At 65.7% G+C, this 49,803-nt stretch carries 41 protein-coding genes; 21 read left to right on the top strand and 20 right to left on the bottom strand.

Going from position 1 to position 49,803, the window contains the following annotated elements; translation table 11 throughout:
• The 7 genes from DY926_RS07180 to rsmA all read left to right on the top strand — a co-directional run.
• Positions 1-439, top strand: a 439-nt coding sequence (locus DY926_RS07180) for a hypothetical protein (RefSeq protein WP_116702749.1), incomplete at its 5' end; no start/stop codon positions are given.
• A complete protein-coding gene (locus tag DY926_RS07185; protein ID WP_116702750.1) occupies positions 436-1,893 on the top strand; it encodes an FAD-binding oxidoreductase in 1,458 nt (485 codons plus the stop codon). The genes DY926_RS07180 and DY926_RS07185, both read left to right, overlap by 4 nt.
• Before the next feature lie 93 nt (positions 1,894-1,986).
• Entirely contained in the window at positions 1,987-3,153 is a 1,167-nt protein-coding gene (gene lptF, locus DY926_RS07190; RefSeq protein ID WP_116702751.1) for an LPS export ABC transporter permease LptF, read from the top strand.
• Complete coding sequence (gene lptG / locus DY926_RS07195; RefSeq protein WP_116702752.1) at positions 3,150-4,265, top strand: LPS export ABC transporter permease LptG; 1,116 nt, start codon at positions 3,150-3,152, stop codon at positions 4,263-4,265. Before lptF ends, lptG begins: the two co-directional genes overlap by 4 nt.
• Complete coding sequence (locus DY926_RS07200) at positions 4,265-6,658, top strand: LPS-assembly protein LptD (RefSeq protein ID WP_116702753.1); 2,394 nt, start codon at positions 4,265-4,267, stop codon at positions 6,656-6,658. The genes lptG and DY926_RS07200 overlap by 1 nt, the downstream gene beginning before the upstream one ends.
• Before the next feature lie 25 nt (positions 6,659-6,683).
• Positions 6,684-8,051, top strand: coding sequence for a peptidylprolyl isomerase (locus DY926_RS07205; protein ID WP_186336106.1), 1,368 nt, complete (start codon positions 6,684-6,686; stop codon positions 8,049-8,051).
• A 7-nt stretch (positions 8,052-8,058) separates the two neighbouring features.
• Positions 8,059-8,907 (top strand): 16S rRNA (adenine(1518)-N(6)/adenine(1519)-N(6))-dimethyltransferase RsmA, encoded by an 849-nt coding sequence (gene rsmA, locus DY926_RS07210; protein ID WP_116702755.1) that lies wholly within the window; start codon positions 8,059-8,061, stop codon positions 8,905-8,907.
• Here rsmA and DY926_RS07215 read toward each other — a convergent pair.
• From DY926_RS07215 to DY926_RS07250, 8 genes are all read right to left on the bottom strand, one after another.
• Positions 8,880-10,148: an SAM-dependent methyltransferase gene (locus DY926_RS07215; protein WP_116702756.1), complete on the bottom strand. Its 1,269-nt coding sequence runs from the start codon at positions 10,146-10,148 to the stop codon at positions 8,880-8,882. The two genes, rsmA and DY926_RS07215, sit on opposite strands and share 28 nt — an antisense overlap.
• A gap of 132 nt (positions 10,149-10,280) precedes the next feature.
• Entirely contained in the window at positions 10,281-10,871 is a 591-nt protein-coding gene (gene rplI / locus DY926_RS07220) for a 50S ribosomal protein L9 (RefSeq protein ID WP_116702757.1), read from the bottom strand.
• A gap of 13 nt (positions 10,872-10,884) precedes the next feature.
• Entirely contained in the window at positions 10,885-11,160 is a 276-nt protein-coding gene (gene rpsR, locus DY926_RS07225; protein ID WP_061271282.1) for a 30S ribosomal protein S18, read from the bottom strand.
• Between the two features lie 6 nt (positions 11,161-11,166).
• Positions 11,167-11,637, bottom strand: coding sequence for a 30S ribosomal protein S6 (gene rpsF / locus DY926_RS07230; protein ID WP_116702758.1), 471 nt, complete (start codon positions 11,635-11,637; stop codon positions 11,167-11,169).
• 179 nt (positions 11,638-11,816) lie between these two features.
• Positions 11,817-12,419: a GNAT family N-acetyltransferase gene (locus DY926_RS07235; protein ID WP_116702759.1), complete on the bottom strand. Its 603-nt coding sequence runs from the start codon at positions 12,417-12,419 to the stop codon at positions 11,817-11,819.
• Complete coding sequence (gene rpoD / locus DY926_RS07240; RefSeq protein ID WP_116702760.1) at positions 12,409-14,385, bottom strand: RNA polymerase sigma factor RpoD; 1,977 nt, start codon at positions 14,383-14,385, stop codon at positions 12,409-12,411. Before rpoD ends, DY926_RS07235 begins: the two co-directional genes overlap by 11 nt.
• Positions 14,386-14,603: 218 nt before the next feature.
• Positions 14,604-16,406, bottom strand: a complete 1,803-nt coding sequence (gene dnaG / locus DY926_RS07245) for a DNA primase (protein WP_116702761.1) — start codon at positions 16,404-16,406, stop codon at positions 14,604-14,606.
• A gap of 22 nt (positions 16,407-16,428) precedes the next feature.
• Positions 16,429-16,887 carry a GatB/YqeY domain-containing protein gene (locus DY926_RS07250; RefSeq protein ID WP_116702762.1) on the bottom strand — a complete coding sequence of 153 codons (459 nt, stop codon included), beginning with the start codon at positions 16,885-16,887 and terminating at the stop codon, positions 16,429-16,431.
• A gap of 148 nt (positions 16,888-17,035) precedes the next feature.
• Between DY926_RS07250 and carA the strand changes: the two genes are divergently transcribed.
• From carA to DY926_RS07270, 4 genes are all read left to right on the top strand, one after another.
• Entirely contained in the window at positions 17,036-18,433 is a 1,398-nt protein-coding gene (carA, locus tag DY926_RS07255) for a glutamine-hydrolyzing carbamoyl-phosphate synthase small subunit (RefSeq protein WP_116702763.1), read from the top strand.
• Positions 18,434-18,446: 13 nt separating this feature from the next.
• Positions 18,447-21,701 (top strand): carbamoyl-phosphate synthase large subunit, encoded by a 3,255-nt coding sequence (carB, locus tag DY926_RS07260; protein ID WP_116702764.1) that lies wholly within the window; start codon positions 18,447-18,449, stop codon positions 21,699-21,701.
• A gap of 133 nt (positions 21,702-21,834) precedes the next feature.
• The gene (gene greA, locus DY926_RS07265) at positions 21,835-22,308 is read left to right on the top strand and encodes a transcription elongation factor GreA (protein WP_116702765.1); all 474 of its coding nucleotides are present in this window, start codon (positions 21,835-21,837) and stop codon (positions 22,306-22,308) included.
• Positions 22,309-22,317: 9 nt separating this feature from the next.
• The gene (locus tag DY926_RS07270; protein ID WP_116702766.1) at positions 22,318-23,514 is read left to right on the top strand and encodes a threonine ammonia-lyase; all 1,197 of its coding nucleotides are present in this window, start codon (positions 22,318-22,320) and stop codon (positions 23,512-23,514) included.
• Positions 23,515-23,580: 66 nt separating this feature from the next.
• Here the strand turns inward: DY926_RS07270 and upp are convergent, their stop codons facing one another.
• On the bottom strand, positions 23,581-24,234 hold the full coding sequence (gene upp, locus DY926_RS07275; RefSeq protein WP_116702767.1) for a uracil phosphoribosyltransferase: 654 nt from the start codon (positions 24,232-24,234) through the stop codon (positions 23,581-23,583).
• A 30-nt stretch (positions 24,235-24,264) separates the two neighbouring features.
• The gene (gene msrB, locus DY926_RS07280) at positions 24,265-24,666 is read right to left on the bottom strand and encodes a peptide-methionine (R)-S-oxide reductase MsrB (protein WP_116702768.1); all 402 of its coding nucleotides are present in this window, start codon (positions 24,664-24,666) and stop codon (positions 24,265-24,267) included.
• A gap of 90 nt (positions 24,667-24,756) precedes the next feature.
• Between msrB and gpmI the strand changes: the two genes are divergently transcribed.
• From gpmI to DY926_RS07300, 4 genes are all read left to right on the top strand, one after another.
• Positions 24,757-26,310, top strand: coding sequence for a 2,3-bisphosphoglycerate-independent phosphoglycerate mutase (gene gpmI / locus DY926_RS07285; protein ID WP_116702769.1), 1,554 nt, complete (start codon positions 24,757-24,759; stop codon positions 26,308-26,310).
• Between the two features lie 53 nt (positions 26,311-26,363).
• The gene (locus tag DY926_RS07290) at positions 26,364-27,650 is read left to right on the top strand and encodes a murein hydrolase activator EnvC family protein (protein WP_241503102.1); all 1,287 of its coding nucleotides are present in this window, start codon (positions 26,364-26,366) and stop codon (positions 27,648-27,650) included.
• Positions 27,651-27,797: 147 nt separating this feature from the next.
• Positions 27,798-29,417, top strand: coding sequence for a S41 family peptidase (locus DY926_RS07295; RefSeq protein WP_116702771.1), 1,620 nt, complete (start codon positions 27,798-27,800; stop codon positions 29,415-29,417).
• 22 nt (positions 29,418-29,439) lie between these two features.
• On the top strand, positions 29,440-29,943 hold the full coding sequence (locus tag DY926_RS07300) for an RNA pyrophosphohydrolase (RefSeq protein ID WP_116702772.1): 504 nt from the start codon (positions 29,440-29,442) through the stop codon (positions 29,941-29,943).
• On the opposite strand, the gene DY926_RS07305 is transcribed toward DY926_RS07300, so the two are convergent.
• From DY926_RS07305 to DY926_RS07330, 6 genes are all read right to left on the bottom strand, one after another.
• On the bottom strand, positions 29,925-30,347 hold the full coding sequence (locus DY926_RS07305) for an NUDIX hydrolase (RefSeq protein ID WP_116702773.1): 423 nt from the start codon (positions 30,345-30,347) through the stop codon (positions 29,925-29,927). The two genes, DY926_RS07300 and DY926_RS07305, sit on opposite strands and share 19 nt — an antisense overlap.
• Positions 30,348-30,361: 14 nt before the next feature.
• A complete protein-coding gene (locus DY926_RS07310; protein WP_116702774.1) occupies positions 30,362-31,936 on the bottom strand; it encodes a DHA2 family efflux MFS transporter permease subunit in 1,575 nt (524 codons plus the stop codon).
• Positions 31,933-33,039: an HlyD family secretion protein gene (locus DY926_RS07315; RefSeq protein WP_116702775.1), complete on the bottom strand. Its 1,107-nt coding sequence runs from the start codon at positions 33,037-33,039 to the stop codon at positions 31,933-31,935. Before DY926_RS07315 ends, DY926_RS07310 begins: the two co-directional genes overlap by 4 nt.
• A 138-nt stretch (positions 33,040-33,177) precedes the next feature.
• Positions 33,178-34,911 carry an ABC transporter ATP-binding protein gene (locus DY926_RS07320; protein ID WP_408886039.1) on the bottom strand — a complete coding sequence of 578 codons (1,734 nt, stop codon included), beginning with the start codon at positions 34,909-34,911 and terminating at the stop codon, positions 33,178-33,180.
• Between the two features lie 103 nt (positions 34,912-35,014).
• Entirely contained in the window at positions 35,015-36,241 is a 1,227-nt protein-coding gene (locus DY926_RS07325) for a CCA tRNA nucleotidyltransferase (RefSeq protein ID WP_116702777.1), read from the bottom strand.
• Positions 36,238-36,813, bottom strand: a complete 576-nt coding sequence (locus DY926_RS07330; RefSeq protein WP_116702778.1) for a DUF1285 domain-containing protein — start codon at positions 36,811-36,813, stop codon at positions 36,238-36,240. Before DY926_RS07330 ends, DY926_RS07325 begins: the two co-directional genes overlap by 4 nt.
• Before the next feature lie 94 nt (positions 36,814-36,907).
• Here DY926_RS07330 and DY926_RS07335 point away from each other — a divergent pair, with 94 nt between their 5' ends.
• From DY926_RS07335 to DY926_RS07355, 5 genes are all read left to right on the top strand, one after another.
• On the top strand, positions 36,908-37,957 hold the full coding sequence (locus DY926_RS07335) for an AAA family ATPase (RefSeq protein WP_116702779.1): 1,050 nt from the start codon (positions 36,908-36,910) through the stop codon (positions 37,955-37,957).
• Between the two features lie 2 nt (positions 37,958-37,959).
• Positions 37,960-38,958, top strand: a complete 999-nt coding sequence (locus DY926_RS07340; protein ID WP_241503103.1) for a DUF58 domain-containing protein — start codon at positions 37,960-37,962, stop codon at positions 38,956-38,958.
• Positions 38,955-41,678 carry a DUF4159 domain-containing protein gene (locus tag DY926_RS07345; protein ID WP_116702780.1) on the top strand — a complete coding sequence of 908 codons (2,724 nt, stop codon included), beginning with the start codon at positions 38,955-38,957 and terminating at the stop codon, positions 41,676-41,678. The genes DY926_RS07340 and DY926_RS07345 overlap by 4 nt, the downstream gene beginning before the upstream one ends.
• Before the next feature lie 5 nt (positions 41,679-41,683).
• Positions 41,684-43,819 (top strand): VWA domain-containing protein, encoded by a 2,136-nt coding sequence (locus tag DY926_RS07350; RefSeq protein WP_186336105.1) that lies wholly within the window; start codon positions 41,684-41,686, stop codon positions 43,817-43,819.
• 115 nt (positions 43,820-43,934) lie between these two features.
• Entirely contained in the window at positions 43,935-44,531 is a 597-nt protein-coding gene (locus DY926_RS07355) for an ankyrin repeat domain-containing protein (RefSeq protein WP_116702782.1), read from the top strand.
• A gap of 13 nt (positions 44,532-44,544) precedes the next feature.
• Here the strand turns inward: DY926_RS07355 and DY926_RS07360 are convergent, their stop codons facing one another.
• From DY926_RS07360 to DY926_RS07375, 4 genes are all read right to left on the bottom strand, one after another.
• Complete coding sequence (locus tag DY926_RS07360) at positions 44,545-45,804, bottom strand: DNA adenine methylase (protein ID WP_241503104.1); 1,260 nt, start codon at positions 45,802-45,804, stop codon at positions 44,545-44,547.
• 10 nt (positions 45,805-45,814) lie between these two features.
• Complete coding sequence (locus DY926_RS07365) at positions 45,815-46,918, bottom strand: site-specific DNA-methyltransferase (RefSeq protein WP_116702784.1); 1,104 nt, start codon at positions 46,916-46,918, stop codon at positions 45,815-45,817.
• Between the two features lie 7 nt (positions 46,919-46,925).
• Positions 46,926-47,579 carry a ribonuclease HII gene (locus DY926_RS07370; RefSeq protein WP_116702788.1) on the bottom strand — a complete coding sequence of 218 codons (654 nt, stop codon included), beginning with the start codon at positions 47,577-47,579 and terminating at the stop codon, positions 46,926-46,928.
• A 158-nt stretch (positions 47,580-47,737) separates the two neighbouring features.
• Positions 47,738-48,040 carry a CsbD family protein gene (locus tag DY926_RS07375; protein WP_116702785.1) on the bottom strand — a complete coding sequence of 101 codons (303 nt, stop codon included), beginning with the start codon at positions 48,038-48,040 and terminating at the stop codon, positions 47,738-47,740.
• 91 nt (positions 48,041-48,131) lie between these two features.
• Between DY926_RS07375 and DY926_RS07380 the strand changes: the two genes are divergently transcribed.
• A complete protein-coding gene (locus DY926_RS07380) occupies positions 48,132-49,604 on the top strand; it encodes an MFS transporter (RefSeq protein ID WP_408886038.1) in 1,473 nt (490 codons plus the stop codon).
• The last annotated feature ends 199 nt before the right edge of the window (positions 49,605-49,803 follow it).

A 49,803-nucleotide genomic window follows, 5' to 3' on the forward strand; every position in this document is an offset into this window, starting at 1 on the left:
GCCCGCCCCCAAGCCCCGCGCGCCACGCACCAGCCGGGCCAGCACGGCGGCGGCCAAGGAAATACAGGATTCGCACGCGCGCATTTCCATGCTGACGGACAGCATCCGCAAGCTCGACCTGGAACTGCGCGATACCCGCGCGCATAACGCGGCCCTGCGCTCGGAACTGTACCAGACACAGCAGGCCCGCGCCGAAACGCAGGTGGCCCTGTCCATTGTGCAGAAACAGAGCCGCCAGCCCACCCGCCGTTCGGGCCTGCTGGTCGCGATCGCGCTGGGGCTGCTGACCGGCGTCGCCCTGACCGAAGCATGGCATACGCTTGTCTCGAGCAGCCCGGCGCAGGCCAGCGCCGCCTACCCGCCCGTGCACCATGGCGGGCAGGCATGGCTCCTGCCGCCGCTCCATTCCCCCTATCAGTCCGGAAATATGCTGTCATGACCGCATCCCCCTCCCCCACACTGGCCCGGCATGACCTGATCGCCCGCTTTACGGAGATAGTGGGGCCGACAGGCATCCTGACCGACGCGGCGGATACCGCGCCCTTCTGCACCGACTGGCGCGACCTGTATCACGGCCGCGCGCTGGCCGTGCTGCGCCCTGCCGATACCGAGGCCCTGTCGCGGATCGTGCGCCTGTGCGCCGAACATGACGTGCCGATGGTGCCGCAGGGCGGCAATACCAGCATGGTGGGCGGCGCCACGCCCGATGGCACCGGGCGGGAGGTCGTGATCTGCCTGTCACGCATGAACCGCATCCGCAACATCGACCCCCATGACCTGACCATGGAGGTGGAGGCCGGCGTTACGCTAAAGGCGGCGCAGGAAGCCGCGTGGGAGGCGGGATTCATGCTGCCGCTGTCCATCTCGTCCGAAGGTTCGGCGCAGATCGGCGGCGTGCTGGCCACCAATGCGGGCGGCAACAACACCCTGCGTTACGGCAATGCGCGCGAACTGGTGCTCGGCCTTGAGGCCGTCATGCCCGATGGCGGCGTGTTCCATGGCCTGCGCCGCCTGCGCAAGGACAATACCGGCTATGCCCTGCGGCAGTTGCTGGTTGGCTCGGAGGGGACGCTGGGCTTCATTACCACCGCCATCATGCAGCTCTCCCCCCAGCCGCGTGAAATCGTGGCCGCCCTGTGCGCGGTGGAAGATGCCGATGCGGCGCTGAAGCTGCTGGGCCTGCTGCGCGGGCGTGACCCGGCGCTGGTGCAGGCGTTCGAGTTCATGTCCGGCACGGGCATGGACCTGGTGACCAGCCTCATCCCCGCCACCTCCCTGCCGCTGGAGGAACGCGCACCGGCCTACGTGCTGGTCGAACTGGCCACGCCGCGCCCGGACGCGGAACTGCGCGAATATGCCGAGGGCGTTCTGGGCGATGCGCTGGAAGCGGGAATCATCACCGATGCCGTAATAGCCGAGAGCGAGGGCCAGCGCGCGGGGCTGTGGAAACTGCGCGAGGAACATGCCGAGGCCCAGCGCCGCGCGGGGGCGAGCGTCAAGAACGACGTATCGGTGCCCGTAAGCCATGTGCCCGAACTGATAAAGCGTGCGACAGCGGCCTGCACGGCGCTGATACCGGGCATCCGCCCCGCGCCGTTCGGCCATATGGGCGATGGCAACATCCACTTCAACCTGGTGCAGCCCGAAGGCATGGCGCCGGAGGCGTTCCTGGCCCGCAGCCATGACATCATGGACACGGTGGCCGCGATCGTGAAGGAACTGGACGGCTCCTTCTCCGCCGAGCACGGGGTGGGCCAGCTCAAGCCCTACATGATGCCCGCATGGCGTGGCGGCGCGGAACTGGCGGCCATGCGCCACATCAAGGCGGCACTTGACCCGCGCAACCTCATGAACCCCGGCAAGGTCCTGCCCCCTGCCACACAGGACGCATGACGCCACGGCACAGGCATGTAACAGACTGTTCGCGCATCCATGCGTGGGGGGATCACCCCTTTTGCCCCGGCGGGAACGGGGCTAGACAGGGGCATGCCTGTCGTCCGCCCCGTTCCTGACCGCCTTGCGCCACGCCTGTCGATTCTGGACCGCTACGTGCTGCGCCAGCTCCTGCTGGCGCTCGTGGCCAGCACCGGCGCGCTGGCAACCCTGATCTGGCTGACCCAGTCGCTGCATTTCGTATCACTCGTGGTCGGGCGGGGGCTTTCGCTGCGCGTGTTCCTGGAGCTGACCAGCCTGCTGATTCCCTCCTTCGTCGCGGTCATCCTGCCGATCACGACCTTCGTGGTGGTGCAGTTCATCTACCAGCGCCTTGGCACCGACCGCGAACTGACCGTGATGCAGGCGGCGGGACTGTCACCATTCATGATGGCGCGGCCGGGGCTGTTCTGCGCGGCCATCGCCACGGGGCTGTGCCTGGTGCTGAATGTGTGGGTCGTGCCGGTTTCCTACCATGCCTTCCGCCAGTACGAATTCCAGATCCGCAACCGCATGGCCGCCTTCCTGATACAGGACGGGGTCTTCACGCAGGTATCGGACAACATGACTGTCTATATCCGTGAACGCGCCAAGGACGGCACGCTGCGCGGCATCATGGTGGAAGATGACCGCACCCCCGGCGCGGAAGCCACGATACTGGCGGAAAAGGGCACGCTGGTCATCAATGACGAACAGCCGCATGTGGTCCTGTTCAACGGCTCGCGGCAGGAGATCGACAGCCATACCGGGCGGCTCAACGTGCTGACCTTCGCGCGCAACACCATTGACCTGTCCAGCCCGCACGGGTCGCACACCCGCCTGCCAGACGCCAATGAACTCTCGATCGCGCAGCTCCTGCACCCGGACATGCGCCAGTATTCCCCCCGTGATGAAAGCAAGATGTTCATCGAGGCATGGCGCAGGCTCAGCACGCCGTTCTGCGCATTTTCATTCGCCATGATCGGCCTGCTGGGGGCGATGGGCGGCACCTATTCCCGCCAGGCCAGCATCGTGCGCCCCGTGCTGGCCATACTGGGCATCGTGGCCGTGCAGGCGCTGACGCTGATGGTGCAGAACCTTGCATCGCGCAACCTGCACCTCATGCCGCTTATGTGGATATGCACGCTGGGGCCGGGCGTGATCTGCGCCTTCATCCTTTTCGTGCCGGAATTCCGGTCGGATCGTGAACCGCTGGTCCGTGTGGGCAGCCCCCGCGCATGAGGCCCGCCTTCACCCTGTCGGTCTATATCGCGCGGCAGTTCACCTATGCCACGCTGGCCGTGATCATGTTCCTGACCGGGCTGATCACGATGTTCGACTTCATCGACCTGCTGCGCCGCGTCTCCACCCGGCCCAACGTGCCCACATCTCTGGTCAGCGAGATCGCGCTGCTGCACGTGCCGTTCGCCTGCCTCGAGATCCTGCCCTTCGGGGTGCTGCTGGGCGGCATCATCTGCTTCTGGCGGCTGGCGCGGTCGTCCGAACTGGTGGTGGCGCGGGCGGCCGGTATCTCGGCATGGCAGTTCCTGACGGGGCCGATCATCTGCGCGGTGCTGATCGGGGCGACGGCGACCACCTGTGTCTCGCCCCTGTCCTCCATCATGTACCGCCGGGCGGAGGCACTGGACCGGCAGTACCTGCGCGACAATAACGGCAAGTCCCTCAACCTGAGCGGCGGCACGCTGTGGCTGCGCCAGGGCGATAACGGGCTGGTGGACCATGGGGTGGACATCATCCACGCCCGGCATGTCAGGCTGAGCGGGGGCGTGCTGCATCTGGGCGCCATAACCATATTCCGCATGGGGCCGGATGACGGGCTGATCACCCGGCTGGAGGCCGATAACGGCTATCTGGGCAAGGGGCGGTGGATACTGAACGCCACCCACCAGCTCCGCCCCGACGAACTGCCCGAGGACATGGGCCGCGTTACCCTGCCCGCCGACCTGACACTGGCGGGGGTGGAGGAAAGTTTTGCCTCCCCCGACACGTTATCCGTCTGGGCGCTGCCGGGCTTCATCCGCCAGCTCAACCGCTCCGGCTTTTCCACCATCCGCCACCGGCTGCATTTCCAGACCCTGCTGACCCTGCCCGTGCTGTCGGGCACCATGGCGCTGGTGGCGGCGGGATTTTCCATGCGGCCCGCCCGCCGGGGTGGCGTCGTGCGCATGATCAGCTTTGGCGTGGCGGCTGGTTTTGCGCTGTTTGCCATATCCAAGATCGCGGCGCAGTTTGGTGAAACGGGTGCCCTTCCCCCCCTGCTGGCAGCGTGGGCGCCAACAGGGGCGGGGCTTTGTCTTGCAGTCACGCTACTTCTTCATCTAGAGGACGGTTAATGTCCCGTCCCCCTCCCCTTCCGCGCGCGCCATTACCGCTACGGCCCGGCGTCGCCCCGCGGCGGTTTCCGCGCGGGGCGCTGTTCTGCGCGACCATGCTGGGGGGGATCGCGCTGGGGCTGGGGGCACAGACGCCACAGGCCCGCGCGGATGCGCCCAAGCGCAGCATGCCCATCCACGCCCCCAAAAGCCAGCCACAGGCCCCGGTGACGTTTTCGGGCACGGTGTCCAACACCGACCCGATGACCTTCCAGGCCGACCATGTCTCCTATGACAGCAGGAACGGCATCGCGACATGGACCGGCAATGTCCAGATCTGGCAGAATGACCAGATCATGCGGGCGGACAAGGTCATATACGACCGCAATACCGGCATCGCCTCAGCCCGTGGCAACGTGGCGATGGTGGAGCCGGACGGGACCGTGCTGTTCACGGATTACGCGGAACTGAGCAACGGCATGCGCGATGGCATCATGACGCGCATGTACGCCCAGATGTATGACAACGCCCGGCTGGCGGCCAATGGTGTGCGCCGCACGGGCGGCAAGGTGAGCGACCTGACCCGCGTGGTCTATACCGCGTGCGAGATCTGCGCCCGCCACCCCGAGCGCGCGCCCTTCTGGCAGATCCGCGCCTATGACGCCACGCATGACATGCAGCACAAGCGCATGGAGTTCCGTGATGCGTTCGTGGACTTCTTCGGGGTGCCGATTTTCTACCTGCCCACCTTCTCCATGACCGACCCGTCGGTGCGGCGGCAGAGCGGCTTCCTGACCCCCGGCTTCACGCCCCATAACCGCTACCTGGGCACCTATGTCACCATTCCCTATTACTGGGTGCTGGACAAGCAGTCGGACGTCACGCTGGAGGGGCTGTTCTCCACCCGTACCGGCCCGCAGATCAGCGCGAATTACCGCCGCTATTTCAGCAACGCGCGGCTGAACATCAACGCGGGCATCGCGTATGACACGCATCATGACATAAGCTACACCAACACCTTCGGCCAGCAGGTCGAAAGCGCGGACAACCACGGTGTGCAGGGCTACTTCTTCGGCAGCGGCCAGATCGCGCTGAACAAGACATGGCGCGCGGGCGCGAACATACGCTGGGCCAGTTCGCCCAACTACATGCGCGACTACCGCGTAACCGGCTACGGGCAGGATACGCTCAATTCCAACGTCTATCTCGAAGGGTTCGGAACGGGGTCATATTCCCGCATCGACGCGGAAGCCTATCAGGGCCTGAACCAGGGCATCATCCACAACCACGACCTGCCATGGGTGCTGCCGCGCTACACCTACAGCTATTTCGGCAGGCCCGATGCGTGGGGCGGGCGGTTCAGCCTCGATACGACGGATTTCTACGTCTATCGTAACAATGGCACGTCGGACCAGCGCGGGCAGCTTTCGCTCAACTGGGACCGGCCGTTCCATAACAAGCTGGGCCAGATCTGGGACCTGACCCTGCATGTCGAATCCGCCATCCACCGCGCCACCCAGCTCAACCAGCAGCCCAACTACGCCGGCACCACGCGCGCGCAGGTGGAGGGGCAGGTCCTGCCCACCATCGGGCTGAAAATGAACTGGCCGTTCCTGCGCAGCTTCAACCACAATACGGGCACGCAGATACTTGAGCCGATCGTGCAGTTCCTGGCCGCCCCCAACACGGGCAACAGCACGTCACGGAACATACCGAACGAAGACAGCCTGACCTACGAATTCACGGATTCGACGCTGTTCGCCATCAACCGCTACCCCGGCACCGACCGGCTGGATGGTGGGCTGCGCGCCAATGTCGGCCTGCACAACAACTGGACATGGAACGGCCACCAGATTGACGTGCTGATTGGCGAGAGCTTCCAGGAGCATGTCGATCACAACCGCATCCCCTATTCCGGGCTGGGCCACCACCTGTCGGATGTGGTGATGGGCACGCACATGGTGCCCAACCAGTTCTTTGATTTCGACGGCAAGATGCGGCTCGACCCGTATGCGGGCAAGGTGGACTTTGGCGATGCGCTGGGCAGCGCGGGTTTCCGGCATTTCCGCGTGACGGGTGGCTACCTGTTCGAGCCGGTGACCCCATATTATTATTATGCCGAAAGGTCATATACCAACACACCGCCCGCCATTTACTATAAGCCGGTGAGCGAACTGACGGTGGGGGCTGCCTCCAACTGGGATCACTGGCATCTGGCCGCCTACCTGCGCCGGAGCCTGTCGCGCAATGAAAGCGTGTCGGTTGGTGGCGATGCCGGGTTCCAGAATGACTGTTTCGGGCTGGATGTCATGTATCTCAAGCAGTACACCACGATTGGTGGCCAACAGAGCAATTCGACCGTAATGTTCTCCCTTACGTTCAAAACCATCGGTACATTTGGTATGAATGGCTGACCTGATGCGTGAAAGACCGAGCCGGATGTCCTTCTTCCCCGCCACCCGTGGCGCTGCCCTTCCCCCCGTACCACGCCGTGGCCGTGCGCTGGCGCTCGCCCTGCTGGCAGGGATGGTGCTGGTGGGGCATGGACCGGCGGCGTCCGCCCGTTCGGCCCGCTCCATTGCCCAGCAGGCGCAGGCGGCGGAAGACCAGGACGCCATCATCGCCACCGTCAACGGTTCGGTGCTGACCAAGCGCGATGTCGATACGCGCGGCCGCCTGTTCGCCCTGTCCTCGGGCCTTGATGTCAGCGATGACATCATGCAGCGCCTGCGCCCGCAGATCGTGCGCCAGCTGATCGACGAACGGCTGCGCATGCAGGAAATGCTCGACCGCCACATCAACGTGCCGATCAAGCAGATTGCCGACGCCATATCCGGCATCGAGCAGCGCAACGGCATGCCCGAGAACACGCTGCGCAATAAGCTGGCGGAAGATGGCGTGTCCCTGACCACCCTGATCGACCAGATCCGCGTGCAGCTTGGCTGGACGCAGGTGCTGCGGCAGGAAACGGGCGAGCGCGGGCGTATTACCGCATCCGAGATCGAACAGCGCATGGCCGCGCTGAAGCGTGAGGACGGCAAGCCGGAATACATGATCAGCGAGATCTTCGTTCCCGTCGAAGATCCGCGCCATACGGAAAACGAGCTAAAATTTACCGAAACCATCATTCAGGAACTGCGTGAGGGCGCGCCGTTCCCCATCGTGGCCGCGCAGTTCTCACAGGGGCAGAGCGCGCTTGAAGGCGGCATGATGGGCTGGATGCAGGAAGACGGGCTTGACCCGCAGGTGGTGGAAGTGGCGCGCCAGATGCCCGATGGCGCCATTTCCAACCCCATCCGCGTGGCGGGTGGCTATGTCATCGCCACCATTGCCGAGCGGCGGACCGTGGGCCACCAGATGGCCACCATCATATCCATGCGTCAGGCCTTCTTCCCCTTCGATGTGCCGCTTGACCCGGAAAACCCGACCGACCAGCAGAAGGCGGCACTTGACCAGGCCAACACCTTCTCCACCGCCGCCAAGAACTGCGACCAGGTGGAAGCACAGAACAAGAAGCTGGGGGAAAAGCACCCGAGTGATCCGGGCGAGCTGATGCTGAACCGGCTCAACCCGCGCATGCGCGAGGTCATTGACCCCCTCGCCCCCGGTCAGGCCAGCCATCCGCTGGTGTCGGAAGACGGGATCGTGGTGCTGATGGTCTGCTCGCGTGAGGAGCGCAACATCGCCATCCAGACCCCCAGCGAGATTGCCGACCACCTGCTGAACGAACGCGTGGAACAGACATCACGCCAGCTCAACCGCGATCTCCAGCGCAAGGCGATCATTGACATGCGCTCGAAGTCCTGACCCCAGCATGACCATACTGGAACGGCCACAGGGCCTTGAGCCGCTGCGCGAGACCATTGCGCGGCACGGGCTGGATGCACGCAAGGCGCTGGGGCAGCACTTCCTGCTCGATCCCGGCATTACCGCGCGGATCGCCTCGCTTGCGGGGGATCTGGCCGGGCAGCATGTGGTGGAAGTCGGCCCCGGACCGGGCGGGCTGACCCGCGCACTGCTGGATACGGATGCAGCCGGTATCATCGCGGTGGAGGTGGATACCCGCGCCGTGGCCGTCATTTCGGAACTGGCGGCACAGGTTCCCGGTCGGTTGCGCGTGATCGAGGCCGACGCCATGCGTCAGGACCTGAGCACGCTCTGCCCCGCGCCACGGCAGATCATTGCGAACCTGCCCTATAATGTCGGCACGCCGCTGCTTGTGGGCTGGCTGCGACAGGCCAGCGCATGGACGCGGCTGACGCTCATGTTCCAGCAGGAAGTGGCCGAGCGCATATGCGCCGCCCCCGGCTCATCCCATTACGGCCGGCTGGGCGTGCTGGCGCAGTGGACGTGTCGCTGCGGCATGCTCATGCATATTCCACCGGGGGCGTTCTCTCCCCCACCCAAGGTCCACTCGGCCGTGGTGGGCCTGATCCCGCATGCCGGGCAGCCCGATGCGGAACTGTTCCGCGCGATGGAGCGCATTACGGCAGCAGCTTTCGGCCAGCGGCGCAAGATGCTGCGTGGCGCGCTGAAATCGGTGGGGGGCGAGGCCCTGCTGTCCGAAGCCGGGATTGATGGCAGCCGCCGGGCGGAAACGCTGGACATTGCGGAATTCGACCGCCTTGCCCGTATTCACGCCCGCAATACCGCCGCTTCGTAAAACGGGGAGGCCGCACCCTCGCGGTGCGCTGCCGCCACCGGGCTGTGGCCCATCATGTAATCCCGTGCGAGCGGCACGGCATCAATCTCACGCGTAAGCTGCAACTGGAAATTCAGGTGCCCCTGCACGCGGAAGGCCAGTTCGGACACCACGAGATAGAATTCGAACATGCGGCAGAAGCGCGCGTCATACATCCGCGCGATCAGTTCCCGCCGCGCTGCGAACCGGCTGCGCCAATGGGCGATGGTACGGGCGTAATGCAGCCGCCAGATCTCGCAGTCCGTCATCCATAACCCCGCGCGTTCCACTGCGCCCACCGCCTCGCTCACCGCCGGGGAATAGCCACCGGGGAAGATGTAGCGGTCAATCCACGGGTTGGTCACGCCCGGCCCTTCCACCCGCCCGATGGAATGCAGCACCATAACACCCGCAGGCTTCAGCGCACGGCGCATGGCGTCAAAGAACAGCCCGTAATGGGCAACGCCCACATGCTCGAACATGCCGATGGAAATGATCCGGTCGTACTGGTGCACCACGGCGCGATAATCCAGCAGTTCAAAGCGTATCCGCCCTTCCAGCCCGGCTTCTCGCGCGCGCTGGCGGGCAATGTGCAACTGCTCCACCGACAGGGTGATGCCCGTGACGCGCGCCCCGTAATCGCGCGCCAGTGTCAGCGCCATGCCGCCCCACCCGCAGCCGACATCCAGCACGCTCATACCGGGGTGCACCAGGTGCAGCTTGGCGGCAAGGTGGTGTTTCTTGGCGGACTGCGCCTGTTCCAGCGTTTCGTTCCCGGTGGGAAAGTAACCGCAGGAATACTGCATGTCCTCATCAAGAAAAAGCCGGTAGAGCCTGCTGTCCAGATCGTAATGATGCGCGACATTCCGCCGGGCGCGCCGCAGGGTATTATTCTGGAGCCATTTGCGCGCCATGTAGCGCATGGTGGAGAAAAAACGCTCCCCCGCCGGGCTGCGCTCCATCACGTTGAGCATGAGCACATGCAGCAGGTCATACAGCGTGCAGTCCACGGGCAGCAGAGTGCCCGCCATGTAAGCCTCGCCCACCTTCAGCGCGGGGTCGAGCAGCAGGGCGCGGGCCGTGGCGCGATCGGCAATCCACATGCCCGCGCGTGGCCCGGGCCGCCCCGTATAGACCCGCCTGTCCCCACCCGGATAATGGACTTCCAGCCGCCCGCTGGTAATGAAATGCGCAAAGGCCCGGTCCAGCAGTACAGACGCCATCGGCCTACCCTCCTTGCCCAAGCACTCCCGCAGGTAGAACGCACCAGTCCCGAAAACGGCAAAAGCCCGGAAGAGTTTCCTCTTCCGGGCTTCCGTATCTCCGTCCGCCCGTGGGGCGGCGTATCTGATCGTTCAGACGGCGGGCGCTTCCTCGATGGCGGTTTCTTCCGAAACCTCACCTTCGGTCACGATGCCTTCTTCGGCCAGGGTCGGTTCGTCGTCACGATCGACGCCGATTTCCTCACCACGTGCCTGACGTTCCGCTTCTTCCTCGGAACGGGCGACGTTTACGGTCACCTGCATCGCCACTTCCGGGTGCAGGGCAACGCGCACGTCATACAGGCCAAGCTGCTTGATCGGCTCGGGCAGCACCACCTGGTTGCGGGTGATGCTCAGGCCAGCCTTGGTCGCGGCTTCGGCGATGTCACGGGTGGTGACGGAGCCATACAGGCTGCCGCTGTCGCCGGCCTGACGGATCAGGATGACGGACAGGCCGTGCATGCGCTCGGACAGGCGCTCGGCCTCCTCGCGGTTCTTGAGGTTCTGGGCCTCAAGCTGCACGCGCTCACGCTCGAAACGCTCGCGGTTGTGCGCGTTGGCGCGGATCGCCTTGCCCTGGGGCAGCAGGAAGTTACGGGCGTAACCCGGCTTCACCGTGACGATCTCGCCCATCTGGCCCAGCTTCTCGACGCGCTGGAGCAGAATGAGTTCTACTGCGGACATGTTCCTGCCTCCCTCAGCTTACAATGTAGGGCAGCAAGGCCAGGAAACGGGCGCGCTTGATGGCCTGGGCCAGTTCGCGCTGCTTCTTGGCGGAGACTGCCGTGATGCGGCTGGGAACGATCTTGCCACGCTCGGACAGGAAGCGGCTCAGCAGGCGCACGTCCTTGTAGTCGATCTTCGGCGCGTTGGGGCCGGAGAACGGGCAGGACTTGCGACGACGGTAGAAGGGACGACGCGCGCCAACCGCAACGCGGCGGGCGGCGGGATTGATCTCGGTAGTTTCGGACATCAGCTCTTACTCCGCTTCGGCGCTGACGCGCTGCTGTTCTTCACGCTCGTTACGGGCGCGGAACTCCTCGCGGTCATCGAAACTGCGGCGGGGACGGCCGCTTTCGAACCGGCCCGAGGGCTTGGGCCCACGGAAGCCACGCTCACGCTCATCGCCCTTGCGCGACAGGATGACGGACGGTGCCTCGTCAATCTCGTCCACACGCAGGGTCAGCACGCGCAGCACATCTTCATTCAGGCCGAGCTGGCGCTCGATTTCCTTGATGGCGGCGGGAGACGCGTCAAGACCCAGAAGCATGTAATGCCCCTTGCGGTTCTTCTTGATACGGTAGGCCAGCGTGCGCAGGCCCCAGTATTCGCGCTTCTTGACAGAGCCGGATTCCGACTCAAGCTGGGTCGCGATGCCATCAGCAATGGCCTCGACCTGCTGCTGCGACACGTCATTACGTGCGATCAGCACGACTTCATACAACGGCATTGGTACTCCCTTCGGATCACTTCAACCCCGCATGGACGGACACGGTCCGCCATGTTGCCCAGTGGGCACGGGTATAGCCGGGCGCGATGCCACACACCCGGCAGGGAAGGAGCGGGTTGAAACACAAACCCGCCCATTAGACAAGAAAAAAGTGCAGGCCGTCCCTGCCCCGCGCGGGTTCAGGCCACCCGCAGGCGGGCGGGCAGCGGCAGGCCCAGGGCATCGGGGATGGCCCAGATTTCATGGATGGTCCTGACCTTGCGAAACCCCGCGCGCAGATAGGTCGGCAGCGCGCGCGGATGGTCGGCCGAACAGGTGTTGACCCTGACCGCCGCGGGCCGCGCCTGCCATGCGCGCGCGACCATGTGGTGCAGGAAGACACGCCCGATCCCGCGCCCGATCCACGCGGGCAGCAGGCCGAAATAGGCAATGTTCACATCCGGCCCGTGGCGGCTGTCCAGTTCGCAGAACCCTGCGGGAATGGTGCCGTCATAAAGTACATGCACCCCGATGCCGGGGCTGGACAGCAGGCGGGCCAGTTCCGGGTCGGGCATGACCCGACGCAGCCACCAGCAGTAATCCCGCCCCACCGCGTCATACAGGCCGCGATACCAGCCCACATCGGGGCGCGCGACCTGCCGGATACCATAGCCCCACGGCAGGGCTGGCGGATGGGCGGGGGGCTGACGGTCCATGCACAGGAACGTAATGTCCACGCCAATCTGTGTTCCACCGCCGCCGGGTTCTTCCCGCGCGGCGGCACATGGAACCTCAGTTATCATCAAGGAACGAGCGCAGCTTGCGGCTCCGGCTGGGATGCTTGAGCTTGCGCAGCGCCTTGGCCTCGATCTGGCGGATACGTTCGCGCGTGACGTTGAACTGCTGGCCGACCTCCTCCAGCGTGTGGTCGGTGTTCATGCCAATGCCAAAGCGCATGCGCAGCACGCGTTCCTCACGCGGGGTAAGGGATGACAGCACCCGCGTCGTGGCTTCACGCAGGTTGGTCTGGATGGCGGCGTCAAGCGGGATGACGGCCGTCTTGTCCTCGATGAAGTCACCAAGATGGCTGTCTTCCTCGTCCCCGATCGGGGTTTCAAGGGAGATCGGCTCCTTGGCGATCTTGAGCACCTTGCGCACCTTTTCCAGCGGCATGCCCAGCTTCTCGGCCAGTTCCTCGGGGGCTGGCTCACGCCCGATCTCGTGCAGCATCTGGCGCGAGGTGCGGACCAGCTTGTTGATCGTCTCGATCATGTGGACCGGGATACGGATGGTCCGTGCCTGATCGGCGATGGAACGGGTGATGGCCTGGCGTATCCACCACGTGGCGTAGGTGGAGAACTTGTAGCCACGGCGGTATTCGAATTTGTCCACCGCCTTCATCAGGCCGATATTGCCTTCCTGAATCAGGTCAAGGAACTGCAGGCCGCGATTGGTGTATTTCTTGGCGATCGAGATCACGAGCCGCAGGTTGGCCTCGATCATTTCCTTCTTGGCGCGCGCGGAGTCACGCTCCCCGCGTGAGACGGTGGCATAGACGCGGCGGAACTCGCCCACCGGCAGGCCGGTTTCCTGCGTCAGCTCGGCCACCTGGTTGCGCAGGCGCACCACGGTCTCGCCATGCTTGGCGAGGAAGTTCTTCCATGACTTGCCCGGCAGCGTGGCCACCATGTCCAGCCAGCCGGGATCAAGTTCGCGGCCGCGATATTTCAGCAGGAAGTCATCACGCGAGACGCGGGTGCTTTCCGCCAGACGCAGCATGCGGCCTTCCAGACCGTTCAGGCGCTGGAAGATTTCCTTCAGGTGCTCGACCAGCACCTCGATCCGGGCATTATGCAGGTGAACCTGCTGCACCTTGCCCACCAGTTCCTGACGGAGCTGCTCGTAGCGGCCTTCATCCTCGGCGGAGATTTCGGCGCCAGCGGTGAATTTCTCCAGCCGCTCGGCCTGCACCGTGTGCAGTGCTGCGTACAGGGCCTCGATTTCCTGAAACTGTTCAAGGATCTCGGGCTTGAGCTTTTCTTCCAGCGCGGAAAGCGACAGGCCGGCACCTTCACCTTCGCCCTCGCCTTCGGCTTCCTCGGCCTCGTCATTATCGGCGTTCTCGCCCTCGGCAAAGGCGTCCTCGCCCTCGGCCGATTCGACGGGATCGTTGCCGCCGGACTGCATGGCCTCAAGGTCAACGATGTCGCGCAGCAGCATCTCACCGGCCTTGAGCCGCTCATGCCACGAAATGATGGCGCGGAAGGTCAGCGGGCTTTCGCACAGCCCGCCGATCATCTCGTCACGACCGGCCTCGATACGCTTGGCGATCGCAATTTCGCCCTCACGCGACAGCAGCTCGACCGAGCCCATTTCGCGCAGGTACATGCGCACCGGGTCATCGGTGCGGCCCAGGCTTTCGGTATCGACGTTACCGGCAGGAGTTTCCTCGCTTTCGCTTTCCTCCTCCTCGGTGCTGTCCTCGCTTTTGGTTTCGGCGGCGGGGGCGGCCTCGGTATCGTCGTTATCTTCGTTCTCGACAACCTGCATACCCATTTCCGACAGGGCCGCCATCACGTCCTCTATCTGTTCGGAAGACATCTGGTCCTGCGGCAGGACGGCATTCAGTTCGTCAAACGTGATGTAACCGCGTTCCTTGCCGCGGGCGATCAGTTTCTTGACGGCGCCGGACCGGGTGTCCAGCAGGGTTGTATCGTTGTCCTGATCCCCTGAAGCCGTGTCCGTACCCGTGGCTGTCTTTGTCGCCATGCCCGATCAATCCCCACCCAGCAAATCCGTGTTACGCGCGCGTGGCCAACCTGCCCGCGCACGGTTGGCGCGTCCGTTCCGCCTGTCAGTTCACAGGGAAACAGAATGCTGCCAATTATACCGTTTTCATCTGCATTTGTCTGGTGCAGGTGGTCGATAACATGGCCGAAGTCAAGGGCAGGCGCTGTGCATTTGATGTAATCGGGTTATTTTCCGCGCTATCCATCCACTTCATTTCCACCCCGCCGCAGGGTGTCCAGCGCCAGAAGGCGGGTACGCAGGCTCTGCCATGCGGCCTCGTCCACCTGCCCCGCGCACAGGCGCTCGGTATCGGCGCGGACTTCGGCGGCAAAACGCTCGACATTGAGCAGCGCGTAGAAATGCCACCATTCATGGCGGGAGTCGGTGCCAAAAACATCATCATCCGCCTGCCCGCGCGTGCGCCGCCCGCGTATGGCGCGCACACGCTGGCATATGTCCCCCAGCCCGGCGCGTGACAGGGTGGCCGCCAGCTCATCTGGCGGGGGCAGGCTGGCGCTGGCGTCGTACAGGTCCAGCAGTTCCTCCCGCAGGGCCGCGAGGTCGGCAGGCAGTTCAAGGCGGCAATAGGCGTCCTGCACCTCAGCCAGCACGCCGGGCTGCTCGAGTATGATGGCGCTGAGGATGCACTGGCGCTGCAGGTCCGCGTCCAGCGTTGCGACCGGGGTGGCGGCAGCCATCGGCCTTGCCGCCCCACCACGCCCGCCGGAGCGGCGGAATGTCTCGAAAAAACTGTCCAGCAAAGTGGAGCGGTATTCGGACGCCAGCGCCTTGTCCGGGATCAGGGCCGCGACCTCCACCAGCCTGCGGCGCAAGGCGGCGCGCTGTTCGGGGCCGGGGTTGCGCACCCCCTCGCTCAGCAGGCCGAACAGGACCTGCCCCATCGGGCGCGCGCTTGTGACAAGCGCCTCCATGGCCGCCGGGCCATCACGGCGCAGCAGGCTGTCGGGGTCCTCCCCTTCGGGCAGGACGCAAAAACGCAGCGTCCGGTCCACATTCAGCAGGGGCAGCGCGGTTTCCGCCGCCTTCACCGCCGCGCGCTGTCCTGCGGCATCACCGTCAAAACACAGTACCGGGGCGGGGGCGACCTGCCACAGGGCTTCCATCTGTTCCGCCGTCAGCGCCGTGCCAAGGGGGGCGACCGCACCACCAAACCCGGCCTGGTGCAGGGCGATCACGTCCATATACCCCTCGACCACCAGCAGTTCGGCGCCAGCGCCCCTGCCGCCGCGCACGGCCTCACGCGCGCGGTCGAGACCGAACAGCACCCGGCGCTTGGAAAACAGGGCGGTTTCGGGACCGTTGAGGTATTTGGGCTGGCCATCGCCAAGGATGCGTCCGCCAAAGGACACCAGCCTGCCGCGCCGGTCACGGATGGGAAAGGTCACACGGTTGAAAAACAGTTCACGCTGCGGGACGCCGTTTTCATCCGCGCGCATCACACCCGCATCGCGCAGCATGGCGGGGGTTATGTCCAGCGCCGCCATTTCCGCCGCCAGCCCGCCGCGCCCCTCGCCCGACCAGCCGAGGCCGAAGGCGGCGATGGTCTCGTCCGTCAGGCCACGGCCACGCAGGTAGGCCAGGCCCTCACGCCCTTCCGGCTGGTAGAGCCTGCGCTGCCATGACGCCTGCACCGCCTCGAGCACATCGCCCAGCGTGCGGGCTCGCTCGGCCTGTTCCCGCCGCACGGGGTCGGGCTTTGGCATTTCCATGCCCGCGGCGGTGGCCAGTTCCTCCACCGCTTCGGGAAAGGAACGGCCCTCGCTCTGCATGACAAAGGTGATGACATCACCATGCGCCTGGCAGCCGAAGCAGTGGTAATGGTCATCATAGACATAGAACGATGGCGTCTTTTCCCCATGGAAGGGGCAGCATGCCTTCCAGTTCCGTCCCGAGCGCACCAGCTTCGTCCGCCGCCCGATGACCGGGGCGATGGGCGTGCGGGCGCGCAGTTCATCAAGGAAGGCGGGGTCAAGCGCCATCGGGCAGTGTCTCCGGCAGCCGTTATACCGAAAGCTGCGCGCGCACGACAGCGCTCGCGCGTGCGGGGTCGAGGGCCGCGCCAAACTGTTCCTTCAGCGCGCCCATGACCTTGCCCATGTCCTTCATGGATGTGGCGTCGGTGCGTTCGATGGCTTCGCGCACGGCGGCCTCGATGGTGGCGTCGTCCAGGTCGGGGGGCAGGTAGTCACGGATCACGGCGATTTCCGCCTCTTCCTTTTCCGCCAGTTCGGGGCGACCGCCCTTGACGTACAGCGCCGCCGATTCCGTGCGGGACTTGACCATGCCGCGCAGCATGGAAATCACGGCCTCGTCGCTGACCTCATCCTCGCCCTTGGCCCGCCCGGCGATATCGACATCCTTCAGCTTTGCGGTGATCATGCGGATGGTGCCGACCTTTTCGCTCTGGCCCGCCTTCATGGCTGCTTTCAGATCATCCTTGAAACGTGCGCGCAGGGACATGACTGTCAACTCCTCTGCCCGGCGGGGGCACGATGCCCTTCATGCCGGGAATAATTTTCCCATGGTCCTGATGTGCCGGTATGTGGGAATTTTCTTCCCAACCGGGCAGGACGCTGTTAGGCAATACTCCCGGAAGGGACATCATCCAATGCCGATGACGATAGAAAACATTATCGAGCGCCTTGGCGGCGCCGAACAGGCCGCGCGCCTGACCGGCGTCAGCACCGAGGCCATTCGCAAATGGCGGCAGGCGCGCGCCATACCGCCCAAGCACTGGACAACCGTGCTGCGCGCAACCGGCCTGTCACTGTCCGACCTGCAACCCGCCACAGAATCCGACCGACCGGAGCCCCCGATGAGCACGCCAAACCCGCCCGCACCGGCCGACAGGCCCAAAGCCGCGACAGCCGCCCTGATCCTGGCCGATGGCACCGTCCTGTGGGGGCGTGGATTCGGCGCATATGGCACGGATGCGGCCATTGGCGAGATCTGCTTTTCCACCGGCATGACCGGCTATCAGGAAACGCTGACCGATCCGTCATTCGCCGGGCAGATCATCACCTTCACCTTCCCCCATATCGGCAATACCGGCGCCACGGCGGAAGATGATGAAGCCGACCGCGTACGGGCCCGCGCGCTGGTGGTGAAGGAAGACCTGACCGCGCCGGCCAACTGGCGCGCTACCGAGTCGCTCGATGCATGGCTCAAGGAACGCAACATTCCGGGCATCTGCGGCATCGACACCCGCGCCATCACCCTGCGCATCCGTGACGGCGGGCCGCAGACCGCTGTCGTCGCCTACCCCGAGGATGGCAATTTCGACCTGCCCGCCCTGCAGGCCCGCGCACGCCAGTGGCCGGGGCTGGAAGGGATGGACCTTGCACGCGAAGTCACCTGTGCCGCCCCCTACGCATGGACCGAGGGTGTATGGAAGTGGCCGCATGGCACCGAACCCCTGCCCGCGAAGCGGCGTAAGGTGGTCGCGGTCGATTACGGGGCCAAGCGCAACATCCTGCGCTGCCTGGCGTCCGCCGGGTGTGATGTGACCGTGGTACCCGCCACCGCCACGGCGGAGGAGATACTGGCGCTCGACCCCGCGGGCGTGTTCCTGTCCAACGGACCGGGCGACCCGGCGGCCACGGCCGAATACGCGGTCCCCGCCATCCGTGGCGTGCTGGAAGCGGGCAAGCCGCTGTTCGGCATCTGCCTTGGTCACCAGCTTCTGGCGCTGGCGCTGGGCGCCACGACCTACAAGCTGGCGCGCGGCCACCGGGGGGCGAACCAGCCGGTCAAGGACCTGGCGACGGGCAAGGTGGAAATTACCAGCCAGAACCATGGTTTTGCGGTGGATGAAAAATCCCTGCCCGCCGATGTGCGCGCGACCCATGTCAGCCTGTTCGATGGCTCGAACGAAGGGATCACCACCAGCCGCTACCCGGCCTTTTCGGTGCAGTACCACCCCGAGGCCAGCCCCGGCCCGTCCGACAGCCATTACCTGTTCCGCCGCTTTGTCGATCTGATCGACACCACAACCAAAGCTGCCTGAAAGCCGACCCGAAATGCCAAAACGGACAGACATAAGCTCCATCCTGATTATCGGCGCCGGCCCGATCGTGATCGGCCAGGCGTGCGAATTCGACTATTCCGGCGCGCAGGCCTGCAAGGCCCTGAAGGAAGAGGGCTACCGCGTCATTCTGGTCAACTCCAACCCCGCCACGATCATGACCGATCCGGGGCTGGCGGATGCGACCTATATCGAGCCGATCACCCCGGAATTCGTCGAGCGCATCATCGAGCGTGAAAAGCCCGACGCCGTGCTGCCCACCATGGGCGGCCAGACCGCGCTGAACACGGCCATGGCGCTGGACAAGTCCGGCTTCCTGAAAAAGCACGGGGTTGAACTGATCGGCGCGAACGCCGAGGTGATCGACCGGGCCGAGGACCGCCAGAAATTCCGCGAGGCGATGGACGCCATCGGCATCGAAAGCCCGCGCAGCCTGATCGCCCATTCGCTGGAGGAAGCCCGCGCGGCGCTGGGCAATGTGGGCCTGCCCGCGGTCATCCGCCCGTCCTTCACCATGGGTGGCTCGGGCGGCGGCATCGCCTACAACCGCGAGGAATTCGACCGCATCGTCACCTCCGGCCTCGACGCCTCCCCCACCACGGAAGTCCTGATCGAGGAATCCGTGCTGGGCTGGAAGGAGTACGAGATGGAGGTCGTGCGCGACAGCGCGGACAACTGCATCATCATCTGCTCCATCGAGAATATCGACCCGATGGGCGTGCATACCGGTGATTCCATCACCGTGGCCCCCGCCCTGACCCTGACGGACAAGGAATACCAGCGCCTGCGTGACATGTCGCTGGCCTGCCTGCGCAAGATCGGGGTGGAAACGGGTGGCTCGAACGTGCAGTTCGGCATCAACCCCGTTGATGGCCGCGTGGTGGTGATCGAGATGAACCCGCGCGTGTCACGCTCCTCGGCACTTGCGTCCAAGGCGACGGGCTTCCCCATCGCAAAGGTCGCGGCCAAGCTGGCGGTGGGCTACACGCTGGATGAACTGACCAACGACATTACCGGCAGCACCCCGGCATCGTTCGAGCCGACGATTGATTATGTCGTGGTCAAGATCCCGCGCTTCACGTTCGAGAAATTCCCTGGCACGCCCGCCCTGCTCTCCACCAGCATGAAATCGGTTGGCGAGGCGATGGCCATTGGCCGCTCCTTCCCCGAGGCGCTGCAGAAGGGCCTGCGCTCGATGGAAATCGGGCTGGCGGGCCTCGACCCGGTTGAAGAACCGGGCGATGGCGGCCCCGATGCGTTCCGCGCCGCACTCTCCCAGCCCCGGCCCGAGCGCATCCTCATGGCAGCGCAGGCCCTGCGCGCAGGGCTGAGCGTGGAAGACATCCACGATGCCTGCCGGTTCGAGCCGTGGTTCCTGCGCGAACTGGCCAAGATTGTCGCGGCCGAGCACACGGTCATGCGCGACGGCCTGCCCGAGGACGCCGACAGCCTGCGTGCGCTCAAGTCCATGGGCTTTTCGGACACCCAGCTTGCCCGCCTGTCCGGCACCAATGCGGATGAAATCGCGAAGCTGCGCGAAGGCCGTGGCGTGTTGCCGGTCTACAAGCGCATCGACACCTGCGCGGGTGAGTTCGCATCCCCCACGCCGTACATGTATTCCACCTATGAAGGTGGGTACGGCGTGCCGGAATGTGAAAGCCGCCCGACGGACCGCAAGAAGATCGTCATCCTTGGTGGCGGTCCGAACCGCATCGGCCAGGGGATCGAGTTCGACTACTGCTGCGTCCATGCCGCCTACGCCCTGCGTGAGGCCGGTTTCGAGACGATCATGGTCAACTGCAACCCCGAGACCGTCTCGACCGACTACGACACGTCCGACCGCCTGTATTTCGAGCCGCTGACGGCCGAAGACGTGATCGCCCTGATCCGCCGCGAGCAGGAAAACGGCACGGTCCTGGGCTGCATCGTGCAGTACGGTGGCCAGACGCCGCTCAAGCTGTCGCATGCGCTGGAGGCCGCGGGCATCCCGCTGCTCGGCACGCCCGCCGATTCGATCGACCGGGCCGAGGACCGTGAGCGCTTCCAGGCCATGCTGCACAAGCTGGGCCTGCGCCAGCCCGCCAACGGCATCGCCCGCAGCCCGGCGGAAGCCGAGGCCGTGGCCGAGAAGATCGGTTACCCGGTGGTGGTCCGCCCGTCCTACGTGCTGGGCGGGCGCGCGATGGAAATCGTGCATGACCGCGCCAGCCTGCAGCGCTACATGCGCGTGGCCCTGCAGCTTGCGGGCGCGGAAGTGGCCAACGGCCCGGTGCTGATCGACCATTACCTGAACGACGCGATCGAGGCGGATGTGGACTGCATCGCCGATGGCGACGAGGTGTACGTGGCCGGCGTGATGGAACATATCGAGGAAGCGGGCATCCATTCGGGTGACAGCGCATGTTCGCTGCCCCCCTATACGCTCTCCCCCGCCATCGTGACCGAACTCAAGGCCCAGACCGAAGCCATGGCGCGCGAGCTTGGCATTGTCGGCCTGATGAACGTGCAGTACGCGATCAAGGGGCAGGAGATCTTCGTGCTGGAGGTCAACCCGCGTGCCTCGCGCACCGTGCCGTTCGTGGCCAAGGCGACGGGCGTTCCGGTGGCCAAGATCGGCGCACGGGTCATGGCGGGCGCGAAGCTGGGCGAATTCCGGCTTGATGACCGCGCCGTCGCCCCGCATGTGGCGGTGAAGGAAGCGGTCTTCCCGTTTAACCGCTTCCCCAACGTGGATACGATCCTTGGCCCCGAGATGCGCTCCACGGGCGAGGTGATGGGCCTTGATGCCTCGTTCGAGCGCGCCTTCGCCAAGTCACAGCTTGCCGCGGGCGTGAAGCTGCCGCTGTCGGGCACGGTGTTCCTGTCCGTGCGTGACAGTGACAAGGCGGCCGTGAAGTCACTGGGCCGTCGCCTGTCGGACATGGGCTTCACCATCATGGCCACGCGCGGCACCGCCACCTGCCTGCGTGAGGCCGGGGTGAACGTGCGCGTGGTCAACAAGGTGCTGGAAGGCCGACCGAACTGCGTGGACGCCATCCGCTCGGGCGAGATCCAGATGGTCATCAACACCGCGCAGGGCGCGCAGGCGGTTACGGACAGCTTTGACATCCGCCGCTCCGCGCTGACGCATGGCATCCCGCACTACACCACCATCGCGGGCGCGCGGGCCGCGACGCATGCCATTTCGGCCATGCGTGAGGGGGTTCTTGAAGTCGCGCCACTTCAATCCTATTTTAAAGGATCATTCTGAGCGTATCGCACCCACGCGGGCGTCCTGCCGGTTCATACACCGGCGGGATGCCCGCGTGGGACCGCATGCGATATGCCGGGTACGGCAACCAACAGTCAGTTATGGAAACTGACCTTCACCTCGGGGACAAATCTTGCAGAAATTTCCGATGACAGGCCCCGGCCTGCAACGGCTTGAAGACGAACTGCGCAAGCTCAAGAGTGAAGAACGCCCCGCGATCATACGCGCGATTGCCGAGGCGCGCAGCCATGGCGACCTGTCGGAAAACGCGGAATACCATGCCGCGCGTGAACGCCAGTCCTTTACCGAAGGGCGCATTCAGGAACTGGAGGAAATCGTCTCCTCCGCCGAGGTGATCGACCCGGCCACCCTGTCGGGCGACCAGGTGAAATTCGGCGCCCGCGTGAAGCTGGTGGATGAGGAAACCGACAAGGAAGCCACCTACCAGATCGTGGGCGTGTACGAAGCCGACATCAAGCAGGGGCTGCTGTCCATTTCCTCGCCGCTGGCCAAGTCGCTGATCGGCAAGAGCATTGGTGACAGCGTATCCGTGCCCGCCCCCGGCGGCGACCGGACCTATGAAATCCTGGAAGTCACCTACGGCTAGGCATACATCGTGATCACGCTTGAAGATATCACCGCCGCCGCACAGCGGATAAAGGGGCGCGTCCTGCACACGCCCACAGTCCCGTGCCAGACAATCTCGCGGGCAACCGGCGCGGATATCGTGCTCAAGCTCGACAACCTGCAGGCCGTGGGTTCGTTCAAGGAGCGCGGGGCCGCCAACAAGCTCGCCCTGCTCACGCCGCGTGAGCGTGAACGCGGGGTGATTACCGTCTCGGCGGGCAATCATGCGCAGGGTGTCGCGCGCCATGCCTCGCTGCTGGGCATTGACGCGGTGATCGTCATGCCGCGCTTCACCCCCGCCGCCAAGGTCACGCGCACCGCCGCATGGGGCGCGCGCGTGGTGCTGGAAGGCAACAGCTTTGCCGAGGCCACGGCCCACGCCAACGCCCTGTGCCAGCGTGAAGGCCGGGTGTTCGTCCACCCCTATGACGACCCCGAGGTCATGGCCGGACAGGGCACGTTCGCGCTTGAACTGCTCGAGGATGCAGGGCCGCTCGACACGTTCGTATGCCCCATTGGCGGTGGCGGCCTGCTGTCGGGCTGTGCGGTGGCCGCGCGTGCGCTGCGCCCGGATATGGATATCATCGGGGTGCAGGTGGAAAATTTCTCCTCCCTCGCCGGTTTCCCGGGCGATGAGGTGATGCCGCCCGGTGGCGCCACCATTGCGGAAGGGATTGCGGTGCTCCAGATCGGCCGCCAGCCGCTGGAGGTCATTCGCGGCCATGTTTCCAACGTGCTGGTCGTGCCGGAAAGCGCGATCGAGACCGCCATCACCATGCTGGCCGAAGGGGCGAAGCAGGTCAGCGAAGGGGCCGGGGCTACCGCGCTGGCGGCAGTGCTAACCTATCCCGAACTGTTCCGGGGCAAGCGCGTGGCGCTGCCGGTCACGGGCGGGAACATCGACAGCCGCATCCTGGCCAATACCCTGCTGCGCTCCCTGCTGCGCGACGGGCGACTTTTGTGCCTGAAAATGGAAATACCCGACCGGCCTGGCGTGCTGGCCGACATTTCGCGCAAGATCGGTGACGAAGGTGGCAACATCATCGAGGTCTCGCACCAGCGCCTGTTCACCACGCCCAGCGTGCAGGCGGCCGAACTGGAAGTGATGATCGAGGCCCGTGACCCCGAACACGCCCGCGCGCTGGAAGCGGAACTGGCCAAGACCTACATCGTGCGCCGCGCCTGAACGGCGTAGTCCAATCGTAACACGCAACTGGCCCGTGGCGGGGAAAGCCGCCACGGGCCGTGCGCCCTACCGGGTGCCGAACAGGCGGTCCCCCGCATCGCCCAGACCGGGGCGGATATAGCCGTGATCGTCCAGCCCGCGGTCAATCGCGCAGGTCACGATCCGCACATCGGGATGCGCCGCGCGCAGGCGGGCCACGCCCTCGGGTGCCGCAAGCAGGCAGACAAACACCATGTTGCTACATCCCGCCTGCTTGAGCCGGTCAATGGCCGCGACCGCGCTATGGCCCGTCGCCAGCATGGGATCGACCACCAGGCTGACACGGTTATCAAGTTCCTCGGGCAGCTTGAGGTAATATTCCACCGGCTCCAGCGTTTCGGGGTCGCGGTACATCCCGACATAGCCCACGCGCGCCGAGGGTACCAGATCGAGCAACCCGTCCAGAATCCCGTTGCCTGCGCGCAGGATGGAAATCAGGCACAGTTTCTTGCCCGCAAGGCGGCGGGCCTGCATGTGTTCGAGCGGCGTGTCGATTTCCACCGTTTCCAGCGGCAGGTCACGCATGGCCTCGTAACCGAGCAGCAGGCTCAGTTCCCGCGCCAGATGGCGGAACACGCCGGTCGGGGTCTCACGCTCACGCATGAGGGTCAGCTTGTGCTGGACCAGCGGGTGGGTGACAACAACAACGCCATCATCATGCATGGCAGCGGGTTCGGTCATATCGGTTCCTTGTCAGGGTGGAAAACAGGTTCAGCCTGCGCCATCGCGCGGGACGAAGCTGAGGGCAAGCCCGTTCATGCAGTAGCGCAGGCCGGTGGGCGGCGGCCCGTCGGGAAAGACATGGCCCAGATGGCCGTTGCAGTGCGCGCAGTGGACCTCCGTGCGGGTCATGCCGTGGCTGGTATCGGTCGTGGTGCCGAGCGCGCCGGGTATGGCATCGAAAAACGAAGGCCAGCCGCTGCCGCTCTCATATTTGGTACCAGACCGGAATAACGGCGTGCCGCACCCGGCGCAACGATATTCACCGGCACGCTTTTCATCATTCAGCGGGCTGGAGCCGGGGCGCTCGGTGCCGTGTTCGCGCAGGATGCGTGCCTGCTCGGGGGTCAGGTGGCCACACTGGGTGGCGCCTGTGCTGGCTGGATCGGACATGAGTGTTTTTTCCTCCGTCAGACGGACATTTCACGCTGACCGCTTTTAGGGCATCATGCCATATAAAATAAAACAGGGAGATCATACCCCATGAGCGACCATGGAACAGTGAACAAGGCGCGCCGTCCCGTCATGCTGGCCGTGCTGGACGGCTTCGGCTGGCGGGAAGACCCTGCCGACAATGCGGTAAGCAGCGCCGCCACGCCAGCCTTTGACCGGCTGTGGCGCTCTGGCCCGCATGCCTTCCTCAAGACGTGTGGGGAGGATGTCGGCCTGCCGCAAGGGCAGATGGGCAATTCGGAGGTCGGTCACCTCAATATCGGCGCGGGCCGGGTCGTCATGCAGGAACTGCCGCGCATTTCCACAGCACTGCGCGATGGTTCGGTCGCGCGTGGGCAGGTGATGGGCGACTTCATCGCCGCACTGAAGGCCAGCGGCGGCACCTGCCATCTCATGGGGCTTGTCTCTCCCGGTGGGGTACATGCCCATCAGGACCATGCCGTGGCACTGGCGCATATCCTGCGCGCAGCCGGTATTCCCGTCACCCTCCACATCTTTACCGATGGCCGCGACACCGCCCCGCAATCCGGCCACGGCTATGTCAGCCAGGTGCTGTCCGCCCTGCCCGAAGGGGTCAGGATCGGCACGGTTTCCGGGCGCTATTACGCCATGGACCGCGACCGGCGCTGGGACCGGGTGGAGAAGGCCTATAACGCCATCGTCGCCGGTCAGGGCGAACAGGCCGGCGATGCGCTGCACGTGCTGGACAAGGCCTATGCCGCCGGGGTTACGGACGAATTCATCGTCCCCACCGTGATTGGCGAATATGGCGGCATGCGCGATGGCGATGGCGTGCTGAGCTTCAACTTCCGCGCCGACCGCATCCGCCAGTTGCTCGATGCGCTGCTTGAGCCGGATTTTGATGGCTTTACCCGTGTGCGCATCATCAGGCCCGCCGCCGTTGTGGGCATGACGCGCTACAGCGACCGGCTGGCCGAACTGATCGGCGTGCTGTTTCCGCCCGAGGAACTGCATGACCTGCTGGGCGATGTGGTCAGCGCCGCCGGGCTGAAGCAGATCCGCATGGCCGAGACGGAAAAATACCCGCACGTCACCTACTTCCTCAATGGCGGGCGCGAACACCAGCTTCCCGGCGAGGACCGGGTCATGGTCCCCTCCCCCAAGGTCGCGACCTATGACCTGCAACCCGAAATGTCGGCCCCCGAACTGACCCAGCGCGCGGTGGAGGCGATTGACAGCGGCAAATACGACCTGATCGTTCTCAACTTCGCCAATGCGGACATGGTGGGCCATACCGGCATGCTGCCTGCCGCCGTCAAGGCGGTGGAGGCGGTGGATCGTGGCCTTGGCCGGATTGCGGAGGCCATCGAACGCGCAGGCGGCGCGCTGCTGGTCACCGCCGACCATGGCAACGCGGAAACCATGTTCGACCCGCAGACCAATGGCCCGCACACCGCCCACACGCTCAACGTGGTGCCCGTGGTGCTGAGCGGGGTGGATAACGTCCACCTGCATGATGGCCGGCTGGCGGATATCGCGCCCACGCTGCTCCAGCTCATGGGGCTGCCCCAGCCCGCGGCCATGACCGGGCACTCCCTTATCGACGGGCCGACGCCATCCTGACACCACGCCTGCACCGCCTGTTCCGCCGGTGGGGCACGGCTGTCCGTGCCCCCGTGCTGCTGTCCTGCTGCCTGGCACTACCTGCCGGGGGGCCGGTCGCCCATGCCCAGGCCCCGGCGGCCGCCCCCGCGCATCACGCGACGACGGATGAACGGCGCATCCGCCAGCAGCTTGAGGCCGCGCGCACCGCGCATGAAAACCTGCTGGCGCGCGAGCAGCAGCAGGCGCATGACCTTGCCGAACGCCGCAAGGAGGAGCAGGCCGCGCGCGAACAGGCCCGCCTTGACGCGGAAAAGGCCGCCGCCCTGTCCGCCGCAACGGTGGACGCCACGGCCCGCCTGCAACGCACCGAGCAGCAGGCCGCCGACCTCGACAGCCGTATTGCCGACCTGCATACGGAACAGGCCGCCCTGCGCGCGCAACTGGCGCGCGAGGTCGCCCGCCTTTCCCCCCTGCTGCCACTGGCGGAGCGGCTGTCGCTCTACCCGGCGGATACGCTTCTGGCCGTGCCCCTGCCCGCCGACCGCGCGGTGACGGGACTGCTGGTGGTGCATGGCATGATGGCCGACATCGCCAGCCAGGCCCGCATCATCCACGACCGCCGTGCCCGCCTGCTCCAGCTTGATGATGAACTGGCCCAGCAGCAGCAGCAGATGCACCACGTGGTGAACGAGCGCGAAAGCCAGCGCGATACGGTCAACCGCGCGGCCCGTGCGGCGCTGGAGGCCCAGCAGCGTTCCAACGCCGCCGCCGCCAGTGCCGCACAGGCCGTGGAGGACGCAGCCCGCCGGGCATCGAGCGTGCAGGACGCCATTGCCCGCATTGAGGAAACCGAACAGCGCGCCGAAAAGAATCTTGAACTGGCTGCCCGCGCCGCCGAACGCGCGCACAACCTGCGCGAAGCCTCCGCCGCCCGCCACCAGGCGCAGGAAATGGCGGCAGGCGGCGGCCCCGGCATTACCCCCGTAACCGGCGGCGCGGGCGCGCCCGTGGCGGGCACGGTACTGACCGCATGGGGCCAGCAGACCGAAAGCGGGGCCGCAACGGGCGTGACCTACGCCCCCCCGTCACGCGCAAGCGTGCGCGCGCCCTGCACGGGACGTATTGATTTTGCCGGCCCGTTCCGCACATACGGACAGATGATAATCCTTGATTGCGGCAAACATTACCGCTTCGTGCTGGCGGGCCTGGGTGAGATCGCGGTTACGGCGGGCCAGCAGGTCAGCCATGGCGCGGCGGTGGGCCAGATGCCACAATGGAGCGGGGGCGGCAGCAGGCCGACGCTGTTCGTGCAGTTGCGCCACGGCGGCAATGCCGTCAATCCGGCCCCCTATCTGTGATGTGGCGCGAGACGGTTTTATCCCCATGCAAGTTCGGTATATGCTGCCCACCCGTGACGGGCGCGGCAGATCACGCTACAACGCAACGCGAAGAATACATGCAGGCCAGCCGGACCAGGGCGGCGGGCATCCAGGAGACAACGACGCATGAAGTTCCGTAATGGCTTGCTGATCGGTTGCGCCTTTCTTGCAGGGCTCGCGGCGGCCCCGCAGATCGCTCACTACTCGGCAGGCAGGGGTGGCGCACTCGCCCCCATGGCCCATGCGGCTGATATTGTCCCGAAGGATGACAACACCCCGCGCGAGATCGAACAGCTCATGTTCCTGTTCGGCTATGTGCTGGAAAAGGTGAAGGCGAATTATGTCGAGCCCGTATCGACACGCGACCTGATCACCAACTCCCTCAACGGCATGCTGAGCGGGCTGGACCCGCACAGCTCCTACATGACGGAAAAGCAGTTCTCGGACCTGCAGGTCCAGACCAAGGGCTCCTTTGGCGGGCTGGGGCTGGAAGTACAGGGCGAGGACGGGCATGTCCGCGTCGTCTCCCCCATTGACGACACGCCCGCCGCCCGCGCAGGCATCAAGCCCGGTGACTTCATTGTCGCGATCGACGGCAAGAATATCGACGGCCAGCCACTGGACCAGGTGGTCACGCGCATGCGTGGCAAGCCCGATACCCGCATCACGCTGACGCTGATCCGTGAAAAGACGCCCAAGCCCATCATCGTGACGCTGACCCGCGCGGTCATTCCGCTGCAGGTCATCAAGTCCTCGCTGTACGACACCATCGGCTACATCCGAATCGCGCAGTTCAATGAGGAAACGCAGTCCGGCCTGCTGGCAGCGTACAAGAAGCTCCAGGCCCAGACACATAACAAGATGGCGGGGCTGATCATCGACCTGCGCTCCGATCCGGGCGGGCTGCTGACACAGGCCATCGACGTGGGATCGGACTTCATCCGCAATGGCGAGATCGTGTCCACCCGCGCACGCCACCCGCAGGACAGCCAGCGCTGGGATGCCCATAACACCGACATCACCAACGGCCTGCCCGTTGTCGTGCTGATCAATGGCGGTTCCGCCTCCGCCAGTGAAATCGTGGCCGGGGCGCTACAAGACCACCAGCGCGCCGTGCTGCTGGGGGAAAAGACCTTTGGCAAGGGTTCGGTGCAGACCATCCTGCCCATTCCGGGTGAAGGCGCCATCCGCCTGACCACGGCGCGCTACTACACGCCGTCGGGCCGCTCCATCCAGGGGCTGGGCATCGTGCCTGACATCACGGTGCGCGAGGCACGCGATGACCCCGGCTACAGCATCCATGAAGCCGACCTGGCCCATATCATCAAGAACCGGGGCGGCAACACCGCGCAGCCGCCATCGCGCACTGACCTGCCGGCCATAGCCAAGTCCATTCCCGCGCAGCCGCCCGCGAACTGGCCTGAATTCGACCCGCAGAAGCCCGCAACCGACTTCCAGCTCCAGCAGGGGCTGAAGGTCGTGCGCGCCATGGCGGGCCTGCCCGTGGCGGCCGAGCCGCCTGCACCGGCTGAAAAGACGCCCGCAAGCCCGGCCACGGCGGCCACGACCCCGACACCGCCCAAGGCGGCGGAACCGCCCACGCCCTCCATCCCGGCGGAAAAGCAGGCAGCCCCCGAAAGCCCGGCGGCCACACCCGCCCCGGCTACATCGGCACCTTCCACTCCGGCGCCTGCCGCCCCGGCAACACCCGCGCCTGCAGCACCTGCGGCACCCGCCCATCCCTGATCCCGACCGGAGCCACGCGCGCATGACCGAGCCATCCACCCTGCCCTACCGCCCCAATGTCGGGGCGCTCCTGTTCAACCGGCAGGGCATGGTGCTTGTCGCGCGGCGCACGGACATGCCCGGCGCGGGTGGCCCGCCGGACCAGGGGGTATGGCAATGCCCGCAGGGTGGCATTGATGAAGGGGAAACGCCCGAAACCGCCGTCCTGCGCGAACTGGGCGAGGAAATTGGCACCACCGCCGCCCGGCTCATCGCAGCCTATCCCGAATGGCTCAGCTATGACCTGCCCGCCCACCTGATTGGCAAGGCGCTGGGCGGGCGCTATCGCGGGCAGCGGCAGAAATGGTTCGCGCTGCGCTTTACCGGGCAGGATGCGGATATCCGGCTGGATACACACCAGCCGGCTGAATTCGACCTGTGGAAATGGGTCAGCCTGACGCAGCTCCCGCAGCTTAACGTGGGCATAAAGAAAGACATCTATACCCGGCTTGCGACTTACTTCGCCCCTTACGCCACGGCGGCCTGAGGCGGCAGGAGCCCCGCCGCCACAAGCGCGGTAAGTGTCTGCCCACGCAGCAGGGGGGCCAGCGTCAGGTTGGGCACGTCCTGTGCCGCAAGCCAGCGCAGTTCCGCAATTTCGGCATCAGCCACGGGGGTGCCATTCAAACGGGCCAGCCATATGCGCGCCTGAACGGTGTATCCCGGCTCATTGGCGGCGGGGGCGGTAAAGTCGCCTGCCAGTTCCGCGCCCAGCGTCAGGCCGCAGCCCAGTTCCTCACGTATTTCACGGTGCAGGGCCTGTTGCGGGTCCTCGCCAGCCTCGGGCTTGCCGCCGGGCAGCATGAACGCCGCCGTATTGCGCTTGCGCACCACCAGCACCCGCTCGCGCACGATGACCGCCGCACAGACAACCGTGATAAGACCCGCCATACCCCGATACCTTTCTATTTATGGCCACCCTTGAGCGGCGACATGAGGAAACAGAAAGGTACGACAAGCAGCGAGCCGATACCAAGGATCATGAAAACCTCGTTATAGGCCAGAATGGCGACCTGACGCTGGAACTCCCTGTACAGCCGCCCCATCGCCACGTTATTGACCGCCGTCTCGGCATAGCCGCGGGCAATCGCCACGGCACGGCTCTGCGCCAGATATTCCCTGAACGGCTGGTGATAGGGTGTCATCCAGTGGACCATCTGGTTCTGGTGCGCCTGGCGGATCTCGGTCACCATGGCCGTCGCGCCTGAGATGCTGAGCGAACCCAGCACGTTGCGCGCCATGCTGAACAGGGCCGAGCCATCGGGGTTCAGTTCACGCGGCAGGGTGGCGTAGGTGATGGTGGAAATCGGCACGAACAGGAAGGCCAGCGTGGCCGTCTGGCTCATGCGGAACATGACCAGATGCCGGAAATCAAGCTGCGGCACCAGTTGCGCCGACCAGAACATGCTCGTTCCCATCAGGAAGAACCCGCACGCGATGATGTAGCGCAACTGCACGAACTTCATGGAAATGCCGACCAGCGGGATCAGCACGATCACCGCCAGCCCGCCGGGTGACAGGATCAGCCCCGACAGCGTGGCCGTATAGCCCATTACCTGCTGGGAAAACTGCGGCACGATAATGGCCGAGGAATAGAGCAGCGCCCCCACCGCCCCCATAAGCCCCGTGCCCACGGCGAAATTGCGGTCCTTGAACACCCGCAGGTCCACCGCCGGGTGCTTGCATCGCAGTAGCCAGATGACCGCCCCGCCAATGCCCAGCACCGCAAGGATGGCCATGATCACGATGATGCGCGAGCCGAACCAGTCCTCATCCTCGCCGCGGTCAACCGCCACCTCAAGGCAGCCGAAGCCGATGGTGATGAGACCGATGCCGATGTAGTCGAGCGGCGCGCTCTGCTTGCGGGCCCATGGCGGGTCATCCACAACCATCGAGACGGCAATGGTGGCCAGGATGCCAACCGGCACGTTGATGAAGAACACCCACCGCCACGAATAGTTATCGGTAATCCACCCGCCCAGCGACGGGCCAAGCACCGGGGCGACCACGGTGGCGATCGCGGTCAGGCCAAAGGCCGCCGCGCGCTTGTCGGGCGGGAAGGTGTCAAGGATGATGGATTGCTGGTTGGGCTGTAGCCCGCCGCCAAAAAAGCCCTGCATCAGCCGGAACAGGATCAGTTCGGGCAGGCTGGCGGAAATGCCGCACAGGAAGGATGAGAGCGAGAACATGGCGATGCAGATCAGGAAATAGCGCTTGCGCCCAAACAGCTTGCCAAGCCAGCCCGAGATCGTCAGCACGATGCCGTTCGCCACCAGGTAGGACGTCAGCGTCCATGTCGCATCATCATAGGTGGAGGACAGGCTCCCCGCGATATGCGGCAGCGCCACGTTGACAATGGTGGTGTCCAGAATCTCCATGAAAGCGGCCACCGTCACGATCACGGCGATCAGCCATGGATTGTGCTTCGGCTTCCAGTCCGCCCCATCAGCCGGGGGGGACGCCGGGGCGGACGCGCTCATTCCGTGTGGACCGTCGGCTCGACCGACAGGCCGAGCGACAGCGGCACATCCTGACGCAGCCCTTCGTCAATCAGGATCTTGACCGGCACGCGCTGGACAATCTTCACGTAGTTGCCGGTCGCGTTCTCGGGCGGGAAGGCGCTGAAGGTGGCCCCGGTGCCAAGCTGCAGCGAATCCACATGCCCCTTCAGCTTCAGGAACGGATAGGCGTCCACCGCCACATCCACCTTCTGGCCGGGGCGCATGTGGGTCAGCTGGGTTTCCTTGTAGTTGGCCACGACCCAGACCTCCGGCTCGACAATCGACAGCATGGTCTGCCCTGCGGAAACATAGGTGCCGCGCTCGATATTGCGCTGCGAGATCCAGCCATCATGCGGGGCGCGGATCACGGTCCATTCCAGGTTCAGTTCCGCCTCGCGCAGTTTCGCCTCGGCCTGCATCACCTGCGCTTCCTGCTGGGAAACACGGGTGGCGGTGCTGGAAATGTTGGGGATGACCGGCTGCGCGATTTCAAGGTTACCCTGCGCCTGCAGCACCTGCGCCTTTGCGGCGTTGAGCGCGGCGGTGGCGTAGTCGATGTTCTGCTGCGATGTCGCTTCACGCGTTACGCCATGCTGGCGGCGGTAGTCGGTCTCCGCCCGGAACTGCTGGGCCTGCGCGGCCTGAAGCTGGCCCTGCGCCACCATGAGACGACCGGGAAAGTCCTTTTTCGCCACATCCAGCAGCAACGCCGCGTTGCTGGCCTGCGCGCGCGCGATCTGCAGCGCCGCCGCCGCCTGGTCACGCTGGGCGCGCCAGTCACGGTCATCAATACGGGCCAGGATGTCACCCGCATGCACGTACTGGTTGTCATTGACCAGCAGTTCGGTCACGTAGCCATGCACATGCGACGCCACGGCCACGGCGCGACCGGCGGTAAACGCGTCGTCGGTTTCCACCTCGTTACGGTGCAGGAACCAGTAAACCCCACCAACCAGCAGGAGCAGCAGCGCACCGCCAATCAGGATCAGCTTACGACGGGATGAGGTCTCAGCCTTCTTTTCCTGTTCGTTATCCTGCGCGGCATGTCCGTCTTCAGGTGCCTTACCTTCATCCACGGCCATCTGGTTCCCTCATCATCACGTTGGTTGCAGCCCTGATCCTGTCATTCAGCATATTGACCGAACGGGTCGGTCAATCCATGGCACGAAGCCTGCCATACTTCAACCGCCATTCCCGCCCTGCCCGCACATTCAGGTGGCTTAAAGCGTAAAGGCCTGATTATGGACCATGCGGGCGTACAGCCCGTTTTCACGCATCAGCGCGTCATGCGTTCCACATTCCACTGCCCTTCCCTCCGCCATGACCACCACAAGGTCAGCCGAACGGACGGTGGACAGGCGGTGCGCCACCACGATGGTGGTGCGCTGGTGGCGCAGGCCGGCCAGCGCCTGCTGGATAATGGCCTCGCTCTCGCTATCAAGCGCGCTGGTGGCCTCATCCAGCAGCAGCACGCGTGGGTTGCGCAGCAGCGCGCGCGCCAACGCCACGCGCTGCCTCTGCCCGCCCGAAAGCCGCTGCCCGCCGGGGCCAACCCGCGTGGCATATCCCTGTGGCAGCGCCGCGATGAACGTATCGGCGGCGGCGGCACGGGCGGCGGCGTGCACCTGCGCATCGGTCGCCTGCGGGTTGCCCATGCGGATGTTATCCATGACCGGCAGGTCGAACAGGAGCGTATCCTGGCTGACATAGGCGATCGCATCACGCAGTTCGGCCACGATCAGCCGCCGCAGGTCCACGCCATCAAGCGTGATCCGCCCGCCCGATACATCATGCAGGCGCGGGATCAGGGACAGCGCGGTGGACTTGCCCGCCCCGGACGGGCCGACAAGTGCCACGGTCAGCCCGGCGCGAGCCGTGAAATCCAGCCCGTTCAGGCCCATCCGGCCATCGGGGTAGCGGAAAAACACCTTCTCGAACCGCAGGTCCCCCTCACCGGCAGGCAGTGCAACCGCATCGGGCGCCTGCGCCACGGTGATGGGTTCATCAATCACGTCAAACACCCGCTGCAGGCCACCCAGCCCCTCCTGCAGGGCGATATTGAGCGTGCCCAGCGCGCGCAGCGGGCGGGCGGCCAGCAAAAGGGCTGCCACAAAGCCGGAAAAGTCACCCAGCGTGGCCCCGCCCTGTGTCGCGCGCCATCCCGCAAAGCCAAGGACGGCAGCCACGGCAGCCCCGCCCAGTACCTCAAGCATCGGGTCCACACGGGCACGCCCCCGGGCAATGCGCAGCAGGCGGTCATGCAGCGTGTCCAGAACGGTGGCGGCGCGCGCCTGTTCGGACTGCTCCAGCCGATAGACCCGGATGGTGCGCGACTGGCTGAAGCTTTCGGTCAGCATGGCGCTGGTCTCGCCAATCTGCTCGTGCACGCTGCCGGATTCCCGCCGCAGCCGCTTGCCCAGCCTGCGCACCGGCATGGCGGCCAGCGGGTACAGCACGGCGGCGATCAGGCTGAGTTCCCAGTCCATGTACAGCATGGACGCGATCAGCCCCACCACCGTCACGGCGTCGCCCAGTGCATTGGTGGCGCGGATCAGGGCCTCACGAATCGATACGGCATCGGTGGTGAAACGGGCCGCGATCTGGGCCGGGGCCTCGGTCTCCATGCGGGAAATGTCGGCCTGCACCAGATGGTGGAACATACGCCCCTGCAGGCCACGGATGACCACCAGCACCAGCGACTGCACCGCAATCGACTGCCCGTACTGCGATACGGCCTTGGCCAGCGTGATCGCCACCACAAGGATCGGAACCTGATACAGGATACGCGGGTCATGATCGGCAAACATGTCCAGCGCGCGCTGGATCACCAGCGGGTACAGCGCACTGAATATGGCCATGAGCGCCGTCAGCACCCCAACGGCCAGTATGCGCAGCTTGTGGCCCGCCAGCTCATCATGCCACAGCCGCCGCATCAGGCGACGCGACGGCGCCATTCCATCCGGCGCGGCGTGCCTGTCGGCCTCAGGCGTTTGAATTACGTTCATTCGTCGGCCTATAGCCGCATGGCTGCGCAAAACAAAGCGTTACCACATATTGTTACAAATTATGTCGCTCGTGTTGCAAAACCGTCTGCATCCGCCCGATGCAGGCGGCATGATCGGCCGTACAGCCGCCTTCCAGCCACCATTGCCGCACCTGCCCCAGCACACGCCCCACGGTCAGGCCGGGATTGCAGCCCGCCGCGACAAGGTCACGCCCCGTCAGTGGAAAAACCGGCTTTTCCATGCCATCGACCATGGTGCGCAGGGCCGTCCATGCCGGATCGGGCGCGCCGGAATCATCAGCCTGCCGCAGCCATGTACGCCACATCAGGTCACGCCGGTCATGATCCGCCAGCATGGGGGCAAGCCGTGCCGCGTCCATGCCGGGCAGCGGCATGACCGTGCCCCGTGTCTGCGCCAGCGCCGTGCTGTCGGCACGCGAGAGCCTGAGCCGTTGCGACACCGCACGCGGCTCCCCCACCACCAGTGCCGCCAGGCGCAGGATGGCATCCACCGGCGCATCACAGGCCAGCAGGCGCGCCAGCCGGGAAATGTCACAGCCTTCGGGCAGGACATGGCCCAGCACGCCGCAGTCGCGCATCTGCTCCAGCGTCGCCACCACCTGCGGGCCAACGAGGATACGCCGGAGTTCAAGCCATATCCGCTCGACCGAAAGGCGGTCGATCATACCGGCCAGCCCGGTTATGGCCACCATCGCCGCCCCATCCGGGGCGCCACGCCCGTAACGGGCCTGAAAGCGGAAGAAGCGCAGGATACGCAGCGCATCTTCCGTAATGCGCTGGTGGGCCTCCCCCACAAAGCGGATGCGCCCCGCCGCCAGGTCGGCCTGCCCGTTGAAATAGTCATGGACCACGCCCGCGCTGTCACACGACATGGCGTTGATGGTGAAATCCCGCCGGGCCGCGTCCTCCCGCCAGTCATGGGTCCATGCCACGGTGGCGTGGCGGCCGTCGGTTTCCTCATCCCGGCGCAGGGTCGTGATCTCGAAGGGGCGACCATCGAGCACGGCAGTGACCGTGCCATGCGCAAGGCCGGTCGGCACCACCTTTATCCCGGCATGGCGGAGCAGCTCCATCACGGATTCGGGGGCATGCGGGCTGGCAAGGTCCATGTCCGTCACCCCGCGCCCCAGCAGCAGGTCACGCACCGCGCCGCCCACCAGCCGGGCATCGGGCAGGATGGCCCACAGCCGTTCAAGCTGGGCCATCACGTCGGGCATGTCGCGGCGCAGGCGCGCCAGTGGCGGGTCAGCCGCGATCATGCACAGCCATCATCAGGCATGGTGGATAGCGGGAAAAACACATTCTGGCTCCAGACCCCAAGACAGGGCACGCCCTGATGGTGCCCCGCCACCGCCAGCGCCGCCAGTTCATAATAGACCGCGCGCGCTATCCGCGCCTCGATCGGCCAGGCGCCATCGCCATCGCGTATGTGCAGGTAGGGCACCGGCCCCGTGCCGCAGCCATCGCACGGCACGTCCCATGCGCAGCGAATCGGGTGCTCCGGCCCGGCGCAGATCACCTGATCGACATTGGTGCGGAAAGAGAGCACCTGCGCCCGCCCGCATCCATGCCATTCCAGTTCCGTGGCGACGAAGGGGGCGTCCTCCACCTCGATCGTGCCCTGCTCGACCGGCGTCTGCAGGCGATAGCCGCCCTGCGCGTCGCGCCGCAGGGTGGACGCGAACAGACAGACCATCGGTTTGCGGCGGATGGGGCTGCCACGGTACAGCCATGTCCCATCCCGCCTGATAAGGAAAGGCAGCGCGCCGCATGTGGCCGCTGGCTTCAGGGCTGGGGGCGGCAGGGTCTGTCCTGCCTCGAAATCATCCATCAATTGCGTTAACCCGACACTATGGAAGCTGCTTGACTTGATATAGGGATCAACACCGGCTTGATGAAACCCCCGGACGTGTCAGACTGTTGGAATGATGACCATGGATGATAACCCTTCCCTCCATGCAGCGCCGCAGGCGGGCATGACATCCCCCGCCCTGACGGGCGAGCAGATCGCCACGCAGGCCGAAAGCATGAGCAGGCAACTGGCGCGCGTGCGCACGGAAATCGGCCGTGTCATCCTGGGGCAGGACCGGGTGGTGGACCTGGTGCTGACCAGCATACTGGCGGGCGGGCATGCGCTGCTGGTGGGCGCGCCGGGGCTGGGCAAGACATTGCTGGTCACGACGCTGGGCCGTGTCATGGGCATGGATGCACGCCGCGTGCAGTTCACGCCCGACCTCATGCCGTCCGACATTCTGGGCAGTGAAATACTGGATGAGGATGAAAGCGGCCGCCGCAGCTTCCGCTTCGTGGCGGGGCCGGTCTTCTGCCAGCTTCTCATGGCTGATGAGATCAACCGCGCCAGCCCCCGCACCCAGTCCGCCCTGCTGCAGGCCATGCAGGAGCGTGAGGTGGCGATAGCGGGCACCAACCACCGCCTGCCGCGCCCGTTCCATGTGCTGGCCACCCAGAACCCGATCGAGCAGGAAGGCACCTACCCCCTGCCGGAGGCCCAGCTTGACCGTTTCCTCATGCAGGTGACGCTCGACTTTCCCTCCGCCGATGCCGAGCGCAGCATGCTGCTGGCAACCACCGGCACCACCACGGCCACGGCCGAACCCGTGCTGACCGCAGCCGACGTGATACAGGCACAGGCCCTGGTGCGCGCCCTGCCGGTGGGTGAGCAGGTGGTCGATGCGATCGTGCGGCTGGTCCGCGCCGCCCGCCCCGAAACCACCGATGACCCCACCATCCGCGAGGCCGTGGCCTGGGGGCCGGGACCACGTGCGGCGCAGGCGCTGATGCTGGCCACCCGCGCACGCGCGCTGCTGGAGGGTCGCCTTTCCCCCTCCATCGAGGATGTGGCCGCCCTTGCCCACCCCATACTGGTCCATCGCATGGCGCTGTCCTTTACCGCGCGGGCGGAAAATGTCCGCCTGCCCGCGCTGGTCGATACGCTGGTCGGACGGATCGGCTGACATTGCCTTCCCCCCGGTCCCTCCTTTCACGCCTGTATGGCGGCGCGCGGCAGGCCGCGGGCCGGGCGGCCCCCGCGCCGGGCATGGCGGAAACCGCATTCCTGCCCCGCAACGCGGTAGCCGCGACCGCTCTGGCGGATTCACTGGCCAGCAGGCTGCCCATGCTGGTCGCCACCGCGCGCCGCATTGCCGAAAACATGGGCCAGGGCAGCCACCCCCGCCGCAAGGCCGGACAGGGTGACGAGTTCTGGCAGTACCGTCCCGCAGCGGCAGGCGAACCTGCCAGCCAGATCGACTGGCGGCAGTCCGCGCGGGGGGACCGTGCCTTCGTACGGGAGCGGGAGGCACAGACCCCCCACACCATCTGCATCTGGTGCGATAACAGTGCCTCCATGCGCTGGCATTCGGAGGAAGGACTTCCCCTGAAGGCCGAGCGCGCTTTCCTGCTCGCGCTGGCCTGCGCTGCCATGCTGCTGCGCCAGGGCGAACATGTCCGGCTGCTGGCAACCGATGGCGCGCCCCCGCTGCGCCTGTATGGCCACCGCGCGCTGGAGCAGATGGCCCACAGCCTGATCGCGGCCCTGCGCGCCACAACGGACACGCCCACCCTGCCCCAGCCGGCTTCCGTCCCCACACGCAGCCGCGTGCTGCTGTTTGGTGACGGGCTTTATCCGCCGGACGTGCTGGCCACCTTCCTGCGCGCGCTGACTGCCCGGCAGGCCACCTGCACGCTGGTGGAAACCGTGGACCCGGCAGAAACACGCCTGCCCTATGAAGGCCATGTGCGCTTTACCGGGCTGGAAAACGAAGCGCCCCTGCTGCTGACCGGCAGTGCTGAACTACGGCACGACTACGCCACGATCTGGCAGCGCCATCAGGACCGGCTGCGCACGCTGTGTCAGGCCGCGGGCAGCCCGCCGGTGCTGCATATGACCGACCAGCCGCCTGAAAGTGCCCTGCTGGCGCTGCACGCCCTGCCGGGCATGGGGGGCAGGCCATGATCCTTCTCGCACCATGGATGCTGCTGGGGCTGCTGGCCCTGCCCGTGGTCTGGTGGCTGCTGCATGCGCTGCCGCCCGCCCCGCGGCAGCAGTCCTTTCCACCCGTAACGCTGCTGGCCAGCCTTGACGCGCCCCCGCCGGATGCGACCTCCGCCCCGCCATGGCGGCTGCTGCTGCGCTGCCTTGCAGTGCTGGGGCTGGTATTGGGGCTGGCGCAGCCGGTTTTCCCGCGCGGGCAGGCTGGCGTAGCCGATGCCGACTGCCTGATCGTGCTGGACAATGGCTGGGCCGCCGCGTCCAGTTGGCCCCAGCGCCTCCACGCGCTGGACAGCATGCTCGACCATCTTTCACGCGGGGGACATAGCGCACGGCTGCTGCTGACGGCGCGCAACGATGCGCTGGACACCATTGCGGTCCAGCCCGCGCGGCAGGCCGACATGCTGCGTGGCGTCATCGACCCCATGCTGCCGCGCCCGTGGCCGGTGGACCGCGCGGCGGCGGCCGGGGCGCTGGCGCAACTGGCCGGACAGGGCTGGCATGGCCCCGTCATCTACATTGCCGACGGGCTGGCCAGCCCCGCCGATCCCGCCTTTGACGCCGCACTGGCCAAAATCGGCCCCGTGCATGAAATGCGCCTGCCGGATGCCGCCATTACCCTGCTCTCCCCCACCCCCACGGGGGAAGGCAGCCTGGCCACTCGCCTGCGCGCCGTACCGCGCGCCGTGCCGCGCACGTGGCAACTGCGCCTTGAAACCCCGACCGGCGGCACGCTGGGCCTGCTGCCGGTGACCCTGCCTGCCGGCGCGGACCATGTGGATGTCACGCCCGACCTGCCGGCGGAGATGCGCAACAGGCTCGACCACCTCTCGCTCGACGGTGTGACGGGGCCTGCGGGCCTGCGGCTGCTGGATGAACGCGAGCGCCAGCGTCCGGTGGGGCTGATTGCCGGGTCCAGTTCCGACACGCCACTCATGGGCAGCCTGTTCTATCTGCGCCGCGCGCTCCAGCCCGGCGCCGAACTGCGCGAGGGCGATCTGGACACGCTGCTTTCCCGCCCGCTTTCGGTTATCATCGCCCCTGACGGCACTCTGGGCAGCCCGGACAGCCGCAAGAAGGTCGAGGCATGGATACGCGCGGGCGGCACGCTGGTCCGCTTTGCGGGGCCGCTGCTCATTCAGGGGGCGGACAGCCCCGGCCACGCCCCGGCCGACGCACTCCTGCCGGTCCCACTCATGGGGGGGGAACGTGTGCTGGGTGGCACCATGTCATGGAGCAAACCGGAACGGCTGGCGGCCTTCCCGGCTTCCTCCCCGTTCCATGACCTTGAGGTTCCCGATGATGTCACCGTCTCGCGGCAGGTGCTGGCGCAGCCTTCCACCGACCTGCAGGCGCATAGCTGGGCGCGGCTGACCGATGGCACGCCACTGGTCACCCATGCCGCACTGGGCCGGGGGCAGGTGGTGCTGTTTCATGTCACCAGCACGGCGGAATGGTCGAACCTGCCCCTGTCGGGCCTGTTCGTGGGTATGCTGCAACACCTGATCGATCAGGCATCGGGCATTGATACGCCTGCGGGCACCACCCTGCTGGCCCCCTATATGGTAATGGACGGGGATGGCACGCTGGTCTCCCCGCCTGCGGGCGCACAGGCGCTGCGGGCCGATGCCTTTGGCCATACTGGGCCCTCGCCCGAGCATCCGCCGGGACTGTACGGACCGCGCAACAGCCGCCGTGCGCTCAACCCGGGCGATGATCCCGCCCCGCTTGTGGCGCAGTCCGCCGTGGGCACCGTGTCGGATCTGGGTGGACAGGTGGGAGACATCACCATCGGGCCGCTGCTCATGGTGCTGGCGGCGCTGCTGCTGCTGGCCGATGGCGCGGTGACGGTTTTCCAGCGCGGGCGCAAATGGACCCGCCGCGTGGCGGCAGGAATGATATTATGCGCCTGCGTGGCGCACGGCCCCGCCCATGCGGCAGAACTGCCCGCCAACGTGCCTGCGGCCGCACTTGAAACGCGGCTGGCCTATATCGACACCGGCCACGCCGATATCGACACCGTATCGCGCGAAGGGCTTCAGGGCCTGTCCGATTACGTCAATGCCCGGACATCCGCCGTGCTGGGCCACCCTGACGGTGTGGTGCCGGAGCGTGATGACCTGTCCTACTACCCCCTCATCTACTGGCCAGTCACGGCTGATGCCACGACCAGTCCCGCCCGCACGGCGGCGCTCAATACCTACATGCGCCATGGCGGCATCCTGCTGATCGACACGCAGGGCCAGGACCCCGCCACCGCGCCGGACAGCGCCAGCGGCTTTACCGGCTCGGCTCCCGGCACGGCGGCAGCCCTGCGGCGGATGACGGCGGGGCTGGACATTCCGCCGCTTACCCGGCTCGATAACCATCATGTCCTGTCGCATACCTTCTATCTGCTGCATGACTTTCCCGGCCGGTACGACGGCATGCCAGTATGGGTGGCGCAAGAAGGCGACAGCACGAATGATGGCGTCAGCCCCGTGATTATCGGCAGCAATGACTGGGCGCATGCCTGGGCCGTGGATGACAGCGGCAATACCCCGTACGCCCCCGTTCCCGACGGGGCGGAACAGCGGGTCACGGCCTACCGGTTCGGGGTCAACGCCGTCATTTACGCGCTGACGGGCAATTACAAGGCGGATCAGGTGCATGTGCCCGCCCTGCTGAAGCGGCTTGGGGAGTGATGGACATGCCCGACCTGTCACGCCACATGATGGCATTCAGCCCCCTCATCCCCATGTGGGCCATCTACCTGCTGCTGGCCGCCGCCATCGTGCTGACGGTGTCCGGCCTGCTGCGCCGGGTGCGTGGCAGCCTGTGGCGGCTGCTGGCGCTGGTGGCGGTCATCGCGTGGCTGTGCAACCCCCAGCGTATTACCGAAACATGGCGCCCCCTGCCGGAAACGGCGCTGGTGGTGGTGGACCAGTCCGCCTCCATGTCCGAACGCAACCGCGCGGACATGGCGCGCAACGCCGCCGAGCAGGCGCAGGCCGAGATGAACCGCGTGCCGGGGCTGGTGCCCCGTATCGTGACCCTGCGCGAGACCCGGCATGGCGGCACACGGCTGTTCGAGACGCTGCAGCAGGCGGCAGCCGACATCCCGCCCTCGCGCCTGGCGGGCGCGGTCCTGATTACGGATGGCGAGGACCATGACGTTCCGGCCAGCGTGCCCGACATGCTCAACCCCGATGACGGGCACGGCCACCGCACCGCCCTGCCGCTGCACGTATTACTGACGGGCCGGGGCGAGGAAACCGACCGCCACCTGCGCGTGCTGCAGGCCCCGCCCTTCGCCATCGTGGGCAAGGACGTAACCATCCGTGTGGAAGTTGACGACCAGGGCGCGCACCCCGCCCCCGACGCAACCACACAACTGACCCTGACACTGGGGGATGGTGCCAGCTTTACCCGCCCCGTCCGGATCGGCCAGCCGCAGGACATTACCCTGCCCGTCACCCACCCCGGCGAGATGCTGGTCGGCCTGTCCGCCCCGGAACTGCCCGGCGAGGTCTCGACACGCAACAACCATGATGTCATCCGCATCAACGGCGTGCGCGACCGGCTGCGCGTGCTGCTGGTGTCCGGCACGCCAAACCAGGGCGAGCGCGTATGGCGGCGGCTGCTCAAGGCCGACCCTTCGGTCGATCTGGTGCACTTCACCATCCTGCGCCCACCCGACCGCGATGATGGCACGCCGCTGTCCGATCTCGCGCTGATCGCCTTTCCGGTCAATGAACTGTTCCAGCAGAAGATCGGGCAGTTCGACCTCATTATTCTGGACGGGTTCGAGAACCGGGGCATCCTGCCGGAATCCTACCTGCGCAACATCGTCAACCACATCCGCGCCGGTGGCGGGCTGCTGCTGATCGGCGGGCCCGAATTCCTTACCCCCGGCTCGTTGCAGGATACGGCGCTGTCCAACATCCTGCCTGCCCATGTCTCGACAGGCGACGGCATGGCCGTGCAGCGTTTCCGGCCCGACCTGACCGATACAGGCCAGCGCCATCCGGTAACCTCCGGCCTGCCCGGCGCGCCGGAGCATGCGGGCGCCACGCCGGGCTGGGGGCCGTGGTACCGCAGCCTGCGCACGGACGCATCCCGTGGCGAGGTCCTGATGACCGGGCCCGACCGGCAGCCCCTTCTGGTGCTTGACCATGCGGGAAAGGGGCGTGTCGCCTTCCTGCTGTCGGATCAGGCATGGCTGTGGTCACATGGCGAGGGCGGTGGCGGCCCGCAGTCGGAACTGCTGCGGCGTATCTCGCACTGGCTGATGAAGGAGCCGGAACTGGAGGAAAACCAGCTTGAGGCCACCATCACCGCAGGGCAAATGACGATCACCCGCCGCGCCATCACCGCAGGTCCGCCGCCGGTGGTGCATGTGATCGCACCCGATGGCGCGATACAGTCGGTCACGCTGGAACCTGCCGACAATACCGGCCTGAGCCGCGCCCGCCTGCCCGCGCGCCAGGACGGGATATGGACCGTGCGCGATGATGAGGGCCATGAAGCCTTTGCCGCCCCCCGCGCCGAAGACCCGGTGGAGAGTGCTGACCTGCGGGCCACGGCCTCCATCCTTACCCCGATCGTGGCCGCCACGGGCGGGGGCATACACTGGCTGGGCGATGACCCCCGCCACCCGTCCCTGCCACAGTTCGTGATGGAAAACGGCAGGCATGGCTCCTCAACCGGGCAGTTCGCCTTTCCCGCGCGCGGGGCGCACAGTGTCTCGGGGCAGCAGGCGCGCACCCTCCTGCCCGCATGGGCCGTGGGCGTGTTCGTGATCCTGATGCTGCTTGTGGCATGGTGGCGGGAAAGCCGTGCATGACGCAGATATGATTAGATATCGCATCCGCCGCCATTTTGCGCTAATCAACAGGCCTGTCCGGTATCGTGGTGGTCGTGCCGCGCGACGGGCCGGACGCTCACTCTCGGGACAGGACATGATTTCCAGATCCGGTATATATCTTCTTGTCACCGCCCTGTTCGCGGGCGTGCCTGCCGTGTGCGTGCCTGTCCAGATGGCGCACGCGCAGGAAGCCGACGATGCCGAGGCGGAAGCCGAAGCCGCTGACGCCGCAAAAAAGGCCGAGGCCCGCCGTGCTGCAAAGGCGGCTGCCCCGCCTGCCGCCCTGCCCGGCGCTGAATCGCGTGAGGAAGAACACGGCCACGCCAATTCCGACATGAACCCGACGGATGCGCTGTTCGACGCCATCAACCGCGGCAGTCTTGGCGCGGCGAAGGAAGCCCTGAACCGGGGCGCCGACATGACCGGGCATAACGAACTGGGCCAGTCGCCGCTGGATATGGCGATCGACCTGAACCGCAACGACATCACCTTCCTGCTGCTGTCCATGCGCACCTTTTCGGATTCAGACCCGCATTTCGCCTCCAACAGCCTGGAGGAAGGCGGGGATGACATGCCGCCGCTGACCATGCCCCGGCATGGCTCGACCCATGCTTCGGCGGACCGGCGCTACGATGCATCAGGCGGACATGCCGAACCCTCCGTCGGGTTTCTGGGCTTCGGCGGCAGCTAGCCCGTCCGACCTGTCAGGCCGGGGCGTTCAGGCCCGCCTCGATCGTGGTGATTTCATGGGTGATTTCATCTACCCCGCGCGTGGCGCGGCGGCGGGTATTGGTCAGCAGGATGAATTCCACCGTCATCGGGCGGGGGGAATAACGCTGGCTGCTCACACGGTAACGCTTGTAGCTGCGGGTAAAGACCTGCACATCACCACGTTCATGGTTGGCGCGGACCATATCCACAAGGGGTATGAAGCCGTCCGTGCTGTAGCTGGTTGCGATCCAGTGGGTGGGCAGGCACGATAACAGGCTCCTGTACGCCGCCAGCGCCTGCCTGCGGTAATTGTAGGGGCTGCGGCGCTGGGTGCGCCAGTCCTGCCGTATGGCTGCCTTGTCCCGCCCGGTGATCTTGGGGGCGAGTTCCGGCCCGTCCCACAGGGCGATCGTGTTGAGCACGTGGTAATTCGCGCCATAGGGATGCTGGTTATAGGGCGGGTCCACATAGGCAATGGCGCCCTCCCCCACATGGTCGGTCAGGTTCGCGGCCAGTTGCTGTGCATCCATGCGCAGGACGGGGTTGTCACGCCCGTTATCAAAAAAGCAGGCCGGACGCAGGCTCAGTTCCGCCGCGATACGATAAAGTGCGGTGCCGGTGCGCCCGCCCCAGCCATGGTGAAATCCCTTGAACAGGCCGCTGGTATTGCTGTTGTAGCTGGCGCTGTACAATAACGGGGCCAGCAGGCAGGCTTTCTGCCCTGCATCAAGCAGGCCGTCCTGCTCCCATTGCGCGATGCGGTTGCGGATGGCGTCAATGCGCATGCCGTTCTTGCGCATGTAGAACATGCGGTCGCGCGCAGTGTCGTAATGCACGTCATCATCGGGGCAGAGGTGTTGCGTGACCCACCCTTCCTCGGGCGGCAGGGCATTGAGTTCGGCAATGACCTGATCGTAACTGCGCCCACCGTGAAAGACCGGGGCCGACTGCATCCCCACATGGCAGCGGTTCAGCAGTTCGCTATAGGGTTCCCAGTCATTGGATACGACGCGGAAGCCAAGGCTCTTGGCCAGGCGCGAGACAACCCCCGTCCCGGCAAACAGGTCCACGAAATCGGTCCGTTGCGGCACCGCGCCGGTTGCGGCGATGGCCTGCGCGATCAGGCCCAGCAGCTTGCGCTTGTTGCCGATATAGGGGATCAACTGGCTGAACAGGTAGTCATCCGTCGCAACGGCGGAATGACGCGTAGCCTTCCACTGCGTTGCAGCCGTCATGTCCGTCCCATGAGCCATGACCATGCCATCAGGACGCGACGGCTGACTGCTCCGCCCGGATTTCGCCCCGCAGTTCATCAAGCTGCACCATGGTATCCCCCCGTTCAAAATACCAGAATGTCCACCCGTTGCATGATGGCGCATTGGTCAGGGTCGCGCCCATCTTGTGAATGGAGCCACGGTTGCGCCCGCTGACCAGCGTGCCATCGGGCGAGACGGTGGCCCGCACGCGCTTCTGCCGGTCCATGAGCACCGTGCCCGCCGGCACCATCCCGCGTTCGACCAGCAGGCCAAAGGGCACGCGCGGGCTTTCGCGCCGGGCCGGGGTGGTCAGCACGCTGTCCAGCGGCACGGGCTTTTCGCGCCGGGCGCGGCCGATCGCGGCCTCAGCATAGTCCGGGTGGCGCTCGATCCCGATAAAGCGCCGCCGCAGCCTGCGCGCCATGGCAGTCGTGGTGCCGGTGCCCGCGAACGGGTCCAGCACGACATCATCCACATTGGTCGAGGCGACAAGCACGCGGTGCAGCAGGCTTTCGGGCTTCTGCGTGGGGTGCAGTTTCAGCCCGTGCTCGTTACGCAGGCGTTCGCCGCCGGTACATAGCGGCAGGTACCAGTCGGAGCGCATCTGCACATCGTCATTGAGCGCCTTCATCGCCTGGTAATTGAAGCGGTAGCGGCTGTCCGGCCCCCGCGCCGCCCAGATCAGGGTTTCATGCGCGTTGGTGAACCGGCGGCCGCGAAAATTGGGCATCGGGTTGGATTTGCGCCAGATGACGTCATTCAGTATCCAGAACCCCAGATCCTGCAGGATCGCACCGATACGGAAAATGTTATGGTACGATCCGATCACCCATATCGTGCCGTCCTTGCGCAGCACGCGCCGTGCCTCACCCAGCCAGGCGCGGGTGAACGCGTCATAGGCCTTGAGATCAGCAAACTTGTCCCAGTCATCATCCACGCCATCGACGATACTGTCATCGGGGCGGCGCAGTTCGCCACGGAGCTGGAGGTTGTAAGGCGGATCGGCAAACACGCAGTCGATCGAGGCATCGGGAAGCGTGCGCATCATTTCCACGCAGTCCCCCCGCAGCACCTGGTCCAGAGGCAATTCCATCATAACCGCACCGCTCATGATCTGTTCAGCATGATGGCTGCTCCGTGCTTGGGGGTGAAAACCGGGGAATGGAAGCCTGCACGATGCGGCGCACCGTCCCGAAGGCAAGGCGATGGTGCGGGCTGACGCCATCGGCTTCCAGCGCCGCACGGTGGATGGGGGTGCCGTAGCCCGCGTTGCGTTCCCAGCCGTAGCTGGGCCAGCGCAGGGAAAGCCGCGTCATGAGCCGGTCACGAATGACCTTGGCCACGACGGACGCCGCCGAGATGGAGAGGCTGATCGCATCCCCGCCCACGACGCATTGCGCCGGGCACCCGAAGCGGGGTGCGGCGTTTCCATCAACCAGAACCAGTTCAGGGGGGCGCGGCAGGCGCGCGACGGCACGCTGCATGGCGATCCATGACGCGCGCAGGATGTTGTGCTGTTCGATTTCCGTAACCGAGGCGGCACCCACGCCGATCAGGATATCGGGGGTGCCGTGCAGGATATCGTAAAGCTGCTGCCTTACGGCGGGTTTCAGCTTTTTTGAATCATCCAGCCGTTCGGCCAGCACGCCCGGCACGCCGGAGGAGAAGATGACCGCCGCCGCGACGACGGGGCCAGCCAGCGGGCCGCGACCAACCTCGTCCACCCCGGCGACCAGTCCCCCATGCGCCTGCTCAAGCGTGTAATCCGGCATCCATTCCTTCCCGTCCGGATGCGAATCGACCTGTAACTGCCCGATTCGCATCCGATTTCCGTTCTGAAAGGATGGAAACCATTTTTATGCAGGGTTGCGCAAGATGCTGTGGACTCATCGAGTCCCTTAAAATTAAAAAAAAACGACTCGGGGCTGTATCAGCCCTTGCGGCGGGGGATGAAAATAAGCCCCATGATGGTCCCGAGTGCTGCCGCGATACCCAGCGAGAACAGCGGGCGTTCGCGCACGAAGGTCACGGCGCGTTCGATCCGGCCCTCGCCTTCCTCGTACAGATCGGCAAATTCCTGGCGCGCCATACCGGCAAGCTGGTCAACCTTCCCCTCCGCCTGCAGCCCGGCGTCACCGGTCAGGCCACCGGCGGCATCCTTCAGGCGGCCTACGCCCTGATCCACGACGCCAGTGGCTTTGGTCTCGATTGTGTTGGGGGTGTCGTCCGACATTCTATTCGCTCCATGATAGCGCAGGTGTGTAACGTAACCTCATAACGCGGCGATGGCGCATCGGGTTCCGTACCGTCTATCATGCATCATCATGCCCCCCTTGACGACAGCCGCCACCGCATTGCCCCGGCCCCCTGCGGGCATGGCCTCCGTTTCCACCAGATACAAGCGGTTCATGGCCCTGATCGTGGCCAGCCTCATGATGATGGAACAGATCGACGGCACGGCGCTGGTCACGGCGCTGCCCGCCATGGCGCGCGACTTCCATGTCGATATCCCGCAGACCAGCATCGCCCTTACGGTGTACATGCTCGGGCTGGCCGCACTCATTCCCGCATCGGGCCACATGGCGGAGCGTTTTGGCAGCCGGACGACGCTGCGCTGCGCCATCATGCTGTTCCTGTCCGGCTCGCTGCTATGCGCGTGGGCGCCCAGCCTGACGGTGCTGGCGCTGGCGCGCATGGTGCAGGGCGCGGGCGGGGCGATGATGGTGCCGGTGGGGCGGCTGGTCATCCTGCGCACGGTGCCCAAGTCGGAACTGCTGTCCGTCATGGCGTGGGTCATGCTGCCCGCCACGATCGGCCCCATGTCAGGGCCGGTGCTGGGGGGGCTGCTGACCACATGGCTGTCATGGCGGTGGATTTTCTACATCAACCTGCCGCTTGGCCTGCTGGCCATCGTGCTGGCGGGGCGTTTCATCCCGCAGTCACGGGCCAGCCAGCCCCCACCCTTCGACCTGAAGGGCAATATCCTGTCCGCCACCGCGCTGGCGGGGCTGATATTCGGCATGGAACTGCTGACCCATCCGGGCTTTCCGCGCCCGCTATCGGTGGGGCTGCTACTGCTGGCCCCCATCTGCGCCGTGGCCTATCTGCGCCATGCGCGCGGGCTGGCGCACCCGGTCCTTGACCCGGCGCTGCTACGGATCGCGACCTTCCGCATCTCGGTCCTGGCGGGCGGGCTTACGCGCGTGGCCACCGCCGGGATCATCTTCCTCCTGCCCTCGCTGCTCCAGACCCGGTTCGGGGCCAGCGCGGCGCAGAGCGGGCTGATCACGTTCATCGCGCCGGTGGGGGCGATCATCATGCGTTCCGTCGCGCCGGGCATCTATCGTGGCCGGGGGTTCCGCGCAGTGATGTGCGCGGCCAGCCTCGTGCTGCCGTGCATATGCGGGCTGCTGGCCCTGTTCCGCCCCGGCATGGGCATGGCGTGGCTGCTGGTGCTGCTGGGCGTGAACGGCATGGGGCAGACGCTATTGTTTACCGGCTACAACACCGTGGCCTATGCCGATGTGCCCCCCGCGCGCATGAGTGCGGCCACCAGCCTGTACGCCACCTGCCAGCAGGTGATGCTGACACTGGGCATATGCCTTGCGGCGGGGGCGCTGGCCATCTTCCACCTTGTGCCGCCCGTATCGACGCGGGGGCTGGACTACAGCCTGACATTCATGATCTGTGGCGGGGTCGCGCTGCTGGCGCTGCCCATCCTGCGCGGGCTGTCAGCCAATGCGGGCGCATCCGTAAGCGGGCATGACGGCGCATCCGCCGGAAAGGACGCGGACTGAAATACCCCGCGGATTTCCACTTACGCCCTTTGGCGAGAGTGTTACATTCATTAACCCAGTCCATCCAGCACCCATGGTAATACTATGGCAGAGTCGATCCGTGACCCTATTTTCGTGATGGCCCGGCCCTTCATACAGCAGGCAGAAAACCGACCGCATGGATACACCTCCCTCCCCGTCCCGCCCCCCGGTCAACGAC

This window comes from Komagataeibacter melaceti (genome assembly GCF_003403295.1).
In the GTDB taxonomy this organism is placed as follows: Bacteria; Pseudomonadota; Alphaproteobacteria; order Acetobacterales; family Acetobacteraceae; genus Komagataeibacter; species Komagataeibacter melaceti.

Coding starts and splice junctions, on each gene's coding strand:
- DY926_RS07375 (WP_116702785.1), bottom strand. CDS start 48,040: ATGTCGGACGACACCCCCAACACAATCGAGACCAAAGCCACTGGCGTC.
- rpoD (WP_116702760.1), bottom strand. CDS start 14,385: ATGGCGACAAAGACAGCCACGGGTACGGACACGGCTTCAGGGGATCAG.
- carB (WP_116702764.1), top strand. CDS start 18,447: ATGCCAAAACGGACAGACATAAGCTCCATCCTGATTATCGGCGCCGGC.
- DY926_RS07215 (WP_116702756.1), bottom strand. CDS start 10,148: ATGGCGTCTGTACTGCTGGACCGGGCCTTTGCGCATTTCATTACCAGC.
- DY926_RS07350 (WP_186336105.1), top strand. CDS start 41,684: ATGCCCGACCTGTCACGCCACATGATGGCATTCAGCCCCCTCATCCCC.
- DY926_RS07185 (WP_116702750.1), top strand. CDS start 436: ATGACCGCATCCCCCTCCCCCACACTGGCCCGGCATGACCTGATCGCC.
- DY926_RS07310 (WP_116702774.1), bottom strand. CDS start 31,936: ATGAGCGCGTCCGCCCCGGCGTCCCCCCCGGCTGATGGGGCGGACTGG.
- DY926_RS07320 (WP_408886039.1), bottom strand. CDS start 34,911: ATGGCGCCGTCGCGTCGCCTGATGCGGCGGCTGTGGCATGATGAGCTG.
- msrB (WP_116702768.1), bottom strand. CDS start 24,666: ATGTCCGATCCAGCCAGCACAGGCGCCACCCAGTGTGGCCACCTGACC.
- DY926_RS07235 (WP_116702759.1), bottom strand. CDS start 12,419: ATGATAACTGAGGTTCCATGTGCCGCCGCGCGGGAAGAACCCGGCGGC.
- dnaG (WP_116702761.1), bottom strand. CDS start 16,406: ATGGCGCTTGACCCCGCCTTCCTTGATGAACTGCGCGCCCGCACGCCC.
- gpmI (WP_116702769.1), top strand. CDS start 24,757: ATGAGCGACCATGGAACAGTGAACAAGGCGCGCCGTCCCGTCATGCTG.
- DY926_RS07365 (WP_116702784.1), bottom strand. CDS start 46,918: ATGAGCGGTGCGGTTATGATGGAATTGCCTCTGGACCAGGTGCTGCGG.
- DY926_RS07300 (WP_116702772.1), top strand. CDS start 29,440: ATGACCGAGCCATCCACCCTGCCCTACCGCCCCAATGTCGGGGCGCTC.
- lptG (WP_116702752.1), top strand. CDS start 3,150: ATGAGGCCCGCCTTCACCCTGTCGGTCTATATCGCGCGGCAGTTCACC.
- DY926_RS07295 (WP_116702771.1), top strand. CDS start 27,798: ATGAAGTTCCGTAATGGCTTGCTGATCGGTTGCGCCTTTCTTGCAGGG.
- DY926_RS07315 (WP_116702775.1), bottom strand. CDS start 33,039: ATGGCCGTGGATGAAGGTAAGGCACCTGAAGACGGACATGCCGCGCAG.
- DY926_RS07330 (WP_116702778.1), bottom strand. CDS start 36,813: ATGGATGATTTCGAGGCAGGACAGACCCTGCCGCCCCCAGCCCTGAAG.
- DY926_RS07370 (WP_116702788.1), bottom strand. CDS start 47,579: ATGCCGGATTACACGCTTGAGCAGGCGCATGGGGGACTGGTCGCCGGG.
- DY926_RS07355 (WP_116702782.1), top strand. CDS start 43,935: ATGATTTCCAGATCCGGTATATATCTTCTTGTCACCGCCCTGTTCGCG.
- lptF (WP_116702751.1), top strand. CDS start 1,987: ATGCCTGTCGTCCGCCCCGTTCCTGACCGCCTTGCGCCACGCCTGTCG.
- DY926_RS07345 (WP_116702780.1), top strand. CDS start 38,955: ATGATCCTTCTCGCACCATGGATGCTGCTGGGGCTGCTGGCCCTGCCC.
- DY926_RS07325 (WP_116702777.1), bottom strand. CDS start 36,241: ATGATCGCGGCTGACCCGCCACTGGCGCGCCTGCGCCGCGACATGCCC.
- DY926_RS07250 (WP_116702762.1), bottom strand. CDS start 16,887: ATGTCCCTGCGCGCACGTTTCAAGGATGATCTGAAAGCAGCCATGAAG.
- rplI (WP_116702757.1), bottom strand. CDS start 10,871: ATGTCCGCAGTAGAACTCATTCTGCTCCAGCGCGTCGAGAAGCTGGGC.
- DY926_RS07205 (WP_186336106.1), top strand. CDS start 6,684: ATGTCCTTCTTCCCCGCCACCCGTGGCGCTGCCCTTCCCCCCGTACCA.
- DY926_RS07200 (WP_116702753.1), top strand. CDS start 4,265: ATGTCCCGTCCCCCTCCCCTTCCGCGCGCGCCATTACCGCTACGGCCC.
- upp (WP_116702767.1), bottom strand. CDS start 24,234: ATGACCGAACCCGCTGCCATGCATGATGATGGCGTTGTTGTTGTCACC.
- rsmA (WP_116702755.1), top strand. CDS start 8,059: ATGACCATACTGGAACGGCCACAGGGCCTTGAGCCGCTGCGCGAGACC.
- DY926_RS07360 (WP_241503104.1), bottom strand. CDS start 45,804: ATGGCTCATGGGACGGACATGACGGCTGCAACGCAGTGGAAGGCTACG.
- rpsF (WP_116702758.1), bottom strand. CDS start 11,637: ATGCCGTTGTATGAAGTCGTGCTGATCGCACGTAATGACGTGTCGCAG.
- carA (WP_116702763.1), top strand. CDS start 17,036: ATGCCGATGACGATAGAAAACATTATCGAGCGCCTTGGCGGCGCCGAA.
- rpsR (WP_061271282.1), bottom strand. CDS start 11,160: ATGTCCGAAACTACCGAGATCAATCCCGCCGCCCGCCGCGTTGCGGTT.
- DY926_RS07380 (WP_408886038.1), top strand. CDS start 48,132: ATGCCCCCCTTGACGACAGCCGCCACCGCATTGCCCCGGCCCCCTGCG.
- DY926_RS07335 (WP_116702779.1), top strand. CDS start 36,908: ATGATGACCATGGATGATAACCCTTCCCTCCATGCAGCGCCGCAGGCG.
- DY926_RS07305 (WP_116702773.1), bottom strand. CDS start 30,347: ATGGCGGGTCTTATCACGGTTGTCTGTGCGGCGGTCATCGTGCGCGAG.